Annotated in this window: 58 protein-coding genes and 1 riboswitch (2 of these 59 only partly in view); of the genes, 14 read left to right on the forward strand and 44 right to left on the reverse strand. The window is 38.9% G+C overall.

The features are described from left to right. The 3 genes from RWN13_RS01365 to RWN13_RS01375 all read left to right on the forward strand — a co-directional run. Positions 1 to 163 carry the end of a TetR/AcrR family transcriptional regulator gene (locus RWN13_RS01365; RefSeq protein WP_314059689.1) on the forward strand. The gene continues 428 nt to the left of window position 1, outside the view, so 163 of the gene's 591 nt are visible here — the last part of the coding sequence; its start codon lies off the left edge, out of view; it ends in the stop codon at positions 161 to 163. 329 nt (positions 164 to 492) lie between these two features. After that, a complete protein-coding gene (locus RWN13_RS01370) occupies positions 493 to 1122 on the forward strand; it encodes an NAD(P)H-binding protein (protein WP_314059690.1) in 630 nt (209 codons plus the stop codon). Positions 1123 to 1320: 198 nt separating this feature from the next. Next, positions 1321 to 1674, forward strand: a complete 354-nt coding sequence (locus RWN13_RS01375; RefSeq protein WP_314059693.1) for a YxeA family protein — start codon at positions 1321 to 1323, stop codon at positions 1672 to 1674. 25 nt (positions 1675 to 1699) lie between these two features. On the opposite strand, the gene RWN13_RS01380 is transcribed toward RWN13_RS01375, so the two are convergent. Continuing rightward, positions 1700 to 2875 carry a serine aminopeptidase domain-containing protein gene (locus tag RWN13_RS01380; protein WP_314059695.1) on the reverse strand — a complete coding sequence of 392 codons (1176 nt, stop codon included), beginning with the start codon at positions 2873 to 2875 and terminating at the stop codon, positions 1700 to 1702. Positions 2876 to 2953: 78 nt separating this feature from the next. Here RWN13_RS01380 and RWN13_RS01385 point away from each other — a divergent pair, with 78 nt between their 5' ends. After that, positions 2954 to 3310, forward strand: a complete 357-nt coding sequence (locus tag RWN13_RS01385) for a helix-turn-helix domain-containing protein (RefSeq protein ID WP_314059697.1) — start codon at positions 2954 to 2956, stop codon at positions 3308 to 3310. A gap of 33 nt (positions 3311 to 3343) precedes the next feature. Here RWN13_RS01385 and RWN13_RS01390 read toward each other — a convergent pair whose 3' ends face one another. The 15 genes from RWN13_RS01390 to RWN13_RS01460 all read right to left on the reverse strand — a co-directional run bounded on the left by RWN13_RS01390 (position 3344) and on the right by RWN13_RS01460 (position 20510). Next, entirely contained in the window at positions 3344 to 5164 is a 1821-nt protein-coding gene (locus RWN13_RS01390; RefSeq protein WP_314059699.1) for an ABC transporter permease, read from the reverse strand. Between the two features lie 5 nt (positions 5165 to 5169). Further along, positions 5170 to 5940 carry an ABC transporter ATP-binding protein gene (locus tag RWN13_RS01395; RefSeq protein WP_314059702.1) on the reverse strand — a complete coding sequence of 257 codons (771 nt, stop codon included), beginning with the start codon at positions 5938 to 5940 and terminating at the stop codon, positions 5170 to 5172. Positions 5941 to 6111: 171 nt separating this feature from the next. Further along, the gene (locus RWN13_RS01400) at positions 6112 to 6822 is read right to left on the reverse strand and encodes a 6-phosphogluconolactonase (protein WP_314059705.1); all 711 of its coding nucleotides are present in this window, start codon (positions 6820 to 6822) and stop codon (positions 6112 to 6114) included. Positions 6823 to 6955: 133 nt separating this feature from the next. Next, a complete protein-coding gene (locus RWN13_RS01405; RefSeq protein WP_314059708.1) occupies positions 6956 to 7267 on the reverse strand; it encodes a multidrug efflux SMR transporter in 312 nt (103 codons plus the stop codon). A 1-nt stretch (position 7268) separates the two neighbouring features. After that, the gene (locus RWN13_RS01410; RefSeq protein WP_314059709.1) at positions 7269 to 7601 is read right to left on the reverse strand and encodes a multidrug efflux SMR transporter; all 333 of its coding nucleotides are present in this window, start codon (positions 7599 to 7601) and stop codon (positions 7269 to 7271) included. A 29-nt stretch (positions 7602 to 7630) separates the two neighbouring features. Continuing rightward, positions 7631 to 8188, reverse strand: coding sequence for a TetR/AcrR family transcriptional regulator (locus RWN13_RS01415; RefSeq protein WP_314059711.1), 558 nt, complete (start codon positions 8186 to 8188; stop codon positions 7631 to 7633). Between the two features lie 220 nt (positions 8189 to 8408). Next, a complete protein-coding gene (gene pgmB, locus RWN13_RS01420; RefSeq protein ID WP_314059712.1) occupies positions 8409 to 9071 on the reverse strand; it encodes a beta-phosphoglucomutase in 663 nt (220 codons plus the stop codon). A gap of 62 nt (positions 9072 to 9133) precedes the next feature. Beyond that, positions 9134 to 11404 (reverse strand): glycoside hydrolase family 65 protein, encoded by a 2271-nt coding sequence (locus RWN13_RS01425; protein WP_314059714.1) that lies wholly within the window; start codon positions 11402 to 11404, stop codon positions 9134 to 9136. A 39-nt stretch (positions 11405 to 11443) separates the two neighbouring features. Then, complete coding sequence (locus RWN13_RS01430; RefSeq protein WP_314059716.1) at positions 11444 to 12280, reverse strand: DUF1189 domain-containing protein; 837 nt, start codon at positions 12278 to 12280, stop codon at positions 11444 to 11446. 83 nt (positions 12281 to 12363) lie between these two features. After that, entirely contained in the window at positions 12364 to 13215 is an 852-nt protein-coding gene (locus tag RWN13_RS01435; RefSeq protein WP_314059717.1) for a sugar ABC transporter permease, read from the reverse strand. Next, entirely contained in the window at positions 13215 to 14516 is a 1302-nt protein-coding gene (locus tag RWN13_RS01440) for a sugar ABC transporter permease (RefSeq protein ID WP_314059719.1), read from the reverse strand. Before RWN13_RS01440 ends, RWN13_RS01435 begins: the two co-directional genes overlap by 1 nt. 60 nt (positions 14517 to 14576) lie before the next feature. Then, a complete protein-coding gene (locus tag RWN13_RS01445) occupies positions 14577 to 15845 on the reverse strand; it encodes an extracellular solute-binding protein (protein WP_314059721.1) in 1269 nt (422 codons plus the stop codon). A gap of 114 nt (positions 15846 to 15959) precedes the next feature. Beyond that, the gene (locus tag RWN13_RS01450; protein ID WP_314059722.1) at positions 15960 to 17723 is read right to left on the reverse strand and encodes a glycoside hydrolase family 13 protein; all 1764 of its coding nucleotides are present in this window, start codon (positions 17721 to 17723) and stop codon (positions 15960 to 15962) included. 19 nt (positions 17724 to 17742) lie between these two features. Continuing rightward, positions 17743 to 19416, reverse strand: a complete 1674-nt coding sequence (locus RWN13_RS01455) for an alpha-glucosidase (protein ID WP_314059724.1) — start codon at positions 19414 to 19416, stop codon at positions 17743 to 17745. Positions 19417 to 19553: 137 nt separating this feature from the next. Beyond that, positions 19554 to 20510: a LacI family DNA-binding transcriptional regulator gene (locus tag RWN13_RS01460; RefSeq protein WP_314059726.1), complete on the reverse strand. Its 957-nt coding sequence runs from the start codon at positions 20508 to 20510 to the stop codon at positions 19554 to 19556. A gap of 174 nt (positions 20511 to 20684) precedes the next feature. Between RWN13_RS01460 and RWN13_RS01465 the strand changes: the two genes are divergently transcribed. After that, positions 20685 to 21416: a cyclase family protein gene (locus RWN13_RS01465; protein WP_314059728.1), complete on the forward strand. Its 732-nt coding sequence runs from the start codon at positions 20685 to 20687 to the stop codon at positions 21414 to 21416. Between the two features lie 54 nt (positions 21417 to 21470). Here the strand turns inward: RWN13_RS01465 and RWN13_RS01470 are convergent, their stop codons facing one another. The 11 genes from RWN13_RS01470 to RWN13_RS01520 form a co-directional block, all read right to left on the reverse strand. Then, a complete protein-coding gene (locus tag RWN13_RS01470) occupies positions 21471 to 21716 on the reverse strand; it encodes a hypothetical protein (RefSeq protein ID WP_314059731.1) in 246 nt (81 codons plus the stop codon). A gap of 21 nt (positions 21717 to 21737) precedes the next feature. Further along, entirely contained in the window at positions 21738 to 21965 is a 228-nt protein-coding gene (locus RWN13_RS01475) for a hypothetical protein (protein ID WP_314059732.1), read from the reverse strand. A 74-nt stretch (positions 21966 to 22039) separates the two neighbouring features. Next, positions 22040 to 22630, reverse strand: a complete 591-nt coding sequence (locus RWN13_RS01480; RefSeq protein WP_314059734.1) for a TetR/AcrR family transcriptional regulator — start codon at positions 22628 to 22630, stop codon at positions 22040 to 22042. A gap of 113 nt (positions 22631 to 22743) precedes the next feature. Next, complete coding sequence (ffh, locus tag RWN13_RS01485; protein ID WP_314059736.1) at positions 22744 to 24165, reverse strand: signal recognition particle protein; 1422 nt, start codon at positions 24163 to 24165, stop codon at positions 22744 to 22746. Between the two features lie 12 nt (positions 24166 to 24177). Next, positions 24178 to 24516, reverse strand: a complete 339-nt coding sequence (locus RWN13_RS01490; protein WP_314059738.1) for a putative DNA-binding protein — start codon at positions 24514 to 24516, stop codon at positions 24178 to 24180. A gap of 378 nt (positions 24517 to 24894) precedes the next feature. Next, the gene (locus tag RWN13_RS01495) at positions 24895 to 25377 is read right to left on the reverse strand and encodes a DUF523 domain-containing protein (RefSeq protein ID WP_314059740.1); all 483 of its coding nucleotides are present in this window, start codon (positions 25375 to 25377) and stop codon (positions 24895 to 24897) included. Between the two features lie 244 nt (positions 25378 to 25621). Beyond that, the gene (locus RWN13_RS01500; RefSeq protein ID WP_314059741.1) at positions 25622 to 26791 is read right to left on the reverse strand and encodes a pyridoxal phosphate-dependent aminotransferase; all 1170 of its coding nucleotides are present in this window, start codon (positions 26789 to 26791) and stop codon (positions 25622 to 25624) included. A 311-nt stretch (positions 26792 to 27102) separates the two neighbouring features. Next, a complete protein-coding gene (locus RWN13_RS01505; protein WP_314059742.1) occupies positions 27103 to 28581 on the reverse strand; it encodes a helix-turn-helix domain-containing protein in 1479 nt (492 codons plus the stop codon). Positions 28582 to 28786: 205 nt separating this feature from the next. Further along, the gene (locus tag RWN13_RS01510) at positions 28787 to 31003 is read right to left on the reverse strand and encodes a heavy metal translocating P-type ATPase (protein WP_314059744.1); all 2217 of its coding nucleotides are present in this window, start codon (positions 31001 to 31003) and stop codon (positions 28787 to 28789) included. Further along, the gene (gene copZ, locus RWN13_RS01515; protein WP_314059745.1) at positions 31004 to 31213 is read right to left on the reverse strand and encodes a copper chaperone CopZ; all 210 of its coding nucleotides are present in this window, start codon (positions 31211 to 31213) and stop codon (positions 31004 to 31006) included. It abuts the gene before it with no gap. 21 nt (positions 31214 to 31234) lie between these two features. Further along, entirely contained in the window at positions 31235 to 31675 is a 441-nt protein-coding gene (locus tag RWN13_RS01520; RefSeq protein ID WP_314059748.1) for a CopY/TcrY family copper transport repressor, read from the reverse strand. Between the two features lie 470 nt (positions 31676 to 32145). On the opposite strand from RWN13_RS01520, the gene RWN13_RS01525 reads away from it, so the two are divergent. Beyond that, positions 32146 to 32433, forward strand: a complete 288-nt coding sequence (locus tag RWN13_RS01525) for a hypothetical protein (protein WP_314059750.1) — start codon at positions 32146 to 32148, stop codon at positions 32431 to 32433. Positions 32434 to 32560: 127 nt separating this feature from the next. Beyond that, complete coding sequence (locus tag RWN13_RS01530; protein WP_314059751.1) at positions 32561 to 32926, forward strand: VOC family protein; 366 nt, start codon at positions 32561 to 32563, stop codon at positions 32924 to 32926. 41 nt (positions 32927 to 32967) lie between these two features. Here RWN13_RS01530 and asnS read toward each other — a convergent pair whose 3' ends face one another. The 4 genes from asnS to RWN13_RS01550 all read right to left on the reverse strand — a co-directional run bounded on the left by asnS (position 32968) and on the right by RWN13_RS01550 (position 38961). Then, a complete protein-coding gene (gene asnS, locus RWN13_RS01535; RefSeq protein ID WP_314059753.1) occupies positions 32968 to 34266 on the reverse strand; it encodes an asparagine--tRNA ligase in 1299 nt (432 codons plus the stop codon). A gap of 57 nt (positions 34267 to 34323) precedes the next feature. Beyond that, the gene (locus RWN13_RS01540) at positions 34324 to 35511 is read right to left on the reverse strand and encodes a pyridoxal phosphate-dependent aminotransferase (protein WP_314059756.1); all 1188 of its coding nucleotides are present in this window, start codon (positions 35509 to 35511) and stop codon (positions 34324 to 34326) included. Positions 35512 to 35536: 25 nt separating this feature from the next. Beyond that, a complete protein-coding gene (locus RWN13_RS01545; protein WP_314059758.1) occupies positions 35537 to 36013 on the reverse strand; it encodes a DUF5590 domain-containing protein in 477 nt (158 codons plus the stop codon). Between the two features lie 158 nt (positions 36014 to 36171). Further along, positions 36172 to 38961 (reverse strand): helicase C-terminal domain-containing protein, encoded by a 2790-nt coding sequence (locus RWN13_RS01550; protein WP_314059759.1) that lies wholly within the window; start codon positions 38959 to 38961, stop codon positions 36172 to 36174. A gap of 395 nt (positions 38962 to 39356) precedes the next feature. On the opposite strand from RWN13_RS01550, the gene RWN13_RS01555 reads away from it, so the two are divergent. The 3 genes from RWN13_RS01555 (at position 39357) to RWN13_RS01565 (ending at position 41784) form a co-directional block, all read left to right on the forward strand. Continuing rightward, entirely contained in the window at positions 39357 to 40790 is a 1434-nt protein-coding gene (locus RWN13_RS01555; protein WP_314059760.1) for a 6-phospho-beta-glucosidase, read from the forward strand. A gap of 198 nt (positions 40791 to 40988) precedes the next feature. Further along, positions 40989 to 41267, forward strand: a complete 279-nt coding sequence (locus RWN13_RS01560; protein WP_314059762.1) for a hypothetical protein — start codon at positions 40989 to 40991, stop codon at positions 41265 to 41267. 67 nt (positions 41268 to 41334) lie between these two features. Next, positions 41335 to 41784 (forward strand): universal stress protein, encoded by a 450-nt coding sequence (locus RWN13_RS01565; protein WP_314059764.1) that lies wholly within the window; start codon positions 41335 to 41337, stop codon positions 41782 to 41784. 32 nt (positions 41785 to 41816) lie between these two features. Here the strand turns inward: RWN13_RS01565 and RWN13_RS01570 are convergent, their stop codons facing one another. Beyond that, positions 41817 to 42353, reverse strand: coding sequence for a helix-turn-helix domain-containing protein (locus RWN13_RS01570; protein ID WP_314059767.1), 537 nt, complete (start codon positions 42351 to 42353; stop codon positions 41817 to 41819). Between the two features lie 135 nt (positions 42354 to 42488). Between RWN13_RS01570 and RWN13_RS01575 the strand changes: the two genes are divergently transcribed. Then, positions 42489 to 42773: a hypothetical protein gene (locus tag RWN13_RS01575; RefSeq protein ID WP_314059769.1), complete on the forward strand. Its 285-nt coding sequence runs from the start codon at positions 42489 to 42491 to the stop codon at positions 42771 to 42773. A 94-nt stretch (positions 42774 to 42867) separates the two neighbouring features. Here the strand turns inward: RWN13_RS01575 and RWN13_RS01580 are convergent, their stop codons facing one another. The 5 genes from RWN13_RS01580 to RWN13_RS01600 all read right to left on the reverse strand — a co-directional run bounded on the left by RWN13_RS01580 (position 42868) and on the right by RWN13_RS01600 (position 48623). Continuing rightward, the gene (locus RWN13_RS01580; RefSeq protein ID WP_314059771.1) at positions 42868 to 44319 is read right to left on the reverse strand and encodes a serine hydrolase domain-containing protein; all 1452 of its coding nucleotides are present in this window, start codon (positions 44317 to 44319) and stop codon (positions 42868 to 42870) included. 291 nt (positions 44320 to 44610) lie between these two features. Continuing rightward, positions 44611 to 45531 (reverse strand): DUF975 family protein, encoded by a 921-nt coding sequence (locus RWN13_RS01585; RefSeq protein ID WP_314059773.1) that lies wholly within the window; start codon positions 45529 to 45531, stop codon positions 44611 to 44613. A gap of 89 nt (positions 45532 to 45620) precedes the next feature. Continuing rightward, positions 45621 to 46832: a chloride channel protein gene (locus RWN13_RS01590; protein WP_314059775.1), complete on the reverse strand. Its 1212-nt coding sequence runs from the start codon at positions 46830 to 46832 to the stop codon at positions 45621 to 45623. A 74-nt stretch (positions 46833 to 46906) separates the two neighbouring features. After that, positions 46907 to 46973, reverse strand: a riboswitch (Fluoride riboswitch). A gap of 259 nt (positions 46974 to 47232) precedes the next feature. Next, positions 47233 to 47976: an HAD-IIB family hydrolase gene (locus RWN13_RS01595; protein ID WP_314059777.1), complete on the reverse strand. Its 744-nt coding sequence runs from the start codon at positions 47974 to 47976 to the stop codon at positions 47233 to 47235. A gap of 113 nt (positions 47977 to 48089) precedes the next feature. Next, positions 48090 to 48623 carry a dihydrofolate reductase family protein gene (locus RWN13_RS01600; protein WP_314059778.1) on the reverse strand — a complete coding sequence of 178 codons (534 nt, stop codon included), beginning with the start codon at positions 48621 to 48623 and terminating at the stop codon, positions 48090 to 48092. A 212-nt stretch (positions 48624 to 48835) separates the two neighbouring features. Here RWN13_RS01600 and RWN13_RS01605 point away from each other — a divergent pair, with 212 nt between their 5' ends. Beyond that, the gene (locus tag RWN13_RS01605) at positions 48836 to 49381 is read left to right on the forward strand and encodes a TetR family transcriptional regulator (protein ID WP_314059779.1); all 546 of its coding nucleotides are present in this window, start codon (positions 48836 to 48838) and stop codon (positions 49379 to 49381) included. Here the strand turns inward: RWN13_RS01605 and RWN13_RS01610 are convergent. The 3 genes from RWN13_RS01610 to RWN13_RS01620 all read right to left on the reverse strand — a co-directional run bounded on the left by RWN13_RS01610 (position 49378) and on the right by RWN13_RS01620 (position 51661). Then, positions 49378 to 50289 carry a Gfo/Idh/MocA family oxidoreductase gene (locus RWN13_RS01610; protein WP_314059781.1) on the reverse strand — a complete coding sequence of 304 codons (912 nt, stop codon included), beginning with the start codon at positions 50287 to 50289 and terminating at the stop codon, positions 49378 to 49380. The genes RWN13_RS01605 and RWN13_RS01610 overlap by 4 nt on opposite strands. 36 nt (positions 50290 to 50325) lie before the next feature. Further along, a complete protein-coding gene (locus RWN13_RS01615; protein ID WP_314059784.1) occupies positions 50326 to 50820 on the reverse strand; it encodes a GNAT family N-acetyltransferase in 495 nt (164 codons plus the stop codon). Positions 50821 to 50992: 172 nt separating this feature from the next. Further along, entirely contained in the window at positions 50993 to 51661 is a 669-nt protein-coding gene (locus RWN13_RS01620) for a hypothetical protein (protein ID WP_314059786.1), read from the reverse strand. 280 nt (positions 51662 to 51941) lie between these two features. Here RWN13_RS01620 and RWN13_RS23590 point away from each other — a divergent pair, with 280 nt between their 5' ends. Both RWN13_RS23590 and RWN13_RS01625 read left to right on the forward strand, forming a co-directional pair. After that, positions 51942 to 52214, forward strand: coding sequence for an MBL fold metallo-hydrolase (locus RWN13_RS23590; RefSeq protein ID WP_399553622.1), 273 nt, complete (start codon positions 51942 to 51944; stop codon positions 52212 to 52214). 117 nt (positions 52215 to 52331) lie between these two features. Next, positions 52332 to 52658 (forward strand): hypothetical protein, encoded by a 327-nt coding sequence (locus RWN13_RS01625; RefSeq protein WP_314059788.1) that lies wholly within the window; start codon positions 52332 to 52334, stop codon positions 52656 to 52658. Positions 52659 to 52913: 255 nt separating this feature from the next. On the opposite strand, the gene RWN13_RS01630 is transcribed toward RWN13_RS01625, so the two are convergent. The 4 genes from RWN13_RS01630 to RWN13_RS01645 form a co-directional block, all read right to left on the reverse strand. Continuing rightward, a complete protein-coding gene (locus RWN13_RS01630) occupies positions 52914 to 53051 on the reverse strand; it encodes a hypothetical protein (RefSeq protein ID WP_314059791.1) in 138 nt (45 codons plus the stop codon). 774 nt (positions 53052 to 53825) lie between these two features. Continuing rightward, the gene (locus RWN13_RS01635) at positions 53826 to 54353 is read right to left on the reverse strand and encodes a hypothetical protein (RefSeq protein WP_314059792.1); all 528 of its coding nucleotides are present in this window, start codon (positions 54351 to 54353) and stop codon (positions 53826 to 53828) included. A 68-nt stretch (positions 54354 to 54421) separates the two neighbouring features. Then, positions 54422 to 55801 carry a pectate lyase-like adhesive domain-containing protein gene (locus tag RWN13_RS01640; RefSeq protein WP_314059794.1) on the reverse strand — a complete coding sequence of 460 codons (1380 nt, stop codon included), beginning with the start codon at positions 55799 to 55801 and terminating at the stop codon, positions 54422 to 54424. A 61-nt stretch (positions 55802 to 55862) separates the two neighbouring features. Next, positions 55863 to 57671, reverse strand: partial view of an isopeptide-forming domain-containing fimbrial protein gene (locus RWN13_RS01645; RefSeq protein WP_314059796.1) — the 3' portion only. 1329 nt of this gene lie beyond the right edge of the window; the window shows 1809 of its 3138 coding nt (coding positions 1330-3138); the start codon falls outside the window, past its right edge; the stop codon is at positions 55863 to 55865.

The raw sequence follows: 57671 nt of genomic DNA on the forward strand, positions 1-57671 counted from the left end.
AGGTGAGAAGGCCGGCTTAATAAACACAGAGTCGATCGAGACCATTGCTAACTTTTTACTAGTCTATGTGGAAGGGCTTTACTTTCAACAAGCCTTCGTTGATTCACCTCCAACAACTAAATCCCTCAAAAGTCTTGGAATTATTTTGAATCAGATACTGTAAATTCTATAGCTAAATCAAGAGAATAACTACATCAGCTTTTATTATATAGTTGATGCTACAGTACTCACTTTGATAGAAGTTCACATACTTTAAGCTTTATCGTTTTATCTTAAAGCAGAGGAAAAAAACAATACAAAATTCCAGTCATTCCGTATTTTAGTCTGCTTAATTCCGTATATTGCAGGCTCATTTATTGGCATGAGTTAACTTTTTAAGATGTTTTTAGAGAAACTTGCCAAAAAAACGACTTTATTTTCCGATAACCATTGACCTTTCGACTGATAACCGCTAGCATTAAAGGTGAGGCTATTACGAAAGGATGGGATTTTATGAAGATTGGAATTATTGGGGCAACTGGTAAGCAGGGAAATCTAATTTTACTCGAAGCGTATCGACGCGGTCACGACGTAACGGCACTGATCAGAGATCAACGAAAGTTAAAGCATGAGGTACCCTATATTGAAAAAGAATTATATGACTTGGCACCCACTGAATTGGAAGGTTTTGACGCAGTCGTAGATGCCTTTAACGCACCTGCCATTATGCCGCAACTTCATCAAACCTCTCTGAGACACATTACGAAAGTTGTCAAAGATTTAGACACAAAATTATACGTGGTTGGCGGCGCTGGTAGTTTGTACATCGATCCTAGCAAGACAACACGTCTGTCTGAAACTCCTGACTTCCCTGAATCTTTTAAGCGAACTGCGGATAGTATGGCAGCTGCCTTAGATGAATTAAGAGTGAGTAAAGCAACTAATTGGATTTACGTTAGCCCTGCTGCCAATTTTGATTTTGAGGGCCCGAAAACTGGGGAGTATCAATTAGCAGGCGAGGTATTGACATTAAATAGTCAAGGCGAAAGCTATATCAGCTACGCTGATTATGCCATTGGTATGTTGGATTTGATTGAAAGCGGCAAGCATAATAAAGAGCGGGTTTCACTCGTTTCGAAATAAGCGAAACAGGTTGATGATAATCAGCCTGTTTTTTTTAGATTTCCCTATGAACCGCTAGGGAAATCCTATTGATTCGGATATCCCACTTTCACTTGACCTTACAAAAATGTTAGGCACTCGTTAGTTTCTTCTATGGTTGATTTCCCTGTTTTACCGCATAATGATATTAGTATTAAATGATGGATTAGGAGAGAAAGCATGAAAAAACTTTTGGCAATTGTATGTATCTTTATTATCGGGGCAGGTCTTGGTTTGTATCACTATTATTATGGTGGGAGTGCTTATTATACTAAAATAAATAGTTCTGGCAAAGAAATTACGCAGATTGTTGACCAAACAAAAGAAGAAATGAAAGACTATGAATACTCTCAACCTGCTTTCAATGATAAAGGCGATGAACGTCATCTGACCTTCAATGGCTCGATTGGTCGGCCGCTTAAACTCAATTCCTACCTCAAACTCAAGGTCAATCGACTCAAAGGTGTCGTCAGTTGGGAAGAAATGAAGAAAAGTGATGTTCCTAAAAAAGCCTTATCTCATTTAAATAATTAGAAAAAACTCACTAGGTGAGTTTTTTTTAGCTTAATAACCATTCGTACATCTGGTCATTGCTGTCATATGCTGCGCCATTTTGGCAATGTAAGTCTGAAGAAAACCTATCCTTATCAAATAAAATTAATTGTTTAGTCTCTGCAGGGATTTTACTAAAAAATGTTTGCCCATGTCGATAATCGTAATAATTATCATGTTTAGCAAGAAATACTAAACAATCCGTTGTCAGCTGACGATACGCTATTTCTTCATTGAAGTTCTGGCAAATTTCCAGTAAATTATTTAAACCAGTCCCACCAAATACCCACTTTGCCTGTTCGATTTGCCAATTTAAAAACTTATTTTGTCTTATGTAAATGGAACATATCTTTTCCAACACAGATGGAAAGCCTTTTTCCAGAAAACCATGTAAAAAATAAGGCAATGATTTTTTTATTGAATCAATCATTGAGGGAAAATAATTATACAAGACAATTTTATCAAATAACTCATCATCTAAGCTAGCCCCTCGTGCTATTAAAAGGCCACCTAAGGATATGCCCACGCCGATTTTCGGGCCTATTAACCGGTAGTGAGCTTGATAAAAATCAACTACTACTCGTGCGACTTGTTGCCAATCAGCTTCAAAAGGCATCTGATAGTTCCGAATCACACTGGACTGCCCCGGACCTTCGTATAAAATCACATTATAGCCATTGGCCAAAGCACTTACCACATTTGTAAAGTAAAGTTCTTCCAGTAAAGCATCAAACCCACCGCATATGTATAAGATTCCCAATGAGGGTTGCTCTGTTCGAAAGAAAAGTGTCCGTAATTCTACCTTCTGATAGCTCAGATTGTGTTGAGTAAATGCAACATTTTTACATGCTAAGCCTCGGTAAAATAAATCAACTGACTGCTGGTAAACCTCTTCTTTACGCGGATCATTCGGTGGTAAAAAAAATTCCGCTCCTTGATAATAACGACTGGCTCTTAAAAAGGCATTTCCCTGGGCTTCTTTGCCCTGAAAGGATTCTCCTCGTTGGGCTAATTTACTTGCAAAACTCTCCCACTCCTTATACCAAGATTCATAGCTGCCATCTTTTATTTTTTCAGTTACTGCTGCAACTTCCCCATAATCAGCTCCTCCACTAGGTGTGTACCACAATAATCGCGTTGCTTCAAACTCCATCTCGGCATTCTTAAAGAAATGTTGTTTCATTCTATCATTCCCTTTCAACTTCTACTATAATTAAAAGTATATGGAATAAAAATAAACTTGAAAAGAAGGTACTTTTACGTGTCTACTAACAATCAATGCGAACAAGATCGCCGCTTACGTGAGCTGGCCCTTCCTCTTTTAGGCAAATGGGCTCCCTTTATTTTGATTTTATTAGCTCGTCAGCCCCATAGTTTTGCTGACTTAGAACGAGCTATCGAAGGTATTTCAAGAAAAGTTCTTAATGAAAATTTAGTTCAGTTACAAATGTCTGGATTGGTTTTGAAAGAGGGACAGCCTTCAACAGGGTTTCCTGTCAGCTATGAGCTAACAAAACTTGGCATAAGTAGTTTAGTCGTCTTGGAGTCACTCAAATCATGGCTCATCGCCCATGAGAAGGAACTTATTTTTAATCAGCAATCCTTTAATACTAAATAAGACTGGCTCCTCATGAGGAAGTCAGTCTTATTGTTATTTTTTAGGTAAGACAATGTCTTTATATAAGTAGACGGTTATAAAGTAATAGCCCAAGTATATACAACCATAGATAGCGAAAGGCATGGCAATATAGGCATAAGGGTTAGGAATGAAAATCGTAAACATCTTTAAACCAACTAGGACGTGAACAACACCTAGAAAAGCTGGTGCCAAAAAGATCGCTAATATTTCTTTGCGAATAGAGCCCATTAGTAATTGACGTCTAACACCAATTTTATGTAACATATCGTAGCGGGCGATATCCTGGTAAGCCCCCGTTAATATCTTAAACATCAAACAGCTAGCTAACATGGCTAGAAAAGCAATTCCTAAGAAAAAGCCCATAAACATAAAACCATTGGCCATGCTTTGAATCTGTTGATACATCTCATATTTGCCATTGCTATACTCAAGCTCTGGATGTCGTGCTAATTCCTGCTGATGCAATTCTTTGAAAATAGGTAATTGTTCTTGATAATCACTTACACGAATAACTTGAATCGTACTAACTTGACTTGCTAATTGATCAAATTCAGCTTGAGTGACTACTTGATAACTGCTTTCATATAAAGCATCATTACCATAACCATCAGCAATTTGATTGAATCCTTGAGCGATTGTTCCCTCCCCTTGATTTTGATAAGAGTAGGCATGATTTAATTTAAGGTCTTTTGATTCCTTAAATGGTGCTCCTATCTCTTGTTCATCTTGAACCAATAAAGGTTGTTTAACCAATTCTTCTTGAATAAAATACTTTGTCTTCTCAACCATTTTTGCATGGTAGGTAATCACCTCTTTAGCGTCCAGTTTATCAAGAACTGTTTGAATTTCTGGCGTCCCATTGTACACGACGGCGTCATTCACATTCGTACTTAACAAATCCGCAGCAAAGTTCTTAAAGGCTTGTCCAACAGTCACAGCTCCTAATGATAAAGCTAATAACATCGTGACTAAGCCTAAAACTTGAGCCAGTGATGATGCTTTAAAACTTAATTGCGATAAGGTAAAGATGCGAATTTTTTTGCCGCTCATACTCTCCCAAGATTTCAGTTTATTCACGATGACAGGCACAAGTGAACTGAAAAATAAAAAGGTTCCCGGTGTAATTGTCACGATTGCCACCACCACTCCGATAATCTGAAAGGTTTTAATATTCACCATACAGATGTAACCAATCCCAATCAATATCATCGACAAACAAATTTTAACAACAGTCATCAATGGTTTCGCTTTTGAACGTTCTGACTGATTTTCACTGTACAATAAATCTAAGGTCCTTGTTTTCATGAATTTCGTGACATTGACAACGGTGGTAATTAGAAATAAAATGCCGAAGAAAATCAAGGTAATCAACAAGGCTTTTGGCACAAAAGCTTCATAGGTATTCGATGGTAAATCGATCGCCGAACTTAACCAGTCCCCCATTAACTTAGCCAGAACTGTTCCCATAATCAACCCTACAACTATTGAAAAACTGCCGATAAAAAGCGTTTCAATAGCCATCATTTGACCTATTTTTTTCTTTTTAGCACCCAACATCATGTACATGCCATATTCTTTTTTTCGCATAGAAAGTAAAAATGAATTGGCATAAAAAATATAGACAATCGTAATAATGGCTAATAAGAAGGCTCCCAATTGAAACACAATGGCTACCATCGAAACTGACGGAATATTCTCTTCTAGGAAACTCGTATTCAGTGATAACGTTTGGAACATATAAAAGATCGAAATAGCGATCATCAAGCCTAGCATTAAAACCAGATAGTCTTGCCAACGCTTTTTAACACTTGTGAGTGACAGTTTAAACATCATCAGACTTACACCAAGCTTTCTGGGTCAATTTCAAGACCTGCCAAAACAGCTAAAATCTCTTGATAAAATTCCTGTTGAGTGCCCCGACGGTGTAATTCCCGGTAAATTAATCCATCTTGGATAAATAAAATACGTTTGCAATAGCTAGCGCTGACTGCATCATGGGTTACTAGCAAGATAGTTGTTTTATAATCCTCGTTCAACCCACGTAATGCTTCTAACAAATTCTTAGCATTTTTAGAATCCAATGCACCTGTTGGTTCATCTCCCAGCAATAAATTGGGGTTATGAACAAGGGCTCGAGCAGCAGCTACCCGTTGTTTTTGACCTCCCGATACTTCCGTCGGATAACTTCCTAAAATTCGTTCAATATCCAGTACTTTCGCAATTTCCTTGACTTTCTTTTTGGTTTTACTGGCGGAAACACCTTGGAGTGACAGTGGTAAGCCAATATTTTGCTGCATGGTTAAATTCTCTAATAAATTAAAGTCCTGAAAAATAAAGCCGATATTTTTAGCACGAAAATCGGATAATTGACTTTCTTTCAGACCGTTTAACGTGGCACCGGATATTTTGATATCACCATTTGTCGGGCTATCCAAAGCTGATAAAATATTTAATAAGGTGGTTTTACCTGAGCCAGATGGGCCCATAATGCCCACAAATTCTCCTTCTTGAATATCGAAAGAAATATCCTTAAGAGCTTCATGTTGTTTTTCACCTTTTTTTCCATAAACTTTCTGTATATGAGTCACTTCTAAGACTGTTTTATTCATAATATGCCTCCAGTTAATTGGTAGTTTTAAGTAGTTCGACTACCTGATGAGATTAGTTTACGTTAAAACGCGGCCATCGTCCTTCGAAAGTTCTTACAGAATTTATCACTGACCTAACAGTTTTGTCACATGACAAATAAGCAGAGGAAAATTCTTCTGCTTATTTGATAACTAGTTAATTAATTTGGCCGCTGGTTCATCGCACAGGACCGTCACATCTGGATGGAACTGCAAGATAGAAGCCGGAATATCTGGCGTCAGTTTCCCATTGAAGGCTCTGTCTAAAATATCCGCCTTGCCTTGACCATTAGCAATCACAATAATCTTTTTTGTCTTCATAAGGGTTCTCATGCCGATGGAGACATAGCAATCAATCTCTTCTTTAAATTCACCTGATTCAGCTAACATGGTCTTGAATTTATCATCCAACAGTACCCGATACCCTTCTTTTTCAAAGGGTGTGCCAGGCATGTTAGCAGCAATATGTCCGTCAGCCCCGATTCCCATAATAGCGAAATCAAGGCCGCCAGCCTCTGCGATTAAACGATCAATCTCAGGATAGGTTTCCTCATTTAAATAGGTAATTTGCTCGTCACCAATTTGATTGGCTTTAAAGAAGGTTTTGTTAATATACTCAAAACGCTTATATTCCTCTGGTTTGGTGCTTAAATAGAGATTGTCCTGTTGAAAGAACTGAACGGTGTCAGAAACACGACTATCGCTAACTGCCATTAAGTCTTTGATGATTTCATAGGCCCTTAAAGGTGTTGAGACTGCTGTTAATGAAATGTTCACTTTCTGATCTGTTGTTAAATAAGGCACAATCATCTGCGCCAAAGCTTGACTCATTGATTCAAAATCTTTTTTTTCAATTACTTTCATGAATAACGCCTCCCAATGGTTGATTGTCTTTATTTTACTAAACACTCTTTAAAAGTAATAGGCATTACATCCCATAAAAAAACGGTTTCTAACAAAAAAACAGAACAAAGGCCTCAGCCCTTGTTCTATTTTTTTATGTTAGCAACTTTAAGGCAACGGTTGATGCCAGTATTACTGCAATACATAATAACCGCTTAATATCTTTGGAATCTTGAAACAGCACAATCCCAACAATCGCTGTTCCAACTGTCCCAATCCCTGTCCAAATAGCATAACCCGTTCCCATTGGAATCACTTGCAAGGCAAAAGATAACATCAGCAAACTACTACCCATCGTGAGAAATGCCAGAAAAATAGCTCGCTTATTCCCTTCAGCCAATCGTTTAATGTTCCAAACACCAATTATTTCCATCAAGCCTGCGCCAATCAATGCTAACCATTCCATCTTAGCTCTCCTCCTTCACAGGCGTTTCTATTAGTTTCAGTCCAATAATGCCCAAGATCAAGGTGACCATAAATAGCAACTTTAATGGACTAACATCTTCTCCAAAGAAAAGGACACCTACGATGATACTGCCTACTGATCCAATACCAGCAAATACAGCATAAACAGTCCCAATTGGCAATGTCTTGGCCGCCTCTGTTAATAAAATAAAGCTAATCACTACACCAGCACCTGTTAACACCCATTGAAAAAGCGTTTCTGCATGACCTAAGCCACTTACCCAAACAAGTTCAAAAATTGACGCAAACAATACCTTTAACCATTCCTTTGTCATGTGACACCTCTAATTTATTTAGTCTATCTTCATCTTTTTTCATCATGCTCTTTGAAAGTCCACGATCGGACTCTCTCCAAAACCGCGCCACGCATTTCATCATCTAAAGCCGACGCGTTAAATAACTCTGAATAATAGAGCCCGTCAATGGCCAAACGCACAATTGTAGCCAGAACTGGATCATACCCATCTGATGCCATCTTTTGTTGGATGATGGCAAAGCTATCTGAAACAGATTCACTGACCTCTTTACTTGCTAAAGCACCAGCCACCAAGGCCACATTAACGTCTGAAGTGGATAATAAATCATGATTTGATATATTAATCATCCCTCGGGACCAACTACCGACTTTTTCTTTTTCCTTGAGACTAGCTCCTTCGATTCGACCCAAGTACTCTTGATTTAACATGTCTGCCAAACTCAAAAGAAGCGCATTTTTATTGGCAAAATAATGAGTCACACCGCCTTTACTGTAGCCTGCTTGCTTGGCGACTTCATCTAATGTAATGTCAGCCAATCCACGACTTGCCAATAACTGATTGGCACTTTCTAAAATATGGCGTCGTTTTTCCTCTGCTTTGGTCATATGTTACCTTCTTTCAATTGAGTAATTTTAAAAAAACGAACAGTCGGTTTTTATATTACTAAACTAATAGCTCGTTGTCAATTAGGTATTGATACTACTCTTGTTAGATTACTCTCAGTTCGAAAGAAATCGCCGTCTCTTTTACAAGCTTACGGCGATTATGACTAGTTATGTATTCATTTTTAAACCTGATACTTATTAGCAATTTCGTCCTTAATCTCTAATTCCCAACTGCTGCCATAATTTTTACTAAGGACAATTCGCTCGTATTAGCCACCCGATAGTTGGCATCTTTCATCGACTCGGGGTCGCCAACACCGACTGAGAACATCTCTGCGCCATTGATGGCATCAATCCCTGCTTCAGCATCCTCAACACCAATACATTCAGATGACTCTAATCCTAGTTGGTGCGCCCCTTTAATAAAAATTTCTGGATCCGGCTTTCCTTTTGCTAATAGACTTGGATCAACAATTTCATCGAAATCAGCAGTAATCCCTAAACGTTCCAAAATAACTGGACCATTCTTACTAGCAGAAGCTAGGGCAAGTTTAATCCCCGCAGCTTTAAGTTCCCCTAATAACTCAGGGATGCCCGGTAATAAATCAGCTGGTGTAATGTCTTCAATCAATTTGACATACTCGCCATTTTTATCGGCCGCCAAAGCTTCTTTTTCAGTTTCAGTATAGCTATCGGTTTTACCACCATGAACAAGAATCCGATCCAACGAATCCATTCGTGAAATTCCCTTTAATTTTTCATTAAACTCACGATCAATTTCAATCCCCATTTTTTTACCAAGAGTTTTCCAGGCATGATAATGGTATTCCGCCGTATCTGTAATTACACCATCTAAATCAAATATAAATCCTTTAATTGTCATCTCGTCTCATCCTTTCAAAAAAGCAATCAAGTCAGTCTTGATTGCTTCGCTTTAGCTACTTCTTATTTTACCTTAACAACATGTTCATCGGCAACTATCACTTTTTCACCAAAGAGTTTAACTGCCAAAGGTTCTCCTTGTAAAACGACCAATCGGACTTCTTCATGATCGACTGTCACTTGCAGTAAATGCCCTTGATAAGTGATTTTAAATGAATAACCTTGCCAATCTTTGGGAGTAAAGGGACTAAAACTCAATTGTCCGTCCAATGTCCGCATACCGGCAAACCCATGAACCAATGACAACCATCCGCCACTCATAGACGTGATGTGTAACCCGTCTTCCGTATCATTGTTATAATTATCCAAATCTAAACGAGCAGTCCGAGCATATAATTCTACGGCTTTTTCTTCCATGCCTAATTCTGCCGCCAAAATACTGTGAACACACGCTGATAAAGAAGATTCATGAACGGTCATTGGCTCATAAAAATCAAAATTACGTTGTTTCTCTTCCGTTGTGTATTCGTGATTCAAGAAATATAACCCTTGTAACACATCAGCTTGTTTGATAAATGGCGAACGCAAGACTTTATCCCATGACCAGTTTTGGTTCAATGGCAAGTCTTCTTTACTCAATGACGATACTGGCTGTAGGTCTTTGTCTAGAAAAGTATCATGCTGTACAAAAATACCTCGTTCATCATCTGTCGGAAAATACATCTTATCGATTATGTCTTGCCATTTGGCGGTTTCGGTTCCCGTAATGCCTAGAGCTGCTCTTTTTTCAGTTGTGATTTTTGTTAAGCTTTCCAGTGTGTAACGCAAAACCCAAGTCGCAATTGTATTGGTATACCAGTTGTTATTGACGTTATTTTCATATTCATTAGGACCTGTCACACCGTGAATCATGTACTGACCTTTACGTTCAGAATAATGAATTCGATCTTCCCAGAATCGAGAAATCCCAACTAAAACATCGATTCCTTCATCTATTAAATAGGTTTCGTCGCCGGTATAAGACGTATAATTGAAAATAGCATGGGCAATGGCACCATTGCGGTGAATTTCTTCAAAGGTAATCTCCCACTCATTATGGCACTCTACCCCTGTAAAAGTTACCATTGGATACAAGGCACCTTTTAAGCCCTGCTGTTTCGCATTGTGAAAAGCACCAGGTAATTGCTGGTGACGGTATTTAAGTAATTGCTCACTGACTTCTTTCCCTGCCACTGACAGATACATCGGCACAATGTAAGCTTCCGTATCCCAGTAGGTTGCCCCACCGTATTTTTCTCCTGTAAAGCCTTTTGGACCAACATTTAAACGGGCATCCTCGCCATAATAGGTGGAGAACAGTTGAAAGATATTGAAACGCATGCCTTGTTGAGCTTCATCATCACCTTTGATCACCACATCTGCTTTTTCCCAGCGTTTGAGCCATCCTGCACTATGAGCCTCTTTTAATGCCTCCCAACCTGTTTCAACGGCTTCAGCCGTTAATTGTTCAGCCTTGCTCAATTGGTCCGCCTCAGCCACATCTCGGCTTGTCACAACCGCTACGTACTTTTCTAAACGGGCAGTCTGACCTTCATTCAATTCATAAGTATAGGTTTCAGAAACAAATTTAGCTGACTCCTCTTGATTAACCTCAGTTGTGGATGATACGTTTTTCATTGCCGTTGTCACACTAAAACGGGGTGTGCCAAAGGGGTTTTCAATAGTTTCCATCGTAACTGCTGGAAATTCTCCTAATTGGTGGTTTTTTTCTAGCCAGAAAACTTCTTCATAGTTACTGTCTTCATTGGTAACATTGCCATCCAAATTAGGTGACAGTTCAACCTTTCCTTGACCTTTTAACACCTCAACTTCAACTTTGACTAAAGATAATTCTTGAGTTGCTACGCTGACAAAGCGTTCAAATCGAATCTGAGCGTCAACGTCTTTTAATTCAACTGTATAATGTCGGTTTAAAATTCCTGTCTTCATATCCAATTCCAAATAAAAATCACGATGCTTAATCGTCCCTAAGTCAATTACTTGACCATTAATACGGACATCCACACCAATAAAATTAGTGGCATTAATCACCTTACCAAAATAGTCAGGATAGCCATTTTTCCACCACCCCACACGGGTTTTATCAGGAAACCAGACACCCGCAATATAAGTTCCCTGATGACTATCACCAGAATAACCTTCTTCAAAGTTACCTCGCATTCCCATAAAACCATTGCCAATCGACGTTAAACTCTCTTGCAATCGTTTATTTTCAACGTCTAGCTGAGTTGTCTTAATTTTCCACGGGTCAATCTCAAATAATCGTTTGAACATAATACCTACTCCTCTTCTTTTCCAACTAAATATCTTAATCTATGCTTTTTGCAATCTACTTCTATTACTTTTGGCATAACTATCATTAAAGCGAGTTGTCACAAAGACCCCAAGTAACATTAAAACTAAGCCAAATGATTGGATGCTTAGCACAAGTGTCATATCGAAACTAATTAATCCTACTACCATTCCCAACAAGGTACTTAAACCTAAGCCATTTAAAATCAAGTTTAAAGATTCCTGATAAGTGCAAATGGATGACAGATGGTTCTTTTTAGTCAGCCAAACAAAGAAGGCTCCTCCAACTACTAAAATTAAATTACTCACTAAAATCAGTGAGGCACTCATCAACATCATTGTAAAGGCTACGAACGCTTTATTTTGCGTCAGCCATTGAGAACTAATCCCTTGTTTCAGTTCCTCAATAGTTGTAAATGCCCCTGGATTAAAGTCTCTTGTGTAGTTAACCGTAAATTCGTAACCGGATTGATCTTTTAAGACCATTGCCCTTTCACCAAAACTAATGCCACTTTTTAAACGGCTTAACTCATCTTCGCTTAAATTGAACCCGACCGTCCCATTGCTGTTAATCAATTGGCTGTCTTCGGCAGACAAGTGCCCTTCTTGAAATTCAGCACCTTGAATAGCCATAAGTGTGTTATGATCCACTTGTTTAAAGGTTTCAGACATGATTTCTGCTAATTGAAAATTAGTTGACCTTGCCATATTGACGGTTACAGGGATTAGTGCCAAGGCAGTAATAAAGATAAAAATCAAGAAAAGTTGCACTTTCGTTAGAGCATTCCGCCCTAAAAAAACACGTTTTGGTGTCACGATATTAACAAAATAGCTAAATGGAAATGGTAGTTTAGTCATAATTTTTTCATCCTTTGTTGTCACATACTTAATTTTTAAGACTAGCCTTCATCAAACGCTTTCCGATAAGCTGACTCATAAAACTAACCTTTAGTTCCCCCTGCGACCAATCCTGATACAAAATGTTTTTGTAAGAAGAAGAACAAGGTCGTAATCGGTACGGCAATTAGAATCGCCCCTGCCGCAAATAAGGCGATCTTTTGATCTTTTGTATTACTTATAAATGACTGTAACCCAACGGCTACCGTTAATTTTTCTTGTGTCCGCAATAAGAATCGAGCCAACATAAAATCACCAAAAGGTCCCATAAAAGCCCACAATGCTTGGACTGCCAACATCGGACGAACCAGTGGTAAAACTATTTGCCAGAAAATTCTAAAGTGCCCTGCTCCATCAAGTTTGGCACTCTCATCTAAATCAATTGGCACAGTATCGAAGTAACCTTTCATTAACCAAGTATTCATAGGAATCCCACCACCGATGTAAATCATCGTCAAAAACCAATACTGGTCTAAGGCATCTAGCAGAAAAGCCATGACATAAAAGGCCGTCAAAGCTGCCATTGTTGGCACCATTTGAACGATTAAAAAGAATTTCAAACTACTTTTACGCCCAACAAAGCGATAGCGGCTATAAGTATAACCAGCTAACGTCACAATCACCACTTGGCAAACCATCGTGAAGAAAGCAATGATCAAGGTATTTTTATACCAGCTGCCATAAAGGGTTTCTGTAAACAATCGTTGAAAGTTGTTCAAGGTCCATTTACCATTCAAACTCAAACTAAATGCATTGACATTGCCTGCTTTAAACGCTGAACTAATCGTAATGAGTAGTGGATAGATAATAATGACGGACAGAATGACCATAAATAAATAGGTGAAAAACTTGGTCCAAAATTGAGCGGTCTTCTGCGAATGAAGTTTATTTTTCATTACATTCCCTCCATGTCAAATGCTTTAGTTCGTTTAAAGACAATCAATGATACCGTAATGACAATCGCTGAAATCATCAATGTAACAGCTGCCGCAACGGAATATTGTGGCGATGTACCCGTCGTTAATTTGTAGATCCAAGAAATCAAAATATCAGTTGAACCTGCACCGCCACCGACACTTCCGGGCCCCCCCATATTAAAGAGATAGATCATGGAGAAGTTATTAAAGTTACCCGTGTATTGGGTCACAAAAATCGGTGCCGCCACATACAAAATCATCGGCATAGTAATTTGACTAAAGCGCTGAATCGCGTTAGCACCATCAATTTTAGCCGCTTCATACAAATCGGCAGGGATTGATTGTAAAATCCCCGTTACCATAACATAGATATATGGGAAGCCTAACCACCCTTGGATCATGATGATGGCTACTTTTGTCCAAAATGGATCAGTCTTCCAAGCGATCGCACTAATATCAACAAAAGGCAGATGATTAAGAAATGGAATCACTTGAGCATTAATCGCGCCGATACTGTCATTAAATATATTAGAAAAACTTAAAATGGTAATAAAAGCAGGAACCGCCCAAGGCAACAAGAAAATGACGCCGAACAAGCGACGGCCTTTGATAAATTCCTGATTAGCCACAACAGCTGTAAAAACCCCAAGAGTAATTTGCAGGGTTGAAGCACACATGGTCCAAATCAAGGTCCATGATAAAACTGACCCAAAGGTATCCCGGTAAGAACTTAAAAAGAAAATGCTGAAAAAATTCTTAAATCCAACCCAATCGATAAGATTAGCTGGTGGTATATGGTAAAAATCGTAGTTTGTAAAAGCCATAAACAAGGTCACCAGGACAGGGAAAATAATAGCAAATGTCATTACAATATAAGCTGGTAATGTTAGAACATAAGGAAAACCATTGTCAAACATATTATGAATAATTTCTTTTGCACTCACATTTACTTTCATTCCTGAATTCCATTGTTTGGCTACCATTCGAGCGTCACGCAGGTTGATGGTATAAAAAATTAAGAAAATCACGGTAATGATAATTTGCAAGGTTCCTTCGATCATTAAAAAGAGTGAATGATCTTCGATTGGCACACTTCCTAAGGTAATAAAGCCATGTAACGCTCCAATCCCAAATGCTGCCATTTCAATAATAAATAAGAGAAACACACCTAAAAAGATAAATCCTTTAAATTTCTGTTCATTATAAAATTGGCCTAATCCAGGAATAAGAGATAAGAGAGTTGCTTTTTTAACATTTTTTTTGGTGGTTGCAGTATTCATCTTGATTCTCCTCTTTAAACGAATTTCGGCAGAGCGAACCCTGCCGAAAACCAGTTAACGTTATTTCGTATATTTTTGAGCGATTGCGTCATTAATGACTTTAACTGCCGCATCTGCTGCTTCTTGAGCCGTTTGTTTGCCCGAAGCGGCATCAAACATCAAGTTCTCACCACCAGCCCACACTTCACCCATTTCTGGAATATTCGGCATTGGATCAGCATCGACATATTGGGCAATAACAGCTGATGTAATTTGATCATCACCAGCCGCAGCTATATCACGAGATTTATTATTCGCAGGGACTTCATTGGTAACGTCGTATAATTTAGTTTGATTGGTTTCAGTTGTAAGGAAGTCAATAAATTGTTGACCGACTTCTTTATTTTTAGAATAGTTACTAACGACCCAAGCTTTACCTCCACCAAAAGCTTCATAAGCATTGCCGTTATTTAACGTAGGAATCTTAGCAACACCAAAGTTAACACCAGCTTCTTTATAGTTAGCAGCTGCCCATGGGCCATCGATGATCGCTGCGGTTTTCCCATTAACAAACTGATCGGTAATGAAATCCCCTGCACTCTTAACATCTTGCATCCCTTTAGGCCACGTGCCTTGGAACCAGGTGTTAGCATATTCAATTCCTTCAACTGCTCCCTTGGAATTTAAACCAACATCACTTGGATCAGTACCATCTTTTCCAAAAACATAACCACCGTAACCAGCTAACAAGCCGTAGGCTGAGTAGAAGTCTGTCCATTTCGCTAAGAAACCAACATTTTTACCCTTTTCAGCGGCAAAATCAAATTTAGGATCTTTGGCAATTTCTTCTAGATCTTTAAATGTTGCAGGAACTGTGTCGATTAAATCTTTGTTGTAATAAAGTACAAGAGTTTCGATAATAGCTGGTTCTCCGAAGAACTTGCCGTCAACAGTGACTTGAGACTTGTCGGTATCATTGTAATCCGCTTCATTCCCTAAAGTAACTTCCGCCAAGTGGCCCTGTTGTCCCAAAGGTCCTAAACGATCATAGGCTGACATCATCACGTCTGGTGCCTTGCCGGCAGGGCCGTCTAATGGTAAGGCTTCTAGCTGTTCAAACATATCACGTTCAGTTAATTTAACAGTCACATCATTTTCTTTTTCAAAGTCACCTTTAATGCTTTCAAGATACTTGATATACCCTTTATCAACCGACACATTTAAGGTTTTTCCATCAGATTGACTGGCTTCTTCCTTTGCCTTTTCTTTAGCGCCACCACAAGCAGCTAAGCTCAAAGCAACTCCTGCTACTAATAATCCCAGGCCAACTTTCTTAAAACTTTTCTTCATTACGAATACCCCCTGCATATTTTTTGTTTTCGCTTACACCCTTATTATTATCTGTTACATGTACCATTGCAATCGCTTTACAGCTGTTACCGTTAACAAGAATAACTGAAACTCTTATTTGGTTTCAAGTAGTACGACAAAGCCTTTTTCCTGAATCACTGTATCGGCTAAACGGCTCATGATGATGGTTTGTTTCACTGTTTTCGGATAAGACTGACTTTCAATCCCTCGATTAAAGTAAGCACTTAAAACATGAGTGGCTGTTTCCCGCTTAAAGCCAACAACTTTCTGGTCATCGTCTGCTTGTATGAAATCAAGTGTTCCAAGTGACAGAATCGGTTGATACTCTTTCCGCAGCTGAATCAACTCTTTGGTGAATGTCAGAAATGCCTGATCTTGATGCTCTTTCTCCCACACCATTGTTTTGCGACAATCCGGATCATTTTCACCGGTCATACCAACTTCGGTCCCGTAGTAAATACAAGGTGAACCATGTTGTAAGAATGTGAAGGCCAAGGTCATCTGTGCCACAGCTTTATCTTCACCAGCAATGGTCAGTAAGCGAGCTGTATCATGAGAATCTAGCATGTTAAACATGACTTCGTTGGTTTGTTGACGATACAACATCAACTGCTCATTCAGTCCGCTAACCATTTTTGAAGCTGAAATGGACTGAGCCACAAAGAAATTAGTAATGGTTTCAGTATAAGCGTAATTCATCACAGCGTGGAACTCATCTCCCTTTAGCCAACTTTGTGAAGAATGCCAAATTTCTCCTAAAATATAAAAGTCCTCTTTAATGGCGACTGTTTCACTATAGAATTTTTTCCAGAAATGATGATCCACTTCATTCGCCACATCTAAGCGCCACGCATCAATATCAAATTCTTCGATCCAGTAGGTCGCAATTTCCAACAAATAGGCTTGCACCTCGGGATTTGCTGTATTTAACTTAGGCATTCTTGGGGTAAAGGCAAAGGTGTCATAAGAGACTGTCTTAGCCCCTTCTTCATTACCATTAGTACCAAACTCAACAGGATAACTGTGAATGTGGAACCAATCAGCGTATAGTGATTTTTCTTCATTTTTGATAACATCCTGCCATTGAGGTGAATGATACCCCATGTGATTGAACACCGCATCCAGCATAACTTTAATGCCACGCTGATGAGCCTCATCCACTAACTTTTTAAAGGTTTCTTTATCACCAAAATCCGGATCGATTTCAAAGTAATCAATCGTGTCATACTTGTGATTGGAATGGGCTTTAAAGATGGGACAGAAATAAATGCCATTAATCCCTAAATCCACCAAATAATCCAAATGATCAATCACCCCTTGTAAGTCACCACCAAAAAAGTCTTCCCGACCTGGATGCTCCTTACTTGTCCAAGGCAGGCTCCCTACAGGGTCATTGCCAGCATCACCATTAGCAAATCGTTCAGGGAAAATCTGATACCACACTGTTTCTTTGACCCACTCTGGCGCTTTAAACCGATCGATTTCTTGAAAATAAGGCATTCTAAAATAATTCTCCGCCTTTGCGATTACTTCGGAACTGTAGTCAAAAATTCCTCGATCACCATAAAAAATTTCTTCACCATCTACACCAATTACCTGAAATCCGTATTGTAATCGTCTAAAAGCTGCACTAGTTTTAATAAACCAATAATCAAAATCCTCAGTAGTGGTCAGTAAAGTCATCGGTTCTGCTTCCAAATACCACTGATCTTCACCGATTAAATAGGGATCTCCTTTAATAACTTTTACTGCTTTGACATCACCTTTTTTTGTTCTTAAACGAATATGGAAATCGTCCTTCTCATATAAATAAGCGTATTCGCTGTCTGGGCGGTGCAATAATGCTGCTTTTTCCATTGTTAGTTTCCTACTTTCATTAATTAATGATAACTACAGCGCCATAAGCTGGCAATTCTAGTTGATTTTCTGTGAGGACATAAAGAGTACTATTAAGAAGTACTTGACCACCTGCCATACTTTTTGGCAGGTCAATGACTACTGTTTCCTGACTTAAATTACAGGCAATTAGCCCGCTCTTGTCAGCCAGCTTCCGTTGATAAACGTATGTATCATCGGTTGTTTCCAATAATCTAAACTCTGCCTGATTAAAAAGGGGCTGTTGCTTGAGCTTCATCAGCCTCTGATAATACCTCAAGATACTATCGGCAGTCTCTAGCTGAGACGCCACATTATAGATTTCCTCAACGTTGACATCACTCCAGGGTTCTACTTCAGAAAAACCTGCATATCCCTCGGTATTCCATTGCATGGCACCGCGACTAGCCTCTTTATTGACACTAGCAATAATTTCCAAGGCCTCCTCCTTAGTCACTCCTTCAGCTAACATTTCATTAAAATAGTCTTTAGCCCCCGGATCTTGAAAAACCTCAATGTCATCAATTACCACATTTTTCATTCCTAATTCCTCACCGTATAAAATAATCGGCAAGCCCCGCTGTAAGTACATCAAGGTGGCTAACATTTTAGCACTTGCATCCCGATAAGCAGTAACGTCACCAAAGCGAGAAACCAACCGAGGCATATCATGATTGTTCCAGTAAAGAGTAGGATATCGTTCCTCATTTAACCGAGCCTGCCAAGAAAGCATGGTTGCCTTAAAGTCTTTCACAGCTAATTGTTTCTGCTGCAAAGCTAGTGGCAATCGTCTGTCTGGTTTAGCCAGTTCTTCAGGAAAATAACGAAAACTCACTACTGTATCACATTGGTTATTCTCGGGATCTGTGTATTCTTTAGCCAAGACTTCATTAGCTGAAGCAGCCTCTCCCAAAATAAATAAATCTGGTTTAATTGCTCGCAATTCGCTAATAAAATAAGACAGGTATTCTTTGACTTTTGGTAAATTCGCATAATACTCTTCGGCAATCGCCACCTGTCCTTCTGGGATATTAGGAACTTGCAGAGAGAAATCTGCTTTATCTAAATGAATGAAGGCATCTAAGCGAAAGCCATCGATTCCCTTACTTAACCAGTATTTGGCTATATCAAGCATCGCGTGCCTAACTTCAGGATTTTCCCAATTCAAATCAGGCATTTCCTTATCAAAAAGGTGAAAATAATAATCATCTGATTCCTTGTCTTTTTCCCAAACAGAACCACCAAAGAAGGATGCCCAATTGTTAGGCGGCAATTCTCCTCGCCCTTTTTCCCAAATATAATAGTCACGGTAAATATTATCCGGACTTTTGGATGCTTCATAAAACCAAGGGTGTTGAGTTGACGTATGATTGAGAACTAAGTCAAAGATAATTTTCAACTCTCGTTTGTGAGCCTCGCCAATAAATTCTGTTAACTCATCTTCAGTGCCAAATAGCGGATCAATCGCATAATAATTTGAAATATCATAACCATTATCTACTTGAGGTGAAATAAAAATCGGATTTAACCACAAGGTATTGACACCAATGCTTTTAATATAATCTAGCTGACTCGTGATGCCAGGAATATCGCCAACGCTATCATTATTACTGTCTTTAAAACTTTTTGGGTATATTTGATAAATAATTGCTTCTTGCCACCATTTCGTTGCCATGTAGTCGCCTCCTTCATAAGTCATCACAAGCATACGAAATGTTACAAGTAACAGCAACCGCATAAAAGCTGTTACCGGTAACAAGATGCTAATATATAAAAACAGCGAGTTTCCTAAGGAAACTCGCTGTTAGATTACTAATCATTTATTTTCGTACTTTCGCGAACAATTAATTCTGGTTCAAAAAATTCATTGCCTTGAGGGGCCCCTTTTTGTTCTATTTTGTTCAGCAACATTCTGCCACAGGCTTGGCCCATTTCAATTACTGATTGTTTGACTGTGGTTAAACGGGGGTAAGCAATTTGATCAAGGAAGACACCGTCAAACCCAATAACCCCATAATCTTCGGGAATGCTAGCTTTTCTATTTAACAAGCCTCGTTCAATACCAATTGCCAACCGGTCTGAACTGCAAACAAAGGCTGTTTTTCTATTAAACTCATAAAAGTTATCTTCTATAAACGATGCCGAATAGCGAGAACGATTATCAAATCGATGAATTTCAGGCAGGCGCTGGTGCTTTTGCATCGTGTTGATGTAACCTGCTTCACGAGAGAACTCAAATGTTTCCTTAACATCGATGCCAATAAAAACGATTCGTTCATAGCCCATCTCAATTGCATGTTCCGTGGATAAAGTGGTCCCTTGTTTATTATCCGTATCGACAAAGTCATAACCATAACGGTTTTCTCCGAAAAGAATCAACGGTTTTTCAATTCGTCCTATCCACTCATAATCTTTATCGCGCATTCCAGTAATAATATACCCATCTGACAAGCCCACATCAAAACTATTTTCCGTTACTAATTGCAAGGAATACTGGTGCTTATCCAATTCTTTTGAAATACCCATCAATAAGTTCATATAATAAGGTTCTGTTGTGTCCATTTCTTCTAAAATGAACATTTTAACCACTTGCGTTCGATTATTAGCCAAGGCTTTAGCCGCCACATTAGGTTTATAATCCAATTCTTTCATGGCTTGAAAGACTAATTCTTTTAATTCATCTGTCACTTGCTCAGGATGATTAATCACCCGAGAGACTGTCATTTTCGAGACATTCGCCTTTTTAGCTACATCTGTTAACGTAACCATACTAGTTCCCGATCCCCCCTTTTTAACCTATCTACTTTTCATTATAACTATTTCAAAAAATATTACTAGATTTATCCTTTGAAATAAATAATCAATTTTAACTTGACTGAATAAATAATAACGCTATGATTAAATTATGATGTGTAAACAATGATAGAAATTGGAGGATGAAGGATGGAATTAATAAACTTATTAACTCAGCTAAAAGAAAAGGAATGGATTGATTTAACTCACGAGGTGACAGCTACTATCCCAAAGTTTTCAGCCTTTAAAGCTTCACAAGAAACTACTTTATTTGGTTATAAAGATGGTTTTTACGCTAAAGAGTACATCTTGCCTACTCAATACGGTACCCATGTTGATGCACCAGCCCACTTCGTTGAAGGTAAACGGCTGCTTCACGATTTAAGCTTGAAAGAGATGATCCTTCCCTTGTTTGTCATTCACATTGAAGATCAAGTCGAAATAAATCCTGATTATGCCGTGACTAAAGACGATATTTTAGCCTTTGAGGTCGAAAATGGAAAGATTACGCCGAACAGTTTTGTTGCCTTAGCAACTGGTTGGAGTCAGCGATGGCCAGATCAAGTTGCCTTTGATAACAAGGACAATCTAGGAAACAATCACACGCCAGGCTGGTCTCTAGAAGCCCTAAAATACCTGTGCGAAGAACGACATATTGCCGCCATTGGACACGAAACCTTAGATACTGATTGTGCCTTGGATTATCAAAAAAACGGTGCTCTCGAAGCGGAATACTACGTCCTCTCTCAAGATATTTATCAAGTAGAAGTCATGGCCCATTTAACAAAATTACCAGCAAAGGGAGCAATTATTCTTACCAGTGTTCCCAAAATTAAAGACGCCCCTGGTTTTACTGCTCGCAGTTTTGCTATTCTTCCATAATAAAAGCTATAGTGTCTCGATTTAGTTTCGAGAAACACTATAGCTTTTTTCTTATTACAGATGCTTGATTTCTTCCCTCATGGCTAAGCTTGACGCTACGCTCAAACCACCTAAAATAATGGTCCATTTATACGGAGTCAGCAAACCAAATACGACTAGGCTTGCACCAGTTACGCCATTTGTCAGACAACTCGATTTTAATGCGCCTTTACTCGGTTTTGGAATCTTGATTTTAACGCCTGTCACCTCATCTGTTACTTGGCAAACACCGTCAATAACTGAATATATTGCTTTAATCATCGTCTTCCTCCTTTGCTATTTCTAAAAAATGAAAGTTGAAACAAACCACGTTGAAGCCGATCCTACAAAAGCTAAACCTGAAAGTGTTAGGCAAGTTATTGCCCCAATTTTTTTCCCTTTTGTTTTTTTGGTGACGGCCAAACTAACACCAATTATTAACAAGATTACACCTAATCCTATGTTTGTCATAATCGATACTGGGGCTGATAGCACTAAAAAGTCAATAATGTTTCTAAATATACTACTCATTTGTTGTCCTCCTCCATGATTTTAACCGGCAAACAGTGGCAAATCAGACTCAATTACCACGGTTAAACAGGTAGTTACTGTGTAAATAGTTGTAACAATAAGCCATCTAACAAAAAACTAAAGACCTCACGATGATCATAAGAAACTCGCTCTTTATTAGTCACCGTATATAAGAGAGAGCTTAAGGCCGCAAAGGCTTTTTCCTGACTAATAGCTAAGGTCAAACCCGTCAATTGAATCATCTCCTCAAAAGATGCCACACTGTCAAACTTAAGCAAGTCGATTTTTACTTGAGGTAATTTATTGATAAATGCCAAGAAATCCGGTGAGTTAAAATCATACAAAAATGGCCGTTTATCGTACTCGTCAAAGTGCCAAATCATGGCCTGACGAAATCCTTCGAGGCCACCAACCTCTTTGATGACTTGCCTTAGAGTCGTCGTTAACTGTTCTTGAACTCGTGCCAATGTTTCGCAAAACAACTCCTCTTTAGAAGGGTATAACAAATAAAATGCCCCCGTTGAAATACCAATGCTTGCTGTCAACTCGCTGATGCTAGTTTTTTTGTAGCCATGAAGGGCCCAACTCTCTTCACATTTAAGACGCAACTTGCTTCTTAAGAGTTCTTTTTCATCTTCTGAAAAGCCTTTAGGACCTTTTGCCATCTCTTCACCTCTTCTGTGAATTTTTTTATAGTTTGGTTCACAATTAAAATATACCTCTTTATTGCCAACTTGTCAATCAAAAAAGACCAGAAATTAATCTGGTCTTTCGGTCATTATTTTTTCTTTTTACGCATTTTCTTTTTACGATTTTTCTTAACCATTGAGTTCATGGCCATCTTGCCCATTTTCCCTTTGATGCCTGAGCCAAACATTTGATCCATTCCCGCTGGCATCTTACCTTTACTCATTTGTTGCATCATCTTACGAGATTCATTAAACTGCTTAATCATGCGATTGACTTCAATTACGTTATTTCCTGACCCTGCCGCAATCCGTCGACGACGGCTTGGCGTTAATAAATCAGGGTTTTCACGTTCCGCGGCAGTCATAGAAAAGACCATGGCTTTTTTACGTTCCACATCTTTAGGATCCACTTGAATTTGATCCATACCAGGAATATTATTCATTCCCGGAATCATTTTCAGGATATCCTCCAAAGGTCCCATTCCCATGACTTGATCCATTTGCTCGATAAAATCATTAAAATCAAAGGTATTTTCCTTCATCTTCGTCGCTAATTCTTCGGCTTTTTTCTCATCGTAATCGCCTTGAGCTTTCTCGATTAAGGTTAACATGTCACCCATGCCAAGAATACGACTGGACATACGATCCGGATGGAATACTTCCAAGTCAGTTAATTTTTCACCTGTTCCGACAAATTTAATCGGTTTACCAGTTACAGCACGAATAGAAAGCGCCGCACCACCACGAGTATCGCCATCCAGTTTAGTGACGATAACTCCAGTGATTTCCAATTGTTCGTTAAAGCTCTCTGCGACATTTACCGCATCTTGACCCGTCATCGCATCGACTACTAAGAGAATTTCATCAGGATTGGCTAACTCTTTAATTTGTTTTAACTCTTCCATTAAGAGTTCATCAATATGCAAACGACCTGCCGTATCAATAAAAACATAATCATTTTTATTGGCATAGGCTTGTTCTAACCCTTGACAGACGATTTCAACTGGACTGACATCTGTTCCCATATCAAAGACTGGCACATCAATTTGTTGACCTAATACTTTTAACTGTTCGATCGCCGCTGGACGGTAAACGTCACCTGCGATTAATAGAGGTCGAGCATTTTCAGTTTTCTTTAAATGATTGGCCATCTTCCCTACAAAGGTTGTTTTACCAGCCCCTTGAAGACCTGACATCATGATAATAGTCGGGATTTTCGGTGATTTATTTAACGGTACAGCTGCCGTTCCTAAAGTTTCTGTCAGCTCTTCATCAACGATTTTAACGATTTGTTGAGCTGGCGATAAACTTTCTAAAACTTCAACTCCTACTGCACGATCACTAACCCGTTTAGTAAAATCCTTTACAACGTTAAAATTGACGTCGGCTTCCAATAAGGCCAGACGAATTTCTCTCATCATTTCTTTAACATCAGATGCAGAAACCTTTCCTTTACGACGTAGTTTGCTCATCGCATTCTGCAAACGATCTGTTAAACTTTCAAATGCCATACTTATTTTCTCCTATTCTTCTATCTCTTGAATATTCTTAATTAAACCTAGTAATACCTGATCATCTGGATAATTTTCATTGACATGATTTTGCATCTTGTTAATCAATTCTTCCCGAACAATAAAATTAGAATACAAGTGAAGCTTGCGTTCGTAGTTCTCTAAAATTTTATCGGTCCGCTTAATATTATCATAAACAGCTTGGCGGCTGACACCGTACTCTTCAGCAATTTCACCTAAAGAAAAATCATCGGCATAATATAACTCGATGTAGTTCATCTGTTTTTCTGTCAAAAGTGTTGAATAAAACTCAAATAGCGCGTTCATGCGATTTGTTTTTTCAATAGCCATTTCGTACCTCCTCTTGTTTGAAAGGCTCTTTAGTTTGACAGACCACTGCTACTTTTCTTTACTGTCTAACGGATAAAGCCAGATTTCTGAGAAACCCACACATTCACTACTTCTATTATATTATACCTTTATCTCAGCCAAGTTACCACTCTATCTATATCCAGTTCTAGGTTACCTATTTCAGCCTAAATAGTCAATCAAAAATCAGGTTTTAAGTAACTTTTTCTGCATTTCAATAAACAAGTACTCATAATAAGGCACCTTTTGGAAAAACTATTGGTTCCCCATTAATAAAATTAGCCAATTGATAGAATCTAAATAGACACGCCTAAAGACACCTTCTCACCACCACTGGCTCGTAAGCCTGATTACTCTCACTCACAAGACGCTAGCTTTATCTAAACTAATTTTAGCTTTTTCCCATTCCGTATCGGCATAGATTGCAATTCCTTGAGCCATAAAAAAGGCAGTCGCTACGCCAACACCAGTTACTTTATGACCACTGAAAGAACCATCATAAATCTGATGAGCGCCACAAGACGGACTTTTTTCTTTCAAGATTAAGCTCTTTACCCCTTTTTCATCCAACTGCTTATAAGCTTCTCTTGCACCAGCTTGATAGACTGCCGTCACATCACAGCCTTGATCATCCACTACTTTTGCTTTACCTAGCCACACATCCCGACCATCTCCACCGACAATTTCAGCAGGATTTCGTGGTATCGGCAAGCCACCTGCCACTTCCGGGCAAATCATCAAGGCACGCCCCTCATTGACCAACTGAACTAACTCATCTATTGTTTGGCTACCACCATCGTAACGACAAGCAATACCACCTAGACATGCGCTTATCCCAATCATCGAATCACTCCATTTACAAGGCTTTCAAGTTATTAATTATATCATACTTTCAGTCATTTTCATTGTTTTATGAAAAGAGACTAGTAATTTAAAAGCGGCTGTGTTATACTCATTTACATGCGATGAGGCGACAGAACTCGATTTAGGAGTTCCATCCTACTATTAACACTTTGTGGAAGGTGAGTAGGAGAGAAAAAAGTGGTAGCGATTGACTTAGGTCAATCACTACCACTTTTTTGCATGTTTATTTTGATTCAATGTAAGCTTTAATTCGTTTTATTGCTTCCACTAATTTGTCCATATCTGCCGCATAACTAATGCGGACATACCCCTGTCCAGCTAAACCAAAAGCACTTCCTGGAACAATTGCCACACGATATTGATTGGCTAATTCTTGACAAAATGCCAATGAATCCTGAGGAAATCCAGCAGGTATTTTAGCAAAGATATAAAAAGCACCTGACGGTTTAGCAATCTCAAACCCTAAGGCGGTCATTTCTTTATAAACGAAATCCCGTCGCTCTCGGTAGGCCTCTTTCATAATCATGCCATCATCAATCCCGACGGTTAAGGCATTAACTGCTGCCTTTTGAGCAACTGTCGTAGCCGCTGTCACTAAAAATTGATGGGTTTTGGCGATTTCACGGGCGATCTCAGTTCGTGTTAAAACAAACCCAATCCGCCAGCCAGTCATCGCATGAGACTTGGATAAACCACTGATTAAAATGGTTTGTTCTGGTAAAAATTCAGCGATTGAAACATGGTGGGCATCATAAGATAACTCACTATATATTTCATCGGACAAAACAAAAACATTGTATTTTTTTAACGAGTCGGCAATCGCCACCACTTCACGGCGGGTATAAGTAACGCCCGTTGGATTACTTGGATAATTAAGAATAATAGCTTTTACCTTATCTCCGTGTTCCGCCATAGCCGCTTCAATCATCTCTGGACTTAATACAAATCCATTATCCGAAGTGTCAATTTCAATTGACTCTGCCCCAGCTAAAGTGATGACTGGTTCGTAGCCTGGAAAAGCCGGTGTCGGAATCAAGACTTTATCCCCTGGGTTTAAAATCGCCAACAAACTCGCGCTGTACGCTTCTGTCGCTCCCACTGTCACCAAAATTTCCGATTGAGGATCATAGCTCACTTGGTATTTTTTTTGAAAAAAATCTCGAACTGCTTCCCTTAGTTCAATTAAACCCGAATTAACCGTATAATGAGAAAAATCCTCTTGAATAGCCGCAATTCCTGCTTCTTTGACATGCTCAGGCGTATTAAAATCCGGTTCACCTAAAGTTAATTTAATAATCCCCTCAATACTGGTGCAATCTTCATCAAATTGTCTAATGGGTGATGGGGTAATCCTCCCTAATTGCTGATTAAAACGTGGCGTAAATACTGACATCAACATCGCTCCTTTTCCTTTTAGGTCCGCTGTCCTAAACTTCTACGCAAGTTACCTTGCTAGAGTTAAGGCGATCCTTTTCCTTTTAGGTCCGCTGTCCTAAACTTCTACGCAAGTCACCTTGCTAGAGTTAAGGCGCTCCTTTTCCTTTTTACCATAGTATCACAGTATTTATTGTAAATCTTCCATTTTCACTATTTTTTTCTTGAATTAATGTAATTTTCAGAATATATAAACAAACTGCTGCAAAATTTCCTCGCAACAGTTTGTTTATTCAAAATTGTCAGCGCTTAATCTAGAAATAGTAACACTTATTTTAACATTTTTGTGATTTCCAAATCAACAATAATAGCTTCAATCTTTTTTAAGTTATCTGGCGTGACCATTTCATTAATATAGACAACCCGACCCACGTAGTCATATCGAGCTAAAGTAAAGTCTGTCACGATCAAATCGATTCCAGACCATAAATTATTTTGATGAACTTCCTGAGCACTAATATACTCCAAACGATCATCAGCAAAGAGACTCAAAAATTGCTGACGATAAAACTGTTCTTGAACAAAACCTTTTTCTGATAAAAAAGTGACCCTAATTGGCTCTAACAAATTTTCCCGAGAAAATGCCTTGTAAAGAACATACAGCTGTTGATTTAAGACATCTTCATTTCGAAAATAATGGTTACCATACTTTTTATCTTTAATGCGTTCTTTCAACTCCCTGATTTTGCCTATAAAATCACTTCCTACCATCTTGTTGAATTTTCTAATTTGGTTATAATAATTTTGATTATAATTAAATTCATGATAGCTATCAAGAAGTTGCAATGGAGAAAATATATCGATGAAATTGACCGTCATTCTTAAGTTACTGTTTTCAGGATAAAAAACATCACAGGCAACCATTGCCAATTGATACACATCATGATCTGTCATACTAGAGTGAATAAGACGTCGATGCATCGCGGCCTCAGAAAGGTATTTAACTGGGAACAACTCAATTGAACTGATTAACATGGCCTTTTCATTACTAGTTAAGGCACGACCAAGGTACTTTTCTAACAGTGATAACGGTTTATCAAAGGCATGGTCTTCTAATAAAAATTTAAATTTTTCATCATCAATTGATTCTATTGCATAGGGATTTTCTGTCATTGACAGATGAACCGCCGTAATCAGTGTATAAAAATACTCGACTGGCGGCGTTAAAAAAAGCTCTAATTCTTGAGTCACCAGTTTGACGAATTTATTTAACACTTGATAATCCAACTCTTGAAAGATCCAGAGATCATCAACGACAGCTTTCTCTTTTAACATTTGTAAATAAAAAAAACGAATCTGCCAACTATCACCTCTTAAATACCAATAGTTATTTTCATTTATTAATTGAATACCAATTCGAGCCAAATAGGCGGTTAGCTTACGGCTGTGACGGTAAGCAACTGAGATACTGTAATAATACTTGGCTGCCCAACTCTCAAGAGTTTCAACCTTACCTAATAATAAATCCGAAAGAAATTGAACCATAAATGTTTGGTTACTGATAAGTGCGCTGACTTGCCGCTTATTCAAATAACCATTTTTGCTTAAAAACAACCCATTGTCCACATACTCTATTTGAGTAAATCCACTGATTAAACGGTTAGCATCGTCTATCGTGTTATCCAGAGTTGGACGGGAACACTTTGTTTGTTGCGAGGCCTCCTGCTTTGATATGGGTTTATTCGCATCTATTAGCGCATTCAACAAATCATACATTCGCTGTAATTGCTTTGTTAATTTATAATACAAGTCAACTGTCCCCTTTCAACATCTTTTCATATCGTATTTGAGACTACCTTCCCCTTCCCGCAAAAAGACAATCAAAACGAACGTTTTTTTATTAAAAAGGGGGTTATTAACACCATACCACATTTCGACTATAGAGAAAATAGAAAAAAGACAATGAAAAAGACTAAAAGGATTTACCTACCTTTTAGTCTAATATTATTCTAATTTATAATTTTTTTCGATTTAAACTTAAGGAGTTTAACAGAACGCTGACAGAACTAAAAGCCATTGCGCCACCAGCAATTATCGGATTTAAAAAACCAATTGCTGCAAATGGAATACCAATTGTGTTATAGATAAAAGCCCAGAATAGATTTTGCTTAATTTTACGCATGGTCAAATGAGACAGTGTTGTCGTTTTAGATAAATTCAACAAATCACCATTCATTAAAGTAACATCTGCTGTTTCCATTGCAATATCGGTCCCAGTTCCCATGGCGATCCCAACATCTGCCATGGCAATTGCTGGAGCATCATTGATGCCATCACCAACCATGGCAACAAACTTACCTTCCTCCTGAAGTTTTTTAACATAATTAGCTTTATCTTCAGGTAATACCTCAGCAAAGATATGTTTGCTGTCTAAATTCACTTGAGAACCAATAAATTCGGCTGTCCGTCTATTATCACCAGTCATCATATAAACCTGGATACCTTGTTGTTGTAATTCCTTGATTGCTTCTGCCGAAGTTTCTTTCACTTCATCAGCAACCGCAATGACGCCGAGAACAGCGTGCTGATCTGCCAAATACATCACGGTTTTGCCTTCCCCTTCCATCTTCAATACTAATTCATCATCAGCATAAAAAGGAATATCATTTTCACTTAGAAGACGTTTTGTCCCCACATAATAAATTTTGTTATCAACGACGCCGCTGATCCCAGCGCCAACTAAAGCGTTGAAATCATCTACCACTTTATTAGTAGAGGCCTTTTCCATTTGAGCGTAGTGAACAATCGCTTTAGCTAAAGGATGTTCAGAGCTACTTTCCAACGAACCTAAAATACTTAAGACTTCTTTTGGTTTAAGAAAACTATCGTCCGCCAAATAAAAATTAGTCACACTTGGTTTCCCTTTCGTAATTGTTCCTGTTTTATCGACTACAATCGCATTAATGTGAGACGCTCGTTCAAGAGATTCGCCACCTTTAATTAAGATTCCATTTTTAGCACCTAAACCAGTTCCGACCATAATCGCTGTTGGGGTGGCTAAACCTAGGGCACAAGGACAAGCAATAACTAAAACAGCCACACTGTGCAGCAAAGCAACTTCCCAGTTACCTAGAACCAAACCTGAAACAATCAGTGTCAGCAAGGCAATAACTAAGACAATTGGCACAAAGATCGCAGATATTTTATCAGCCACTGCTTGAATAGGCGCTTTACTTCCTTGAGCTTCTTCTACCATACGAATAATTCGTGATAGAGCTGTTTCAGAACCAATTTGAGTCGCCTTAAAGGTAATCGCGCCATTCGCGTTAATCGTCCCGCCAAAAACCCCATCATCCCTACTTTTTTCAACCGGCAAACTTTCACCTGTTAACATACTTTCATCGATTGTTGTGGTCCCCTCCAAAATAACACCGTCCACTGGCACTTGTTCTCCAGGGCGGACACGGACCACATCATTCAAGAGAACCTCTTCTGTTGGAATAACTTTCTCAACGCCCTCACGAATCACCGTAGCCGTCTTTGCTTGTAGTGCCATCAACTGTTTAATGGCACCGCTAGTCCGATTTTTCGCATTTTGTTCCAAGTATTTACCAAGCAAAATCAAGGTAATAATAACAGCACTGGTTTCAAAATACAAATCCATCGGATGACCACTCATGAAACCATTGTAAATACTTAGTAGATAGGCTGCTGAGGTCCCAATTGCCACAAGAACATCCATGTTTGGCGCCTTTGTTTTAATGGCATGGTAAGCCCCTCGGTAAAAACGGGCACCAATCCAAAATTGAACAGGTGTTGCCAAAGCTAATTGAACCAGTGGCTGATGAAGAAAATCAGACACTGGATTGTGAATCTTCAACAGCATCATAATCATCGCCAAGATCATCGGCGCACTTAACAGAGCACTGATGATTAAATCTCGCTTCATTTTGCGGATTTCAGCTTGCTTAATTTCTTCTATTTGACGTTTATGCTCCTCGTCGAATAAAATTGCGCCATAGCCAATGCTTTCCACACTGGCAATTAATTTATCAACATCGGTGGCACTGTCTTCATATTGAACAGTTGCTCGTTCTGTTGCTAAATTAACATTGGCATTTTTGACGCCTGGTTGGTTGTTAAGTTCTTTTTCAATTCTAGCGGAACAATTGGCACATGTCATCCCGCTTATAGCTAATGTTTCAACTTCAATATGTCCAGTTTGTTCCATCTAAATCACCTCGGCCTCGTATCCAACCTCTTTTATTTTATTGACAATTTGATTAGAGGATACGTTCGTTTCATCGTATTTGACTGTTGCTTTTCCTTTTTTTAAGTTAACTTTAACTTTTTCGACACCTGCTAACTCATTCAAGCCATTTTCAATTGAAGCCACACAATGATTACATGTCATCCCAGTTACGTTAAATTCTTTTTTCATTTTCTTTTCCTTCTTCCCTTTTTAATTATGATTGGCACATTCACATTGACCTGGTACACAATTACAGGCGATGTTGTCAACTGCTGTGGCTTTTTTAGCCTCTAACTCTTTCATAATCATTGCAATATCGTCATGAGTTAATTCTGCTTCATCAATCAAATCTGTAATAGTCGAGCCAATTTTTTTAGCACATATATGAGCAAAAAGACTTTCTGTGGCACTTTTAACAGTATCCTCTTCTGATACCAACGGCCGATAAATATATTTTTTTCCAAAATTTTCGGTACTAAGGACTTCCTTTTTAACGAGACGCCCAATCAACGTCTTAATTGTCGGCGGCTTCCATCCCATCTTTTCCTGTAAGATCAAAATAATTTCTGGGCTAGTGGTTTCACCTAAGGTCCATACTACACGCATAACTTCCCATTCTGCATCGCTAATTTTAACTTGTGCTTTCTCCATTTGTTTCACTCCTAATATTAAATTTACGTTTGTAATCGACTTGATATTTATAGTTTACATCTGTAGTTACATTTTGTCAACAGTAAGGTTTATCTTTTTTGAAACTTTTTAAATGATATAACTGATCAAACCGATCGTTCCAATCGATTATTCGCTTAATCATCAGAACAGAGTGATACTTTCGGCTTTATTAAGGTGAAAACATGACAATAAGAATTTTCACTACCTTGTCGATTACTTAGGAACTTATGATGATCGGTCTCAACTATTAAGAATCAGATAATTAAGGCTTTAGACCGATTCCAATTTCGCCTCACCTACTCTATACTAAAGATAGAATTAGATGTTTGCTTAAAAATAACAAACATTCTATTAACCGTTAAATTAAAAATCTAACACTTATGTTAAAAGGAGTACCGCTGTTCACTCGATTCCGCAAAATAGCCGGTCCATAAAAAGGAGAATTGTCTATGTTATTAAGCCGCAATAATCAATGTTCGTTAGCAACAACCGTATCCTTAGTATTTGCAGCTACTAGTTTATTTTTATTTGTTTGTAATTGGCTCCACTTTAGCCCCAATTTAGTAGTCGCAGAAATATTTGTCACTTCTATGGTGGTATTGCGTACAACAGCAGCCATTAAACGAGACGATGGCCGCATGCTAAATGGCTTAGCTTTATTAATCACGGCGATTCCAGCTGTCTTTTTTCTATTAGTACTTATTTTAGCAATGATTACGGGGATGTCAGTCCTTTAAATTCGTTAAAGCAGTGTGAGACCTCTCACACTGCTTTTTTACTTTATCCAGTTGCAAGCAAATCCATTTACATTATGACCCAGTTAGCCTAGAATTTAGGCTATCAAACCGAATGGAGATCAAACTCATGATTAAACAATTAACCCTTATGCTCTACGTAAAAAATGTCGAAGAAACCGCCGCTTTTTGGGAAACTTACCTAGACTTTAAGCGCCAGACAGAGTTGGATTTAGGCACATCTACTTCTGTTATTTTAGGTAACGATCAAGCCTTTGCTATACAACTCTTTGACATCGAATTTATTAAGCAAGTCTCACCAGAAGTTTCCCTTGAGACCCCTTCCCTAATGCTCCATGTGGATAACCTGGAAGCCGTCCATCAAAAACTTAAAACGGGAACTACCTTTGTTAATGACATCAGCCAACACGGAGACAGCCTGAGTTTTAACTTCGCTGATAATGAAGGTCGCTATTTCGCTTGTTGCCAAGCCTAAAAAAGGTGATTGGAAGTCTCTTCCAATCACCTTTTTTCTTTTTATGGGTAGATACGGTGTAACAAACGTGGAAATGGACTAGCTTCACGAACGTGTTCAGTTCCTGAAATCCAAGTAACTGTCCGTTCTAAGCCAAGACCAAAGCCTGAATGTGGCACGGATCCATATTTTTGTAGGTCTAAATACCAAGCATAATCTTCTTCATTCAGACCATCTTTTTCAATTTGTTCCAATAAATAATCATAACCAACAGCACGTTGACTACCTCCGATAATTTCACCGTAACCTTCTGGTGCGATTAAATCGGCACGAATCACCACATCATCACGATCTGGATGAGGTTTCATATAGAAAGGACTCATTGATTTAGGATAGTTCAAAATAAAGACAGGCTTATTAAAGTTATTGGCAATAAAAGTTTCATGTGGCGAGCCAAAATCATCGCCCCATTTCACATCGTCAAAGCCATTTTCTTGTAATAAGGTCACAGCATCATCGTATGAAATACGAGGATATGGTGTTTCAGTGTATGTTTTTAATAATTCTTTATCACGACCTAAGACATCTAAGGCGTAATCACAATTATCCAAACAAGACTGAACCATAAAAGCCACATATTGTTCTTGAATTTCTAAACTCTCGTCATGTTCGACAAAAGCCATCTCTGGCTCCATCATCCAAAATTCCGTTAAATGACGACGAGTTTTTGATTTTTCGGCTCTGAAAGTCGGTCCAAATGAGAAGACTTTCCCAAAAGCCATAGCAGCAGCTTCCAAATACAATTGACCGGTTTGTGATAAGTACGCTTCTTGGCCAAAATAATCCGTCTTAAACAGCTCTGTGGTCCCTTCTGGGGCACTACTAGTTAGGATAGGTGGGTCAATTTTAATAAACCCTCGTGTATTAAAAAATTCATAAGTCGCACGAATTAATTCGTTACGAATTTGCATTATTGCGTGTTGTTTCGTTGAACGCAACCATAAATGACGGTGATCCATTAAAAAGTCAGTCCCGTGCTCTTTTGGCGTAATCGGGTAATCATGGCTCTCACCAACTACTTCAATCCCACTGACACCAATTTCATAGCCGAACTTCGAACGGGTATCTTCCCGAATTTCTCCCGTAATAATAACAGATGTTTCCTGATTTAATGACTTAGCTGTTTCAAATACTTCTTCTGGAACTTCAGCTTTCACTACGATTCCTTGGAAATAAGCTGACCCATCTCTTAATTGTAAGAAAGCGATTTTGCCACTTGAACGTTTGTTGGCAATCCAACCACCAATTTGCACTGTCTCTCCCACATGATTTTTTGAATCAATAATACGAATTCTTTCCATGCATGTCTCTCCATTCTAAATTTCAACTAATTTTCTATTTTAACACAGGTATAGAAATTATTGTTTCTTTTTATCAATAAAAGCAGCAAGTCGTTTGACCGCTTCTTCTAATGTCTCTAAATCCGTTGCATAACTCATTCGAATGTTCTCTGGCGCACCAAAACCTGCACCTGTTACAACCGCAACATGGGCCTCCATTAATAAATCCTCCACAAAAACATTCACATCCGTATAGCCACACAAGTCCATCGTTCCCTTGACATTCGGGAATAAATAAAAGGCTCCTTGAGGTTTTTGCAAGCTAACCCCTGGTAAAGACGCCACTTGAGAGTATAGAATGTTTAAGCGTTCTTCAAAAGCTTGACGCATCACTTCCACAGAACTCTGATCACCCGTCAAGGCTTCAATTGCCGCATACTGACTGGCTGCCGAACAGTTACTTGTGGCTTGAGAAGCAATCGATGTGATGGCTTTAATAATCTCAGCATCGCCAATGACATAGCCAATCCGCCAACCAGTCATAGAGTAACTCTTGGATACCCCATTGATGATTAATGTCTTCTGGCGAATCGCTTCTGATAAGGTGGCAATCGGAGTAAACTCATGCCCATTATAAACCAAACGACCGTAAATATCATCTGCAATAATCCACAAGTCATGAGCCACTGCCCATTCACCAATAGCTAACAATTCATCTTTCGAGTAAATGGAGCCTGTTGGATTAGAAGGTGAGTTAATAATAACTGCCTTAGTCTTGTCTGTTCGGACTGCTTCCAGTTGATCCACCGTTACTTTGAAGTCGTTGTTCTGAGTCGCCTCAACAAAAACCGGTGTTCCTTGAGCCAACTTAACTTGTTCGGCATAACTGACCCAGTATGGAACTGGAATAATTACTTCATCAGCCAGATTAATGAGCGCTTGAAACAAGGCATACAGGCCAAACTTGGCCCCATCGGTCGCCACCACTTGATTGACATCATAGGTTAAACCGTAATCCGCTTTTGTCCGTTCAACAATGGCTTGTTTTAAAGCCGGTATTCCCGCAGCCGGTGTATAAAAACTAGCTTGCCCCGTTGTAATGGCATCAATCGCTGCTTGGCGAATATTTTCTGGTGTGATGAAATCAGGTTCCCCAAGAGTCAAACTCAAAATATCAAGACCGGCTGCCTTTAATTCTTTTGCTTTCGCCGCCGCTGCCAACGTCACTGACGGCTCTAATTGTTGTGCCCTGTTTGATAATACCATACTATCCCTCATCTCCATTTTTTTATTAAATATTTTTAATACTACTGACGATTTCTCCCGTTTTGAAATCGACTAAATAATAATCCAAACTATTTTCGGCGTTTTCAGCCACGACTTCCCAAGTCGGTTGGCCCTCATGCATGCCCAAATTCATCTTGATAACTTTATTAGGGTTTTCGGCTTCGTACACTTTTTGCAAAGCCTCTTCCTCCGTTAAACCATCTTCCTGATTTAACACCGTGACCTTACTGCCTGATTGGGGAATAATCACGATAATCCCTTTGTCTTTAGCATCCGTTCCAACTAAAGTAAAATAACTTTCTTCCCGAGTATACCAATAAAAACGATCCACTCGCTCCAAATCAGTATGTTCTCTGGCAATCTCAATCGCTTCCTTTTTAGCTCGGCTCATGGGCCTGTTTGCTCTAACAAAAAAGAAAATAGAGCTAAAAATCAATGTGGCTAAGATCAAGCTTACGCCGATTAGAATTTTTTTTCTCATCTAGTTGTTCCCCTCTAACTCATCTGGTGCCTTTTATTAACAGCAAAGATAACCTTCATCTTCACCATAATTCGCTGATTTGCTTGAAGCCTATCTGCTCCCAAAGCTTTTCTTATTATACCAGAATTTGTTCGGATTGTACTTGGAATCTGGCGACTTTAGAGAAATTCTTTAAGGTCTTTTAAGATCTCATCCAAACTTTCTTCTACTAATGGTAGATCATTCGGCAAGGCCCGAATCATTCGGGCTCCGTATTTAGCCTTTATTAACCGTCTGTCGAGAACTAGCAAGACCCCTTTATCCTGGTCTGAACGTATCAGTCGGCCGAGTCCTTGCCTTAATCTTAAAGCCGCTTTCGGCAACGCATATTTATTAAAAGAATCAATTCCGTTATCTTTTAAATACTGATATTTTTCCTTAATAAAAGGACGTTCTGGTGATTCAAATGGCAGACGAGTGACAATGATAATTTCCAAAGCCTCTCCAGGCAAATCGACCCCTTCCCAAAATGAATCAGTTCCCAGTAGTATCGTATGAGCAGAGTGAGAAAAACGTTTGACGATTTTTTCTCTGGAACCCGATAAACCTTGTGCCAAGACTTCGACACCTTCCATCAACAGTTCATAGTGAATTTTTTGATACACTTTTTGCAACATATCATGAGAGGTAAACAACACTAACAAGGAGCGTTTTTCTTGTCTGGCGATTTTTTTAAGAGTCTGGCTGACAAAGTCGATATACTCCGGTGAGCTCAACTCTCGATAATCATTGGCCTCAGTCGGAACGTATAACCTGGCCTGCTTGCTGTAATCATAAGTTGAGGGCAAAGACTTAAAGGGCACATAGTCAATTCCCAAGGTCCTGCCTAGATACTGAGTGTCTTTTCCTACACGAATAGTTCCCCCAGTGTAAAGGATTTTATCATACCGCGGATACCAGCGACTATGAGACACAATCGAAGCAGAAAAATCACTGTAGCTAGCCGTAATCTGCTGATTCTTTTCTTTTATTCGCAACCATTTAATGACATCACTTGAGACCGGCTGAATATAATCATCAAAAAATTGCGAAAACTCAGCAAATTGAGCTAGGTCACTTAACCACTCTGTCATTAAAAACTTCTCCGAAGCCGTCCATTTATCAATTTCACCCAGAAAAATCTGCTCGATTCGTTGATAAAGTTGACGACCCTCTTTCAGCAAAATATTAAATTGATTAAGATTCTTTTTCATGTAAATCGGCATTTCCACCAATGTGTCATTACTGATTAAAACTTCCTCGTCATAGGTATGACCATGATCGATTAAGACCGCTTCAATAATATCTTCTTTCACCGTTTCAAACACATCCACCGCCTCATACAAAATTGTTCGCAAAGATTTTACCTCCCGATGCCAGTCATCGTGTTTCCACAATTTACTTAAGGCGGCCGGGTGATTATCACCATTCGTTAGTTGCATCAATTGCCTGGTAATTTGATAATCAGAGATTTGCATAAAACCAGCCCGTTGCGCAATTTCTGGTAAATGATGAGCTTCATCAATGATCAAAAAAGGACTAGGAGGTAACAGGGGCTCATCCCGATAATTTTCCTGACAAAGAAAAGCGTGGTTAATCACAATCACATTAGACTGTTTAATTTTCCGTTGCAAATGACGCCAAAAATCATCCTCATAGAAAGGTGATTTTTTTGACAGGAACGCCGTACCTTGATGTTTGATTTGCTTAAAAAAAATGTGATTATAGGTCGTCAAATTTAATTCATCTAAATCACCGGTTTTGGTTTCTGTTAACCAAACTAAGATTCCCATTTGGTATAAAGCGTATTGCTTTTGTTTAACCGGATTGATCAGCGTACTAGCAAACCGATCAATATCAATAAAGTGGCGATGGCTTTTGACTAAGGTAGCTACCAAACTACCAGGTCGAATTTGATTGACTAACGGCAGGTCTTTTTCCACTATTTGACTCTCCAGTAACAAGGATACCGTGCTGATAATAACGGGCTTTTCTGGCGTTGCCAAATAACTTAAGGGCAGGAGGTAGCCAAAGGTTTTCCCACTACCAGTAGATGCCTCAAGGGCGAAGTTTTTATGACCTAACTTACCATCTTCAGTCGACACTGGGGTGGAAAAAAAATCATATACAAGGTTCATCATTTTCCCCTGGGTTTCCCGATAATCAAATAAATCTTGATAGAGTACTTCCTTCTCCACTTTAGAATGAGGGTAGTCAGATTCATGTTCTTTGTCATAAACGAAATAAGTGACTTCTTTTTTCTGCAGAGCCAATCCGTTGACCAATTGAAGACCTTTCGTCAAGGGACCAATAGCTACCAGCATCTCCTGATAAACCATTTCGATGTACTGGGCTGTCTCCATCCCACATTCACTGGCTAAAACCACTAATTTTTCCATGGTCACTAGGGGTAAAGAACGCATGCGCTCTTCGATCACCAGCATTAATTCCGCCGTCACTTCCGCATCACTATCCGCTTGATGAGGCCGGTCATGGCTAATCCCGTATTGTTCCGCTAAATCCGACAAGCGAAAACTGGCAGAGGTTGGCAAAAAAATCTGCGCCAACTCAACAGTGTCAATTCCAGCAATCGTTAATTCTGGTACACCACAACGGGTTAGTTCCTTACTTAGAAACTGGTAGTCAAAATAAATATTGTGTGCCACAAACACACAATCTGCTAATAAATTGGCAATTTCAGAGGCAACATCTTCAAAATAAGGGGCTCTGGCAACCTGTTCATTGGTTATTCCCGTTAAATTCTCAATTTGTTTGGTTATTTTCATTTTAGGATTGACATCGGTAGCGAATCGCGACACAATCTGGTTATTTTTCACAAAGACACAGCCAAACTGGATAATCCGATCGGTTGTGGGATTGGTGCCGGTTGTTTCTATATCAACAACTGCAAAAGTTGCATTGTTTTTCACTACACTTCCCTACTTTCACTCACACTCACTTAGACTAGTTGAAAAAATATTAGTTTGGCAAAAGGCCTAGTCAAATTATACCTATTTTCAGCCAAGATTTCACCTTATTCTTTCACTTCTGTTATTTTTGTTAACAAACACCCTTGCGAGCAGTCTTTTCTTATGCTATATTTAGGGAGAATTGAGATGGAATGTTACTGTTCTGGCAGGCATAACCTAGATTCATGCGAGTCATTTTGGCCTTTTCGCCATAATCACTGGGATGAGTTTAGGTTTTTTTGTTTTTTTCGTAAAAACAATTAATTAATGTCCATTCTCAACTGATGAGTCCCGCTAGATTATGCTAAACTAATTAGGCATGGACAACAAAATACGTTTATAAAGGAGACGAACAAATGGTAACTAGTAAATTTCCAAAGGATTTTTTATGGGGTGGCGCCGTTGCGGCCAATCAATGTGAAGGTGCTTATAATGTAGACGGTAAAGGCTTATCACCAGTTGATATCTTACCTGATGTTCACCATGGCCGTTGGGAAGCTCTAATGAACCCAACAGAGGCTTTAGAAAAGAATTATGGCTTCTACCCTAGCCATGAATCAATCGACTTTTACCACCACTATAAAGAAGATTTAGCCTTAATGGCAGAAATGGGCTTTAAAACATTTAGAACTTCGATTTGTTGGGCTCGTATTTTCCCAAATGGTGACGAAACGGAACCAAATGAAGCTGGTCTTAAATTCTATGATGATCTATTTAACGAATGCCAACGACTTGGCATGGAACCCTTAGTCACTATTCAACATTTTGATACACCGGTAGCCTTAATGACCAACTACGGTGGTTGGAAAAATCGCAAATTGATTGATTTTTATTTAAATTACTGTGAAGTAGTATTCAACCGTTACAAAGATACGGTTAAATATTGGTTAACATTTAACGAAATCAACATGATTTTGCATATTCCCTTCTTCGGTGGCGGTCTTGATGTCAGCAAAGAAGACAACCCTGAACAAGTCAAATATCAAAGTGCTCACCATCAGTTAGTGGCCTCAGCAATGGCAACTAAATTAGGTCACGAGATTAACCCTGATTTCCAAATCGGCTGTATGTTAGCTGCTGGTGCTACCTATCCAAATACATGTGCCCCAGAAGACGTCTGGAAAGCATTAGAAGCTGATCGTGAAGGTTACTTCTTTATTGACGTTCAAGCTCGTGGTTATTATCCAAGCTACAGCAAACGTTTTTTCAAAGAAAACAGCATTGAATTAGAGATTGCAGAAGGCGACTTAGCAGTCCTAAAAGAAAATACCGTTGACTTCATCTCATTCAGTTACTACTCTTCTCGTTTGACTAGTGCCGATGAAAAAGTCAACAGCAAAACAGAAGGCAATGTCTTTGCCTCTTTAAAAAATCCTTACTTAAAAGCCAGTGAATGGGGTTGGCAAATAGACCCACTTGGTTTAAGAACGACGATGAATCAAATTTACGACCGTTACCAAAAACCTCTCTTTGTGGTTGAAAATGGCCTGGGCGCGATTGATAAAGTCGAAAGTGACGGCAGCATCATTGACGATTACCGAATTGATTATTTACGAGAACATGTCCGTGAAATGGGCGAAGCGATTGAAGACGGCGTTGAATGTCTTGGCTATACGACTTGGGGCTGTATTGACTTAGTCAGTGCCGGTTCAGGTGAAATGAGCAAACGTTACGGTTTTATCTACGTTGACCGCGATAATAACGGTCAAGGTACTCTCACTCGCAGCAAGAAAAAATCATTTGATTGGTACAAACAAGTCATTGCCACAAACGGCGCTGATTTAGCCTAATCAACAGGCAGATTGCTTTTTAAGCAATCTGTCTGTTTTTCTTTTCCACTTGTTTTTATTACGTTCGTTTTCAAGGTTAATTTCATTTATTCCTTTAATTTCTCTTAAAAGACACCGATTATACGTGCTATTTCAGGAAAAAATATTATAATAGTAATATGGCGAAGAGATATTTTAGAAAGTTGAGGGCTGAAATGAATGAAAAAAGTAAAAATCGCAATTGATGATTACACCGAAATGAAAAATAAACTTAAATTTCTTGAATTTTATTGGTCAGAACTTAATAATAAATCAAATTTTGCTCGGTCATATAAATATGCCCCCGATGTTCAATCCTTTATTGACCTTGAACTGTATGACCAAGTCAGCAGTATTAAAGTTCACGCACTGACAAAACGAGTGAGCATAACGGCAAAAAATTACGAACTATTAAAAAAATTTGCTTACATTAGTGACGACTTAAAAAAACATATTTAGTCTTTAAAATCACTAATTCAACTGTCCTATGTTATAATATAGTTAATAAAAGTATGGGAGGTTGACGATGATGTTACCAAATTATCAACGTGTCTTAGTTGCAAATGATGGCTCAGAAAACTCTTTATTAGCCTTTAAAGAAGCCGTTGAAATTGCCAAACGAAACCAAGCAAATCTCTATATCCTAAGAGTAGTCGACACACGAATCGATCCTTTTGCCCCTTATGTAATTGAAGGCGTTATTGAGGAACAACTTGAGGAAGCCAAGCGAGACATGAATGAACTAGCCGATTTAGCAAAAGAGTATGGGGTTGGCGAAGTGTATCCGCTAGTTAAACAAGGTCAACCCAGAGACATCATTACCAATAAAGTTCCTGAACGAGAAAACATCGATTTATTAGTCGTCGGTGCCACGGGGAAAACAGGTTTAGATAAACTTTGGATTGGCTCTACAACAAATTACGTTGTCAACCACGCCACCTGTAATGTTCTCGTTATCCGCAATAAAAAAGATTAACAAAAGCCGCTTAGGTCTTCTAAGCGGCTTTTTTAGTAATTTAAACTCCTTAAACTTAGTTCAGCAGTTTGCTTATTGATCAGCTTTATATCATAGAGCTTTACCACTTTATCTTGCAAGCGCAAGCTGGCTTTATCAGGGTTTTTGTCCAAAATAATCCACAATAGATTGATTAAAAATTCAAACAGACCTCCTGAACCAGCACTACCTAAATCAAATCCCAATCGATCTGCTTCGCTTAACTGAGACTTTTTATAAGCTTTAACTGTTTCTAAAAATGGCCCTACAACTAAAAATCGAGGACTCTGAGAGTCGACAGCCTCTTTTAACTCAGCAAAAGTAAAGACTTGCAATAATGCGCCTTCTCGTTCAATCGTCAGTAGAGCATCCAATACTTCTCCAGCGGTATCCCCTGTAGCCTGTCCTAATGCAATTAGTACCTTACCGCTATAAGATTTGGCATCTTTCTTATTAGCACTATAAAGTGTTTGTTGCGATATACCACTTCGTTGAGACACATCGTAGCGAGTTATTTGATGACGCTGTAAATAAATATCTATTAAATTCATGAATAGCACCTCTTTAATAAAATTTATTTTAGTATAACATATTTTAGTGTCGTAAATCAAGAGATTCCTCTTGACAAAAACGAACATACATTCGTATAATAGAGACATCAAATACAGTCGAAACGAGGGTTTATTATGGAAACATTTACTGGTACCGTCTCAAAAATTAAAATTATCTCTTACGCTGAGCAGCCTCTTGTCCGTTTTACCTTAACCACCGATCAAGGTAAACCTATTAATTGTTTAATCCATCAAGACGCCTTGAACTTTCTTGCAGATGTCGAAGATCAATCAACCATTGCCGCATATGGTTATTTTAATCAGCGTCACCAGTTCATCTTAAGAAAATACACGGTGATTGGCCTGTCAAGTATCCAGTACTTTTATCAAAGCAGCCCCTATCCTCATGCCAAACATTAAAAATATTACATCATTTAATCCAAAAGACACCAGATGATCGCTTATCTGGTGTCTTTTGGATTAATTTAAATTTAGCTAAGGCGAGATAGACACTCTATCGTCGAACAAATATATACCATGCCACCGTAATTAATAGGAAACTAGACGAGATAAGCACTGTCACAATGCTATACGTTTCCCAAACAACTATCGTAAACCAATCTTTTCCAATGATTGCCATTATAGATACGATAACAAACGCAACGGTCAGTAGGCAAAAAATGACCATGAGCCTTTTTTTAGATAGCTTTCTACCTTTAGTTCTTGATCTGATTCGAAACCCTAAAAAAAGGAACAAGAGGGCTAGCAGACAAAAAAGAAGGGTTAATGAGGATAATATACGGTCTAAAGTTTGTGTGCCACTGATATTATATGTTTGATTTAGATCTCCCTTTAATATCTCGGTCATTTTTTTCACGACATTACCGTTTGTATTTGCTCCATTGGTCAACAAACAAACTGCTGTTCGCTCATACGGCAATAGAATAACTTCCGTTCTAAAATTAGGATTTCCACCAGAGTGTTCGATAATTGTCTGGTCAGCATTAACTAACCATCCTCCAGCGTAATAGCGGTTACCTACTGCTGAAACTGATTGATTCCCCTGCTGCGATCTCTCGACAACAGTCTGGTACTCCTCTGGAAGATCATCAATTTCTCCTAGTTGGATCCTCATCCAACGAGCCATGTCTTTTGCACTCGAAATAAGATAGCCCGCCGGTTTATTTCCATCATATTCTGGAGCATCATAGGGACTAGTCAAGAAAAAGGAGGACCGATAGCCTTGTGCTAGTTGCCCAGCTGCCTTAGCCTCTTTTTTGCAAACATAGGTATGATATAGTCCAAGTGGCCGAAATAATTGCTTTTCCATAAATTCTTCATAACTCTGTCCCGATACTTGTTGAATCACCAATCCTAGTACATCATAATTAACAGTTCCATACTCATATCTTTCACCTGGAGGAAAAGCCAATTCTTCACCTACTAGCATCTCAACTGTTTTTCTTAATAGATGTGATCCGTTACCTTGCGGGATATTTTTAGTGTGCTTGGGATTGGTTAAACCGCTAGTATGGTGAAGAAAATTATTAAGTGTCAATTCTCGTTTATCCACCATTTCTCCTTGGTAAACCAGAGTAAACCACGGTAAATAATTCGTGATAGGATCTGACATTGATAATAATCCCTGCTCTTCTAACAATAAAATTCCTGCACCTGTAAAGGCTTTACTCACTGAAGCCAATTCATATAATGTATTTTCGCTTGCGGACATTCCTGTCTCTCGATCTGCAAACCCCGAAGAAAAATAAAAAACATCCTCTTCAACAATAACGGAAAGTGACATACCAGGAACACCTGATATGGCACTAGCGTCATCCAACAACTTTTGAATTGAATCCGCTTGAGTATCTGATAATGCATAACTTCGTTGATTGAAAGACAAAAATAATAACAGTATCATTAGCACGTAAACAAAAACCTTGCTCATCATTTCACATTTGTTCAAGAGTCACACTAACCTTTCATCATTGATCCACGGTATGTTGATTCCTTTCATTATAGCAAAGCCCTACTTATAAATAAAATACTTCTTTATTGCCCACTTAGATCACATTTTGGTAAAAAAAAACCACCGCAAGCTTGGCGGTGGAAATGAAGGTTGTTATTTACTCTAGTAGGAGTAAGTATGAAAACCAATTCGGGATAACTGGCATACAAACAGTATACGCAATTAAGATAACATAATTCTGACACTTCTATGAATTAAACCTAATAGTTCCATGAGAAAAAACTCATTTTAAAAACTAGTCCACTCATCTTCTTCAGTTGACCCAAGGTCGATTTCTTCAAACTCCTCTGTTTCCCCTAAGTAACGATCTTTTGAAATATCGCGATAAAAAGCAGCTTTCGTCGCATTTTTATAAGGCTCTAAGAATAAGTAACCAATTCCTAACGTAAGGACTGACACCAATTCCCATCCAAGAAAACTTAAATCAATGTAGAATAGACGACCTTTGTTACCCTCCATCAATAATTTACTTTCAGTAATATAATTATTAGCAGATAAGCTCTGAGTATCAGTGTGCTCTGAAAGATCCTTGTAAATATAAAAGGACTGTGAATAGGCGTACCCTTTAATGATACCTGGTATAACAAACAACAACGACCATAAAGAAGTAAAGACTGAAATTAAAATTTGAACCAATAATAATGGCACAAAATCCTTGCCGTTAAACATTCTAAACTGATCATTTTTCGGTTGGATTTTACGATTTGGATTTCTGAAAACTTCCAAGAATGTAAATGAGATACCGATAGTCATAAAACTAATAACCAGTGAAAAAAGCCAGCTAAAGATCGAACTACCGTTTGGCATGAAGCTGTAGGTTGTATTCGCCCCTAGGTTATTCAAAATATCATCACTATTCACAGAATAATTGTAATCTTCGATTTCGTCAAGCTCATCGCCCCACTCATCCAAATCACTGTCATCAAAGGTATCTCCCACTTGCTGACTTCGAAAACTGCTACTATTAGACTCAAAATTAGCAAAAATAGTCACCATCGCAATTAGTGCAATAATTGTCACCACAATAACACTCCATACTGCCAATATTTTTAATAATGACGGTACAATATTCAATAACACTGCATCTTTCCAACGACCACTTAAGATTCCCTTGGCTTCTGCCTTTAACTCTGAACTTGTCTTATTCACTTGAAACTCCTCCTAAAAAAACATCTTGATTCATTTTAGCATATTTCATTAAATAACCAAACACATTTTATAAATAATCACCATTTTTCTCATAACAAGTTTGTCACTTTATCATCTTTTAGCTGGGCACTGTAAATTCCTTCTTGACCTGAAAAGAGAAAACTAATGACACAAACCACTAAAAACCAGACAGCTCCACCACTGCCAAACAGTTCAATCCCCATCACAAAACAAGCCAGTGGCGTGTTGGTTGCACCAGAAAAAACGCCAACAAACCCTAGAGCGGCCACAAAACCAATCGGTAATGCCGTCATTTGTGCCAGACTGCTGCCCAATGTTGCGCCAATTTCAAATAAAGGTGTCACCTCTCCCCCTTGAAAGCCAGCACCTAAAGAAAATACTGTGAAAACTAATTTATTGATAAAATCAAAGGTCTGTTGCTGGCCATTAAAGGCATCTGTCAACAGCGGTAAACTCAAACCTAAATAACGAGACGTCTGGAAAAAAGCTACGAGAATTAAAATCATAACACTGCCCACAACTACCCGCCATAATGGATTAGGAATAAATATTAAATAGATCTCTTTTAGCCAAACAATTGAGCGACTAAACAAACGACTGACCAGTCCAAAGATTATGGCAAATAAACAAATCAGAAAAATTAAGCGGAATGTTGTGTCTGGCACGACCCCCATCTCATAACGAGTATGCCTTACGCCCCAGAGCGTTGTCACGTGATTGGCAATCAAAGCTGTCATTAAACTGGGAACTAATCCTTTCGTTGATAATTTACCAATGGCCAACACTTCCAATGAAAAAACAGTCCCTGCAAGAGGTGTCCCGAAAACCGAACTAAATCCACCACTTATCCCACACATCATTAACAGATACCGATCAGCTTTTGTAATCTGCCATAACTTGCCGACATATTCCGCAACCACTCCCCCCATTTGAACCGCCGTTCCTTCACGGCCAACAGAACCGCCAAAAAGATGGCTGCTAATTGTTCCAAAAAGGGTCAAAGGCATCATTTGCCAAGGAACTGACTCACTTCCCCCGTTCGCCTGGTCAATCACGAGATTGTTTCCATGACAGGCTTCCCCACCAAATCGAATATAAAGCCAAGTCACGATTAACCCAGCTACAGGTAAAAACAAAATCAGCCAACTGTTCGCCTCCCTCACTTTCGTCACCACACTTAAGCTAGTTAAGAAAAAAGCCGACAGACTGCCACTGCCAATCCCAATTAATAACGTCACTCCTAACCACTTCCCACCATTTTTCAAGGTAATCCCAGTCATTCTCATTCCTCCAACAGATTATATTCATTATTAGGCACAAAAAACCACCTACTACAAAAGGACAGATTCATCCTCTTGTAGTAGGCGTCATTAATTTATTTTCATAAATAGTTAAAGGCGAACACCATCACCACGATAGTTTTTAGTGCCAACTATCTCGTATCAACTTATTGTTTTAATATAGCACAAAAACCTCTCAATGACAATTCCTGCTAAAGTAAATTCCTCATTTTTCGGCAACTACGGCAATTGTTTGACTGATTTCCGAATAGGGCTTTCCCATCACATCACTAAACTTTTTAAACAAGCTGAAGCCTCCACTAGTCAATCCCTCAAGAAGAGTTGCCTCGTCAAAAAACTGATACCAAATGTTATAAGTCGACTGTTAGTTAATCTACTTTTAAAGCCATTCTTCAATGACCGCCATAATTTGTTGAGGGTCTTCTGCCACCTTTTGATGACTGACTTCCTGAATCACCTGGCTGTCACCTACACAGACACTGTGCTTAGCCCCTTGCAACATCTCCAAATCATTGCGGTCATTACCAAAAGCGATGTAATCCTGTTTTAACAAGATCCGACCTAAGGCGCTGGCCTTATTAACACCACGACGAGTTAAATCCAGGCAATTTTCTTTCGGATAGGGAATACAATCAACGGTTAAGTGAGTGAAATCCTGAATAACTTTCGCTTCATTCTGATAATTGCTGACTAAAATTTTCAACGGTTTGGTCACTTGATCAATGGGCAAGTTAACAGCTGTCTGTAAGACGTCTACCTTTCGACGTAACTCCTCTAAGGTGGTTCCTTTAAAGGAATAATTCCAGTCCTCATCAATCATATAATCTAGCTGGTTTGTGGCAATATAATCAAAGATAAAGCTCACATCAGCTGAGTCTAAAGGATTGAGCCACTTGGCCTCTTTTTGATGGTACATCATCGTGCCGTTGCCGCCAATCAAAAAACACTGATGAAGGCTCTCAGGCAAGACCGGCAATATGTCCCGCACCGGTCTGGCTGAAGCGAAAACTAACTGATGCTCGGCTGACTGATTTATTTTTTCGTTCATTAAAGTGGTTAAATTAGTGTCAATGGTTCGGCCATCGTAACAAATCGTCCCATCTAAATCGAAAACAAAATTCATGGACTCCCTACTTTCTCTTCTCATGAAACCTAATGCTTTATTCTATGTAAGTATATCATTCATTTTCAGAAATAGTCAAAAAGAAAAGACCGTCTATTGACAGTCTTTTCTAGTTATTTCTTATAATAAGTCGTGGCAACAATCCCATTTTTCAAACGAATATTTCCTGTCCTAAGACTGACCGACTCAGGCATCTTCTGAAACAAGGAAATCCCCTGACCTAGAATAACTGGCATCGTAGATAACTGATACTCATCAATCAAGTTTTCTTCGACTAGCGGCATTACCACAGTGCTACCGCCAACAATCCAAATATTCCCGCCGTCTTCTACTTTTAACTTCTTCACCAAGTCGACAACCGATTGACTAGTGAAATGAACACTGTCAACATCTGCAGTTTCTCGAGATGTTAAAACATAAGATGTGACATCACTATAGGGATAATTCCCAGGAGACAGTTCATTCACAACCTGATCATAGGTCGTACGACCTAAAATCACCGTATCCACCTCTTGATAAAAAAATTCGTAGCTATTATCTTCCTCGACCATCTCAGTAGCTGTCTCCAACCACCCAACGCCTCCATCTTGATCCGCAATATATCCATCAATACTAGTTGCTATAAACAAAATCACCTTACGTGTCATTGAACTTCCCTCCATTAATTAACCTATCGAGTCTAGCCATTGAACCTATTAACGTCCCCATAAAAGCATGTTATACTAAACTCAACACCTTATTATAGTACGTTTCAGCAGGCAAACATAGAGACAACTTTTTACCAATAGACAGTTAGCCGACAAGTCAGTAAAACTGTCGGAGAACTCCCTCTCAAAATAACTGAATCAGGAGGTCCCCTATGGACATTCGAACCCAACGCTCAAAAACCTTTATCTGGAAAGCTTTTTTTGATTTAATGACTGAAGGAGAACCTTTTTCCCGCACGACGATTAATCAAATTTGCGAGAAAGCCATGGTTCATCGCTCAACCTTTTACAAGCACTTCGAAGATAAGTACGCCCTATTAGAGTTTGGCTTATCACAGATTTTCGCTGACTACAAGGCTATTTCAGCAATTAAAAAAGCCGAAAAACCTTTTACTTGGGCAGCTGCTTTTTTTGAGAATTCTGCTGCTCAAGTCTTGTTAAACGCTCAAAAAAAAGATGAGGTCTTTTTTGATTTACTAAAAAATTATTCCATCGCCATGATGAAAGAAGACGTTTTAACAGCCTACCAACAGATCGAAACAACGGTCAGTGTACCACTTGATTTATTGGCGGAATTTCACGTTTCAGCCATCTTCACCTTAAGCCACTGGCAAGCCAAAAACAGCCAACCCATCTCAGCAGAAGAAATGGATCGCTATTTTCAGCAATTAGTCGTCAATCAGATAAAAAAAGATTAATCCTTCTTGTAATACGCCCACAGTTGAGCAATATAATAATGTGAGGCCAAAGATGAAGCTGGGGTCACCACCTTCGACGGCTGGCCGCTTTTAACGCACTGAACAAAGGCCTCAACCAAGTGTTTAAAGCCTCGTTTGGTCAGCGTCCCCTCCCAGTCGCCAAACCCTTCAAAGGATAAATACCCCAGTTCATTTTTTGTTAGCTGATCGAGATTGGACACGCTGTAGGTTCCCCCAAGGGCTTGAATTTCCACAGTCTCCGTGTGGGCTCCAGCCTCCATATTAGTAGATGCAATCGCCGTTGTTGTGGCTGTTTCAAAAGTAATCATCGCCCGCTTTAATATCCCTTTCTCAGCCCTTAATTGGTAACGAACATCAATAATATCATCGTCCAATAAATATAAGGCCGTATCGACCACATGAATCAGCATGTCAAAAATTTCAAATTTAACTTGACCTTTCGGTTTCATGCGATTTTTTTGAGCAATAATCAGATTTTTAGCTGGCACAGCTTTCAATTGCTGGTTAAGGGGGGCAAATCGACGGTTAAAACCGGTCATTAAAATCAAGCCACGCTCTTCCGCTAATCGGTGCAAATCAGCAACTTCCTGATAGTCTTCACTCACAGGTTTGTCCACAAAAACATGGATCCCTAAAGTCAATAACTCTTCAATTAAAGCCCCATGTGTAGGAGTTGGCGTGTGAATAAAACAAGCATCTAGTCCACTGGCTAAAAAGTCCTCTTTATTCGTGTAAACAAACTGCCAGTTATGTCGATTGGCCAAATCACTCATCTTTTCTTCATCGCGAGAATAAAAATGCCACTCCACCTCTCTGCGCATATCATTCATAACTGGTACATATGCTTTTTGAGCAATATTACCTAATCCCATAACCCCAATTTTCATCTGTCATTATTCCTTTCCCACACTTGTTATCTTTGCTTATAATTGTTTTTCAAAAACATAATCAACCATTTGGAACCCTTCGCCAATATCGCTAACTAGTTCATGGCTATTCTTAAACCCACGAGCTTCATAAACCTCAATGGATTGTTGGTTATCTTGATTCACATGTAATTCAAGGATTTTTTTTCCTTTGATTACTGCCTGTTCTTCTAGCCACTTAAAGACCTGAGAAGCGTAACCATGCCCACGGTGGTTCGCCAATAGATACAGTTTACTAATAAATAACCGGTCATGGGACAACTCATATGCTGTATAGCCCACCGGTTGCCCATTAACACTTACAAAATAATAAGCTACCCCATCATTCACCTGACGTAAAATTTCCTGATAAGATTGAAATTCATTTAACATATAATCCACTTGTTCTTTCCCAATAATCGGCGTATACCATTCCCGCCAAATTTCTTGCACAAGGGGAATTAAGCTTGCTACTTGTTCTTCCCTAGTAATAGAATCTAAACTAACTGCCATTTTATCCCTCTTTCCAATTATTATAGGATATTTCTATTATATACTAGAAAAAATAAAATCAACATCTTAAAGGCAGCAAATTTTGCTAATCATACCGACAATTAGTTAGGTGCTTTTAATTCTAAGCCAGATTTCCCTAAAAAATAAAGGCCACCCAAAAAATTCCTTCCCCTTAGTCGATGACTAAATATAAAAAAACAGATTGGGGATATTCAGCTAATACCTCGGAAGAAAATGGATCCCGATTGTCATCATAAATTTTACCGCCTGTTACCCAACGCTTAAAGATATATGGTTTGTCTTGTTTGAAAGAACCTTTAGGAAAATCCTCGGTTTGTGCTGCAAGACCTCCTTCAGCTAGCTTTATTTGACTTAAATCGTAAGTCCCCGTCATTTGAGTTCCTCGATTATCCAAGTTGACACGCAGTTCGCCTAATGAGCCCTCATTAAGCGGCTGACTGACACCCCAATAAATTGCCCCATTTATCGGCCCTCTTTCTTCGTATGACAAATTGCCTACAAGATCATGCTTCTTTCGCCTATCTCCTTCAAAATAATCCACATAGACATTCATATTTTTACCAGTGGTATTAATTCCGTAACCGCCATAACTTTCAAACAAAAGCGCAAAGGGCCCTTCATCTTTTTCCAGTACTTTAATCGTGTTATTCGGGATTCCGGCTATTTTCTCCCCTTGAAAAGGGCCACGATTGGTGTAATTTAAATAACTCCCTAGAATCAACACCAACAGAACGACTATTCCAACCAGTACCACTATCGGTCGGCCACGGCTCTGACTTTCGACTATTTTTAGCTCTTTTTTGACTTGTTCTTCCTTCATAACCATCCTCATAAACCTACCTTTCCATTTTGATATTTAATTTTTTTTACCTTTTTCCTCAGATATAAGGGAAAATCATAATCGTCTTACATCGCATTTTAACCTCAATACTTATCCAGAAAGCATACGACACATGTTATGATTCTCATATATAGATTGGAAGGTGATTCAATTGAAACTAACCTTACTCTTAGAAAATACCACAGCTAACTCATTATTACAATCAAGCCACAGACTCTCATTATTGATCAGTGACCACCAGTAAAAAATATCTTATTCGATACTAGGGCCTAATCAAGCCTTTCGTCACAATGCTCAGAAAATGGGTGAATCACTAACAGAGCTGAGCGCAATCATAATCTCCCACTGTCATTCTGACCACACAGACGGTTTGCCTTACTTAGACTTAACTCAGCAGCCTCTTTACGCTGGTCCTCATGTCACTGAACCTCATTATCTTAAGCTTCTTCATTATTACAAGTATGTCGGTGTCCCCAAAACCATCATTTCCCACCTTGATGAGAGGATAACCGTCGTTAAGGAGCCCCTTTAAATTGCTGAAAAGCTGTTTCTCATCCCTTTAGGTCCAACGAATCAAACCACTGCTAACTTGTATAAAAAAACAAGGAATCACAAAAGGATAGATGACTTTGATCATGAATTGATGTTGGTGAAAGTTGCAGATAAGGGGTTGATTGTCATTACCGGATGCAGTCATCACGGCATTGTTGAGATGGCACAACTGGCCTTAGATTTGTTTCCTGGAAAAGTCATCCAGTATTTAATTGGCGGCTTTCACCTGATCGGCATCCCCTATTTAAACAATCTAGGAAAATCAAAAGAAGACATTCGCACTATTGGGACAAAACTAAAGACTATGCCAATCAATCAGATATTGTCTTGTCATTGCACTGGCAGCAAAGCATTTACCCTTTTAAAGGAGGTCTTAGAGGATACATTAACGAGTATCCAAACTGGAGATTGTCTGGCACTTTAAAATCGAGTAGGATGATATCCATTAATTGACTACCCTACCTCTCACACTACCGTACGTACCGTTCGATATGGATTGGCTCGATTCTACCGCTAACTATGTTTTAATTGATATTGTTTTGTTAAGGATAAAAGACCAAATTTCTCTAATCTTTTAGTTGTAATCGCACGACATAAAATATAGGATATGGCTACGCATGTGTAGCCTTTTCTTGTATCTGCCCACCCCAGGCTTTCTGCTTATCTATACCTAGCTTCATCAAGTTAGTGAACTTTGTTCCCGTCCTTTTCCATTGCTTCCAAATGCACATTCGCAAACGGAACCGCAAGTGACCATCTCTTTGATGATGGTTTCCTTATTTTTCACTAAGTGACGTCCTAGCTCTTCCACGGGCATTCCGTCCACTCCTTTATTGCTTTTAACCTTTTATAAGCCTGATTTAGATTCTCTTTACTTAGAATCTGATCTAATACTTTTCCTGTATACATAGTTATTACCGCCTTTTCATTCTCGTAACTGTCCTATCACCGCCACTATGCTTAGCATAGTGTGTCACTGCACCTGGTGTCTTGGGAGCAGTCCAATTGTGATGCTTGAAATGGATAAAATGGTTCAGCCCTTCGCTCTTATTAGCATTCACTAACCGTCTACACTACTATGGCATCTGCTGACTTCTCATCCCCCAGTTCTATATCACTATAGAAGTTTGAGTAGATTATGAGACCTCCCCAGTTAAGAACGTAATCTTTCACTCCATCTATCTGCCATATTTACACGACTTAATTATTCTTGTGGTCACTGGACTTTGCTTTGTTTGGCAACCTTATCCTCGAGCCTCGCCTTATATATGGTTTCTGTTCGTCAGACCAGAGATTTGCTTTAAACTTCCTTCTGATTCCACCTCACGCTGGACACCCTTGTTCTCAGCTGGGCACTTATCACTACCGGTCGTGCTAAGGACTTTCACCCATTAGATGATGTCCATGCCAGGTAAACCAAAAAAGTAGAGAAGCACCTCAAGCGCTCTCTACTTTTTTGGTTAACTCACTAGCTTACTCAGGATTTGGCGATAAATAGTGATTCTTTATTTCTTCCGATAAAGCCTTCGTTTCCTCAAGGTCTATTATGTATAACAGAATGATTTGATTGTGAGAATCTTTATCAAAAAAATCATAACTCAATCTTTTTCCGCCTAGTTTCAACATGATCCTCATTAAAAAGAACTATTTCGACTGACTGACCACCAGTGACACAAAAAAAACCTACTATGGCTTTCTCACCTGGATTTAACGGGCGACTCATCATATCAATTGCTTTTTTATAAGGCGAACCATCCAAATCTTTTTTTGTTAAAACCCCTGGATACAATGAATCGTCACTCTCGCTCGTGGCGTTTAACACTGCCACATAAGTTCCCCAGCTATTTTCGGGATAAATAACGGTCTGACTTTTATTAGTGATTTCAGCAAAAATAAAGATCCCTTCTTGACCGTCAATGCCCACTCTTGATTCAGCACTAAAAAAAGTAATCTGCAGTTCTGTTGTAACTACTTCCCCTAGCACCTCAGTTAGGTTTGTCAGGTTACTATTTAAGTCATCATGGCTCTTGATTTCACTTGATTCTTTCCTCAAGGTGTTCTGACATCCACCTAATAACAACATTAGAAACATCGCCATCATTATTTTTCTTTTTCCCATATAGTCACCTATTCTCGTTAATTGAAAAAGCCTGGAAAAATCCCAGGCTCCTTCAATAGTATCAATAATTAGCTACCTTTACCGCCTAAAAATCGAACCTTACCGTAACTATCTAATTGAAATGCCGTAGCAGTTTCTTCGTTAGGTGAAAACACTTGTCCATTGATCGCATTATCTTTTCCGTCACCTTTTAAACCAACATAAGTCGAAAACTGACCATTTGTATTAAATAATCGATCAGCTAAACGATCGTAATCACCACCCGTTTGTTCCCAAGTTTCAATCGTCTTTAAGTCAGTCCCTCGAATAAACGTTCGATCCCCAAAAAAGATGTGCTTCCCGGCCATGTGATTTGTAATTTCCAGATTTTTAGCCCCATCTATATTGAAACTAGCAAATTCGTAAATACTTTCAACAACACCCTTTTTAGAGTTGCCATCAATTAATAACTCCGAATTAACATCCATATTAATTTGAGAACCGTATTCTTGAATTTTCATGGTCGCATAATGTCCGCCACCACGACCATTTACGGTCATTTTGCTTTTTTGAGCCAAATTTAAAGATGGAATATTTTTATAATCAGCTCTTGGGATAAACTGAAAACCAACGCCAGCTGCATCAATATCTAGTTTAGCACCTTGACCAAGGTTTACCTGGTACACCTTGTCATAAAAAGCTGGGTAATAATAGTTAACATCACTTTGAGGTGAGATGACAATACTGATTTTAGCATTTGCCCCGATATCCACTTTCCCTGTTGCTTGACCATCAACTAATCGACCATTAAAATAAAAGGCAGAGAATTGACCATGATCCTTCATAGCAGCTTGACCATTGTATACTGTTCCCGGCGTGAATTCCAATTGATGCACCCAAGCATTTTCTGCTCGAGTAGCAATCGTATTAACACCATCAAAGGTCAACTTTCCTTCAGATAGATGGACAAAACGGTCCCCATCATACTCAACATCTTTAGCATAAACATCCCAGCCGTAGCTCGAGGGACCATTACCCGCACCACCTGTGAAAAATCGACCGGCAACTTGAGCTGCTGTAATTTTCATGTCAACAATTGAAAAAAGATTATTTTCACCTGCATTTACCTTGGCTAATGTGCTTTGTTTCCCGTTAATAGCAAAGGCTTTTGAATCCACGACATGACCTTCGGCTTTATTACCATATAATATAATGTCTCTTGCTGGGACATCTCCAATATTTTTACGGAAAGCAAAACTCCCCTTAATGCTGATTTCTGTCACATTAACGTTAGCTAACGCCACTTCAAACTCTTGAATTGTACGCACCTCGACCGCTCCAGAAACAACTTCTGCAGCTACAATTCTTGGCATGAATCCCATTTCTGGAATTGGAACGCTCATAACCCCCACTGTCACAACTCCTAGTACAGCACTTTTAAAGATATAGTTAACTACTTGCTTTTTCATATAATTACCCTCTTTCTATTTTAGGCGGAACTTTCCAAGTATCCGCCTTGACCCAATTTGTTTATCTGTTTAATTCAATCCCTTGAGAAAAATCATTCAACAGATAATCCCAATTATAAAAAGGGACAGTCTGATGATGATAATTGACACTCGGTTGCAATACGATAGTGAGATAATGGTTATTACCTGAAAGGGGTGCTTTTGGGACGCCAACTTGTAAATCAGCTAACACTTGATCTGGTTGCTCACTAATTAGATATCCCAGGTAATCATGCATTTCTGGTAAAACGGCATGAATTTCGATACTCTCGGAAAAAGCCAACGGCAAAAATTCAATTGCTGTATAACCCCTTTGGTTTATATCCTCCACTGATACCACCCGTTTATTGATGGTTGCCAGAACTTCATCTTGTGAATTAAGTGAATGTAGGCTAAAATAACCAGCCTGTTTACCTATTGGTTTTACTAAACCATCATTAGTGGCTTGAATAACCTGTCGCAGATGAACGGTCATCGATAAATAATTTAGAACACTGGCTTGAGCCTGAATTTCTTGAGGCTCTTCCTGCCCTTCAATTTGACCAATCCCTTTAGCAATGACCGTATTCTCTACGATACCAGTGGCGCTCTGGTTAACCTTCGCCTTAAAGGTAACAATCAATTCATTCCCACCTGATAAAGCTTGTGGCTTGGATAATGTCAAGATAGAATGAGTTGTTTCATCCCAGACAATCGTATTTGGATCAACTGCACCAGAAGTAATGGCACTACCTGAAATCGTCATAGAATCAGGAATCAAGTCCAATGAACTCGCTAATTTGTCATTAAACACAACCTCGCTCAATAAGGTCGTTGGCTCCCTACTACTATTAGCGACCTTAATCTGATAGGTTAATAGCTGACCAATTGTTATTCGCTCTTCATTAATCTCTCGACCCTCTTCATTAAAAACCGATTTCTCTAAGTTTAAGGTTCCCATTGGCCGAATTAAAGGATCGATTATAACTAAGCGATTCGTTTCAAAGTTCACCCTTACTCCCTCAAGATTAGGAGCTTTGCCATAGCCATTTGGTACAACAGTCTCAACTAACTGATAGTCCGTGCCGCCTGGTAACTCTTTTGACAACCACTTACCATCACTACCTGTTGTTCCACCGTCTACCTTTTCCCCTTTACTATCTCTGATTTCAAAAGTTGCCCCTGCCAGTAATGGCCCCGTCAAACTTTCACCGCGTTTTTCAATTTCAACCTGGCCTTTTAAATCCATTCGGCCAATTGTTGCCTCAACTGGCTGGCCATAGTCTGGTCGACTGCTATAATCAGACGCTGAAAAATCTACGTCTACCATTTTCAGCGTAGCTGAATTAGCGAATTTCAATTGATTTTTTTCTTTATCCAAATACTCATCTGTTAAATAATCTTGGGTTTCATCCAAGGTAGTTGAAACTGAAATCGTATAAGCATTTTGATAGAAATCCGATAGTTTCAAATACTCTTTATGAGCACTAACAATCAACTTATCTTTACCATCTGTCCTTGTCACTTGGATATCCCAAATCCTAACGTCGCTGCCAGAAAGTCTAAACGTATTGTTCGTAACCTCTTGTCCGTAAGCATCTTCAATCGATATCGATTGTTTGTTTACCCTTAAAACAGTCGGAAATTCATCTTCGATAATAAACTGAGGCTCACCATTTTTGACATAACGAGGCGCCACATCTTGACGAATGGTCCAATCAATTTGTTTATCCGACGTGTCTTGATCCGCTTTTTTTATCGGGCTGGTAAACTTAATAGGTCCTAATGTTTGAGGGAAAAAGCCCACCGTACTTCCATAAGTACTTCCAACCATTTCATAGTACCTGGCTTT

The organism is uncultured Vagococcus sp., from assembly GCF_963518325.1.
In the GTDB taxonomy this organism is placed as follows: Bacteria; Bacillota; Bacilli; order Lactobacillales; family Vagococcaceae; genus Vagococcus_D.

Excerpts from the sequence above, each read along its gene's own strand:
- RWN13_RS01610 (WP_314059781.1), bottom strand. The coding sequence starts at position 50,289 with ATGAAAATTGGGGTTATGGGATTAGGTAATATTGCTCAAAAAGCATAT.
- RWN13_RS01490 (WP_314059738.1), bottom strand. The coding sequence starts at position 24,516 with ATGGCTATTGAAAAAACAAATCGCATGAACGCGCTATTTGAGTTTTAT.
- RWN13_RS01565 (WP_314059764.1), top strand. The coding sequence starts at position 41,335 with ATGATGTTACCAAATTATCAACGTGTCTTAGTTGCAAATGATGGCTCA.
- RWN13_RS01495 (WP_314059740.1), bottom strand. The coding sequence starts at position 25,377 with ATGATTGGGATAAGCGCATGTCTAGGTGGTATTGCTTGTCGTTACGAT.
- RWN13_RS01545 (WP_314059758.1), bottom strand. The coding sequence starts at position 36,013 with ATGAGAAAAAAAATTCTAATCGGCGTAAGCTTGATCTTAGCCACATTG.
- RWN13_RS01455 (WP_314059724.1), bottom strand. The coding sequence starts at position 19,416 with ATGGCAACGAAATGGTGGCAAGAAGCAATTATTTATCAAATATACCCA.
- RWN13_RS01525 (WP_314059750.1), top strand. The coding sequence starts at position 32,146 with ATGTTATTAAGCCGCAATAATCAATGTTCGTTAGCAACAACCGTATCC.
- RWN13_RS01440 (WP_314059719.1), bottom strand. The coding sequence starts at position 14,516 with ATGAATACTGCAACCACCAAAAAAAATGTTAAAAAAGCAACTCTCTTA.
- RWN13_RS01450 (WP_314059722.1), bottom strand. The coding sequence starts at position 17,723 with ATGGAAAAAGCAGCATTATTGCACCGCCCAGACAGCGAATACGCTTAT.
- pgmB (WP_314059712.1), bottom strand. The coding sequence starts at position 9,071 with ATGACAATTAAAGGATTTATATTTGATTTAGATGGTGTAATTACAGAT.
- RWN13_RS01605 (WP_314059779.1), top strand. The coding sequence starts at position 48,836 with ATGGACATTCGAACCCAACGCTCAAAAACCTTTATCTGGAAAGCTTTT.
- RWN13_RS01405 (WP_314059708.1), bottom strand. The coding sequence starts at position 7,267 with ATGGAATGGTTAGCATTGATTGGCGCAGGCTTGATGGAAATAATTGGT.
- RWN13_RS01555 (WP_314059760.1), top strand. The coding sequence starts at position 39,357 with ATGGTAACTAGTAAATTTCCAAAGGATTTTTTATGGGGTGGCGCCGTT.
- RWN13_RS01430 (WP_314059716.1), bottom strand. The coding sequence starts at position 12,280 with ATGACTAAACTACCATTTCCATTTAGCTATTTTGTTAATATCGTGACA.
- ffh (WP_314059736.1), bottom strand. The coding sequence starts at position 24,165 with ATGGCATTTGAAAGTTTAACAGATCGTTTGCAGAATGCGATGAGCAAA.
- RWN13_RS01530 (WP_314059751.1), top strand. The coding sequence starts at position 32,561 with ATGATTAAACAATTAACCCTTATGCTCTACGTAAAAAATGTCGAAGAA.
- RWN13_RS01460 (WP_314059726.1), bottom strand. The coding sequence starts at position 20,510 with ATGGTTACGTTAACAGATGTAGCTAAAAAGGCGAATGTCTCGAAAATG.
- RWN13_RS01540 (WP_314059756.1), bottom strand. The coding sequence starts at position 35,511 with ATGGTATTATCAAACAGGGCACAACAATTAGAGCCGTCAGTGACGTTG.
- copZ (WP_314059745.1), bottom strand. The coding sequence starts at position 31,213 with ATGAAAAAAGAATTTAACGTAACTGGGATGACATGTAATCATTGTGTG.
- RWN13_RS01380 (WP_314059695.1), bottom strand. The coding sequence starts at position 2,875 with ATGAAACAACATTTCTTTAAGAATGCCGAGATGGAGTTTGAAGCAACG.
- RWN13_RS01400 (WP_314059705.1), bottom strand. The coding sequence starts at position 6,822 with ATGAAAGTAATTGAAAAAAAAGATTTTGAATCAATGAGTCAAGCTTTG.
- RWN13_RS01560 (WP_314059762.1), top strand. The coding sequence starts at position 40,989 with ATGAAAAAAGTAAAAATCGCAATTGATGATTACACCGAAATGAAAAAT.
- RWN13_RS01575 (WP_314059769.1), top strand. The coding sequence starts at position 42,489 with ATGGAAACATTTACTGGTACCGTCTCAAAAATTAAAATTATCTCTTAC.
- RWN13_RS01370 (WP_314059690.1), top strand. The coding sequence starts at position 493 with ATGAAGATTGGAATTATTGGGGCAACTGGTAAGCAGGGAAATCTAATT.
- RWN13_RS01375 (WP_314059693.1), top strand. The coding sequence starts at position 1,321 with ATGAAAAAACTTTTGGCAATTGTATGTATCTTTATTATCGGGGCAGGT.
- RWN13_RS01425 (WP_314059714.1), bottom strand. The coding sequence starts at position 11,404 with ATGTTCAAACGATTATTTGAGATTGACCCGTGGAAAATTAAGACAACT.
- RWN13_RS01445 (WP_314059721.1), bottom strand. The coding sequence starts at position 15,845 with ATGAAGAAAAGTTTTAAGAAAGTTGGCCTGGGATTATTAGTAGCAGGA.
- RWN13_RS01415 (WP_314059711.1), bottom strand. The coding sequence starts at position 8,188 with ATGACCAAAGCAGAGGAAAAACGACGCCATATTTTAGAAAGTGCCAAT.
- RWN13_RS01570 (WP_314059767.1), bottom strand. The coding sequence starts at position 42,353 with ATGAATTTAATAGATATTTATTTACAGCGTCATCAAATAACTCGCTAC.
- RWN13_RS01600 (WP_314059778.1), bottom strand. The coding sequence starts at position 48,623 with ATGACACGTAAGGTGATTTTGTTTATAGCAACTAGTATTGATGGATAT.
- RWN13_RS01640 (WP_314059794.1), bottom strand. The coding sequence starts at position 55,801 with ATGAAAAAGCAAGTAGTTAACTATATCTTTAAAAGTGCTGTACTAGGA.
- RWN13_RS01510 (WP_314059744.1), bottom strand. The coding sequence starts at position 31,003 with ATGGAACAAACTGGACATATTGAAGTTGAAACATTAGCTATAAGCGGG.
- RWN13_RS01500 (WP_314059741.1), bottom strand. The coding sequence starts at position 26,791 with ATGTCAGTATTTACGCCACGTTTTAATCAGCAATTAGGGAGGATTACC.
- RWN13_RS01620 (WP_314059786.1), bottom strand. The coding sequence starts at position 51,661 with ATGAAGGAAGAACAAGTCAAAAAAGAGCTAAAAATAGTCGAAAGTCAG.
- RWN13_RS01410 (WP_314059709.1), bottom strand. The coding sequence starts at position 7,601 with ATGACAAAGGAATGGTTAAAGGTATTGTTTGCGTCAATTTTTGAACTT.
- RWN13_RS01480 (WP_314059734.1), bottom strand. The coding sequence starts at position 22,630 with ATGGCAAAAGGTCCTAAAGGCTTTTCAGAAGATGAAAAAGAACTCTTA.
- RWN13_RS01615 (WP_314059784.1), bottom strand. The coding sequence starts at position 50,820 with ATGGCAGTTAGTTTAGATTCTATTACTAGGGAAGAACAAGTAGCAAGC.
- RWN13_RS01435 (WP_314059717.1), bottom strand. The coding sequence starts at position 13,215 with ATGAAAAATAAACTTCATTCGCAGAAGACCGCTCAATTTTGGACCAAG.
- RWN13_RS01630 (WP_314059791.1), bottom strand. The coding sequence starts at position 53,051 with ATGCCCGTGGAAGAGCTAGGACGTCACTTAGTGAAAAATAAGGAAACC.
- RWN13_RS01470 (WP_314059731.1), bottom strand. The coding sequence starts at position 21,716 with ATGATTAAAGCAATATATTCAGTTATTGACGGTGTTTGCCAAGTAACA.
- RWN13_RS01595 (WP_314059777.1), bottom strand. The coding sequence starts at position 47,976 with ATGAATTTTGTTTTCGATTTAGATGGGACGATTTGTTACGATGGCCGA.
- RWN13_RS01390 (WP_314059699.1), bottom strand. The coding sequence starts at position 5,164 with ATGATGTTTAAACTGTCACTCACAAGTGTTAAAAAGCGTTGGCAAGAC.
- RWN13_RS01475 (WP_314059732.1), bottom strand. The coding sequence starts at position 21,965 with ATGAGTAGTATATTTAGAAACATTATTGACTTTTTAGTGCTATCAGCC.
- RWN13_RS01465 (WP_314059728.1), top strand. The coding sequence starts at position 20,685 with ATGGAATTAATAAACTTATTAACTCAGCTAAAAGAAAAGGAATGGATT.
- RWN13_RS01395 (WP_314059702.1), bottom strand. The coding sequence starts at position 5,940 with ATGAATAAAACAGTCTTAGAAGTGACTCATATACAGAAAGTTTATGGA.
- RWN13_RS01590 (WP_314059775.1), bottom strand. The coding sequence starts at position 46,832 with ATGACTGGGATTACCTTGAAAAATGGTGGGAAGTGGTTAGGAGTGACG.
- asnS (WP_314059753.1), bottom strand. The coding sequence starts at position 34,266 with ATGGAAAGAATTCGTATTATTGATTCAAAAAATCATGTGGGAGAGACA.
- RWN13_RS01520 (WP_314059748.1), bottom strand. The coding sequence starts at position 31,675 with ATGGAGAAAGCACAAGTTAAAATTAGCGATGCAGAATGGGAAGTTATG.
- RWN13_RS01635 (WP_314059792.1), bottom strand. The coding sequence starts at position 54,353 with ATGGGAAAAAGAAAAATAATGATGGCGATGTTTCTAATGTTGTTATTA.